The sequence below is a fragment of the Planctomycetaceae bacterium genome, from assembly GCA_041398785.1.
In the GTDB taxonomy this organism is placed as follows: domain Bacteria; phylum Planctomycetota; class Planctomycetia; order Planctomycetales; family Planctomycetaceae; genus JAWKUA01.
The window spans coordinates 115,343-173,013 of the sequence record JAWKUA010000003.1 but is presented as its reverse complement, the minus strand read 5'-3'; the positions used below and the strand labels follow the sequence as shown (position 1 = coordinate 173,013).

General features: G+C 59.1%; 40 protein-coding genes and 1 pseudogene (2 of these 41 running past the window's edge). 25 read left to right on the top strand and 16 right to left on the bottom strand.

Annotated elements, in window-relative coordinates:
• Nucleotides 1–398: the start of a serine hydrolase gene (locus R3C19_04685; GenBank protein MEZ6059638.1), read on the bottom strand. Its footprint begins 1,666 nt before the window's first position; only the first 398 of its 2,064 coding nucleotides appear in the window; it begins with the start codon at nucleotides 396–398; the stop codon falls past the left edge of the window.
• Nucleotides 399–592: 194 nt separating this feature from the next.
• A complete protein-coding gene (locus tag R3C19_04680) occupies nucleotides 593–1,867 on the bottom strand; it encodes a DUF1343 domain-containing protein (protein MEZ6059637.1) in 1,275 nt (424 codons plus the stop codon).
• Nucleotides 1,868–2,095: 228 nt separating this feature from the next.
• Here R3C19_04680 and R3C19_04675 point away from each other — a divergent pair, with 228 nt between their 5' ends.
• Nucleotides 2,096–5,713 (top strand): c-type cytochrome, encoded by a 3,618-nt coding sequence (locus R3C19_04675; protein ID MEZ6059636.1) that lies wholly within the window; start codon nucleotides 2,096–2,098, stop codon nucleotides 5,711–5,713.
• A gap of 82 nt (nucleotides 5,714–5,795) precedes the next feature.
• Nucleotides 5,796–6,494 (top strand): VTT domain-containing protein, encoded by a 699-nt coding sequence (locus R3C19_04670; GenBank protein MEZ6059635.1) that lies wholly within the window; start codon nucleotides 5,796–5,798, stop codon nucleotides 6,492–6,494.
• Between the two features lies 1 nt (nucleotide 6,495).
• Here R3C19_04670 and R3C19_04665 read toward each other — a convergent pair whose 3' ends face one another.
• Nucleotides 6,496–7,587, bottom strand: a complete 1,092-nt coding sequence (locus R3C19_04665; GenBank protein ID MEZ6059634.1) for a sugar kinase — start codon at nucleotides 7,585–7,587, stop codon at nucleotides 6,496–6,498.
• Nucleotides 7,588–7,858: 271 nt separating this feature from the next.
• On the opposite strand from R3C19_04665, the gene R3C19_04660 reads away from it, so the two are divergent.
• From R3C19_04660 to R3C19_04630, 7 genes and pseudogenes are all read left to right on the top strand, one after another.
• Nucleotides 7,859–8,689: a hypothetical protein gene (locus tag R3C19_04660; protein MEZ6059633.1), complete on the top strand. Its 831-nt coding sequence runs from the start codon at nucleotides 7,859–7,861 to the stop codon at nucleotides 8,687–8,689.
• On the top strand, nucleotides 8,619–10,406 hold the full coding sequence (locus R3C19_04655; GenBank protein MEZ6059632.1) for a DNA polymerase Y family protein: 1,788 nt from the start codon (nucleotides 8,619–8,621) through the stop codon (nucleotides 10,404–10,406). Before R3C19_04660 ends, R3C19_04655 begins: the two co-directional genes overlap by 71 nt.
• A 186-nt stretch (nucleotides 10,407–10,592) precedes the next feature.
• Nucleotides 10,593–12,722, top strand: a complete 2,130-nt coding sequence (locus R3C19_04650) for a hypothetical protein (protein ID MEZ6059631.1) — start codon at nucleotides 10,593–10,595, stop codon at nucleotides 12,720–12,722.
• Between the two features lie 527 nt (nucleotides 12,723–13,249).
• Complete coding sequence (locus tag R3C19_04645) at nucleotides 13,250–15,886, top strand: DUF1549 and DUF1553 domain-containing protein (protein ID MEZ6059630.1); 2,637 nt, start codon at nucleotides 13,250–13,252, stop codon at nucleotides 15,884–15,886.
• 29 nt (nucleotides 15,887–15,915) lie between these two features.
• Nucleotides 15,916–16,056: a hypothetical protein gene (locus R3C19_04640; GenBank protein ID MEZ6059629.1), complete on the top strand. Its 141-nt coding sequence runs from the start codon at nucleotides 15,916–15,918 to the stop codon at nucleotides 16,054–16,056.
• A gap of 12 nt (nucleotides 16,057–16,068) precedes the next feature.
• Nucleotides 16,069–17,459: pseudogene (locus R3C19_04635) on the top strand (DUF1501 domain-containing protein).
• A complete protein-coding gene (locus R3C19_04630; GenBank protein MEZ6059628.1) occupies nucleotides 17,456–18,037 on the top strand; it encodes a hypothetical protein in 582 nt (193 codons plus the stop codon). Before R3C19_04635 ends, R3C19_04630 begins: the two are co-directional and overlap by 4 nt.
• Here the strand turns inward: R3C19_04630 and R3C19_04625 are convergent.
• Entirely contained in the window at nucleotides 18,026–19,210 is a 1,185-nt protein-coding gene (locus tag R3C19_04625; protein ID MEZ6059627.1) for a putative peptidoglycan glycosyltransferase FtsW, read from the bottom strand. The two genes, R3C19_04630 and R3C19_04625, sit on opposite strands and share 12 nt — an antisense overlap.
• Before the next feature lie 154 nt (nucleotides 19,211–19,364).
• Here R3C19_04625 and R3C19_04620 point away from each other — a divergent pair, with 154 nt between their 5' ends.
• From R3C19_04620 to R3C19_04580, 9 genes are all read left to right on the top strand, one after another.
• Nucleotides 19,365–20,168, top strand: a complete 804-nt coding sequence (locus R3C19_04620; GenBank protein MEZ6059626.1) for a hypothetical protein — start codon at nucleotides 19,365–19,367, stop codon at nucleotides 20,166–20,168.
• An 823-nt stretch (nucleotides 20,169–20,991) separates the two neighbouring features.
• The gene (gene dnaN, locus R3C19_04615) at nucleotides 20,992–22,104 is read left to right on the top strand and encodes a DNA polymerase III subunit beta (GenBank protein MEZ6059625.1); all 1,113 of its coding nucleotides are present in this window, start codon (nucleotides 20,992–20,994) and stop codon (nucleotides 22,102–22,104) included.
• Between the two features lie 139 nt (nucleotides 22,105–22,243).
• Entirely contained in the window at nucleotides 22,244–22,555 is a 312-nt protein-coding gene (locus tag R3C19_04610) for a DUF721 domain-containing protein (protein ID MEZ6059624.1), read from the top strand.
• 20 nt (nucleotides 22,556–22,575) lie between these two features.
• Entirely contained in the window at nucleotides 22,576–25,065 is a 2,490-nt protein-coding gene (locus R3C19_04605) for a DNA gyrase subunit B (protein MEZ6059623.1), read from the top strand.
• Nucleotides 25,066–25,195: 130 nt separating this feature from the next.
• A complete protein-coding gene (gene eda / locus R3C19_04600; GenBank protein MEZ6059622.1) occupies nucleotides 25,196–25,861 on the top strand; it encodes a bifunctional 4-hydroxy-2-oxoglutarate aldolase/2-dehydro-3-deoxy-phosphogluconate aldolase in 666 nt (221 codons plus the stop codon).
• Nucleotides 25,862–26,159: 298 nt separating this feature from the next.
• A complete protein-coding gene (locus R3C19_04595) occupies nucleotides 26,160–30,140 on the top strand; it encodes an alpha/beta fold hydrolase (GenBank protein ID MEZ6059621.1) in 3,981 nt (1,326 codons plus the stop codon).
• A 222-nt stretch (nucleotides 30,141–30,362) separates the two neighbouring features.
• Nucleotides 30,363–30,926 carry a hypothetical protein gene (locus R3C19_04590; protein MEZ6059620.1) on the top strand — a complete coding sequence of 188 codons (564 nt, stop codon included), beginning with the start codon at nucleotides 30,363–30,365 and terminating at the stop codon, nucleotides 30,924–30,926.
• Nucleotides 30,926–31,753, top strand: a complete 828-nt coding sequence (locus tag R3C19_04585; GenBank protein MEZ6059619.1) for a hypothetical protein — start codon at nucleotides 30,926–30,928, stop codon at nucleotides 31,751–31,753. Before R3C19_04590 ends, R3C19_04585 begins: the two co-directional genes overlap by 1 nt.
• Nucleotides 31,750–32,184 carry a secondary thiamine-phosphate synthase enzyme YjbQ gene (locus R3C19_04580; protein MEZ6059618.1) on the top strand — a complete coding sequence of 145 codons (435 nt, stop codon included), beginning with the start codon at nucleotides 31,750–31,752 and terminating at the stop codon, nucleotides 32,182–32,184. Before R3C19_04585 ends, R3C19_04580 begins: the two co-directional genes overlap by 4 nt.
• 433 nt (nucleotides 32,185–32,617) lie before the next feature.
• Here the strand turns inward: R3C19_04580 and R3C19_04575 are convergent, their stop codons facing one another.
• Both R3C19_04575 and metG read right to left on the bottom strand, forming a co-directional pair.
• Entirely contained in the window at nucleotides 32,618–32,824 is a 207-nt protein-coding gene (locus tag R3C19_04575; protein MEZ6059617.1) for a hypothetical protein, read from the bottom strand.
• A gap of 91 nt (nucleotides 32,825–32,915) precedes the next feature.
• Nucleotides 32,916–34,991, bottom strand: coding sequence for a methionine--tRNA ligase (gene metG / locus R3C19_04570; GenBank protein ID MEZ6059616.1), 2,076 nt, complete (start codon nucleotides 34,989–34,991; stop codon nucleotides 32,916–32,918).
• A 667-nt stretch (nucleotides 34,992–35,658) separates the two neighbouring features.
• Here metG and R3C19_04565 point away from each other — a divergent pair.
• The 6 genes from R3C19_04565 to R3C19_04540 all read left to right on the top strand — a co-directional run bounded on the left by R3C19_04565 (nucleotide 35,659) and on the right by R3C19_04540 (nucleotide 46,191).
• The gene (locus R3C19_04565) at nucleotides 35,659–37,020 is read left to right on the top strand and encodes an MFS transporter (GenBank protein ID MEZ6059615.1); all 1,362 of its coding nucleotides are present in this window, start codon (nucleotides 35,659–35,661) and stop codon (nucleotides 37,018–37,020) included.
• Between the two features lie 529 nt (nucleotides 37,021–37,549).
• A complete protein-coding gene (locus tag R3C19_04560) occupies nucleotides 37,550–39,340 on the top strand; it encodes a hypothetical protein (GenBank protein MEZ6059614.1) in 1,791 nt (596 codons plus the stop codon).
• 236 nt (nucleotides 39,341–39,576) lie between these two features.
• Nucleotides 39,577–41,307 (top strand): DmsC/YnfH family molybdoenzyme membrane anchor subunit, encoded by a 1,731-nt coding sequence (locus tag R3C19_04555; protein ID MEZ6059613.1) that lies wholly within the window; start codon nucleotides 39,577–39,579, stop codon nucleotides 41,305–41,307.
• Nucleotides 41,304–43,514 carry a nitrate reductase gene (locus R3C19_04550; protein ID MEZ6059612.1) on the top strand — a complete coding sequence of 737 codons (2,211 nt, stop codon included), beginning with the start codon at nucleotides 41,304–41,306 and terminating at the stop codon, nucleotides 43,512–43,514. The genes R3C19_04555 and R3C19_04550 overlap by 4 nt, the downstream gene beginning before the upstream one ends.
• 82 nt (nucleotides 43,515–43,596) lie before the next feature.
• Complete coding sequence (locus R3C19_04545) at nucleotides 43,597–45,051, top strand: RecQ family ATP-dependent DNA helicase (protein MEZ6059611.1); 1,455 nt, start codon at nucleotides 43,597–43,599, stop codon at nucleotides 45,049–45,051.
• Between the two features lie 108 nt (nucleotides 45,052–45,159).
• The gene (locus tag R3C19_04540; GenBank protein MEZ6059610.1) at nucleotides 45,160–46,191 is read left to right on the top strand and encodes a hypothetical protein; all 1,032 of its coding nucleotides are present in this window, start codon (nucleotides 45,160–45,162) and stop codon (nucleotides 46,189–46,191) included.
• A 132-nt stretch (nucleotides 46,192–46,323) separates the two neighbouring features.
• Here R3C19_04540 and argS read toward each other — a convergent pair whose 3' ends face one another.
• Nucleotides 46,324–48,282 (bottom strand): arginine--tRNA ligase, encoded by a 1,959-nt coding sequence (argS, locus tag R3C19_04535; GenBank protein ID MEZ6059609.1) that lies wholly within the window; start codon nucleotides 48,280–48,282, stop codon nucleotides 46,324–46,326.
• 103 nt (nucleotides 48,283–48,385) lie between these two features.
• Between argS and R3C19_04530 the strand changes: the two genes are divergently transcribed.
• Entirely contained in the window at nucleotides 48,386–49,027 is a 642-nt protein-coding gene (locus R3C19_04530) for a molybdenum cofactor guanylyltransferase (protein MEZ6059608.1), read from the top strand.
• A 112-nt stretch (nucleotides 49,028–49,139) separates the two neighbouring features.
• On the opposite strand, the gene panB is transcribed toward R3C19_04530, so the two are convergent.
• The 9 genes from panB to R3C19_04485 form a co-directional block, all read right to left on the bottom strand.
• Nucleotides 49,140–49,940 (bottom strand): 3-methyl-2-oxobutanoate hydroxymethyltransferase, encoded by an 801-nt coding sequence (gene panB / locus R3C19_04525; GenBank protein MEZ6059607.1) that lies wholly within the window; start codon nucleotides 49,938–49,940, stop codon nucleotides 49,140–49,142.
• Nucleotides 49,941–51,331: 1,391 nt separating this feature from the next.
• Entirely contained in the window at nucleotides 51,332–52,402 is a 1,071-nt protein-coding gene (locus tag R3C19_04520) for an ABC transporter permease (protein ID MEZ6059606.1), read from the bottom strand.
• Complete coding sequence (locus R3C19_04515; protein MEZ6059605.1) at nucleotides 52,399–53,418, bottom strand: ABC transporter ATP-binding protein; 1,020 nt, start codon at nucleotides 53,416–53,418, stop codon at nucleotides 52,399–52,401. Before R3C19_04515 ends, R3C19_04520 begins: the two co-directional genes overlap by 4 nt.
• A gap of 127 nt (nucleotides 53,419–53,545) precedes the next feature.
• Nucleotides 53,546–53,965, bottom strand: coding sequence for a hypothetical protein (locus tag R3C19_04510; protein ID MEZ6059604.1), 420 nt, complete (start codon nucleotides 53,963–53,965; stop codon nucleotides 53,546–53,548).
• A gap of 174 nt (nucleotides 53,966–54,139) precedes the next feature.
• Nucleotides 54,140–54,964: a TatD family hydrolase gene (locus R3C19_04505; protein ID MEZ6059603.1), complete on the bottom strand. Its 825-nt coding sequence runs from the start codon at nucleotides 54,962–54,964 to the stop codon at nucleotides 54,140–54,142.
• Nucleotides 54,948–55,931 carry a DUF4351 domain-containing protein gene (locus R3C19_04500; GenBank protein ID MEZ6059602.1) on the bottom strand — a complete coding sequence of 328 codons (984 nt, stop codon included), beginning with the start codon at nucleotides 55,929–55,931 and terminating at the stop codon, nucleotides 54,948–54,950. The genes R3C19_04505 and R3C19_04500 overlap by 17 nt, the downstream gene beginning before the upstream one ends.
• Nucleotides 55,932–55,956: 25 nt before the next feature.
• Nucleotides 55,957–56,247 carry a hypothetical protein gene (locus R3C19_04495; protein ID MEZ6059601.1) on the bottom strand — a complete coding sequence of 97 codons (291 nt, stop codon included), beginning with the start codon at nucleotides 56,245–56,247 and terminating at the stop codon, nucleotides 55,957–55,959.
• 119 nt (nucleotides 56,248–56,366) lie between these two features.
• A complete protein-coding gene (locus R3C19_04490) occupies nucleotides 56,367–56,915 on the bottom strand; it encodes a DUF6580 family putative transport protein (GenBank protein MEZ6059600.1) in 549 nt (182 codons plus the stop codon).
• Nucleotides 56,916–56,927: 12 nt separating this feature from the next.
• Nucleotides 56,928–57,671, bottom strand: the 3' portion of a protein-coding gene (locus tag R3C19_04485; GenBank protein ID MEZ6059599.1) for an L-threonylcarbamoyladenylate synthase. The gene runs 252 nt beyond the window's last position; the window shows 744 of its 996 coding nt (coding positions 253–996); its start codon lies beyond the right edge, outside the window; it ends in the stop codon at nucleotides 56,928–56,930.

Sequence of the window (57,671 nt, the reverse complement as noted above, 5' to 3'; positions counted from 1 at the left end):
TACGCAATCATCAGCCGGATTGCGTCCCGGAGGGTCAGTTCAGCGCCGTCCGAAAAGTGCTTCGTCAGGATTCCGGAGCCGGGCACCTTGTCGTTCTTTGTGAGTGTCACCGTCGCGGACAGATCCAGTCGTCCGGCTTCCTCCTGCCGGTAGGCTTCGATCATCACCGGAAACTTAATCAGACTGGCGGTTGGCATGACGGTGTCAGATCGGTAGTGAAACGCGGCTCCGGAATCGAGGTGTCTGACGGAGACCGCGACATCTCCTTCATGCGCTTCGATCAGCGGCCGCAGCTTCTCGGCGAGGACTTCATCGATCGAACCTGAGTCCTGAGCAGCAGCAGTTGCGGACAGCAATGTCAGCAACACAAGAACGCGCAGCGTTGAATGAGTCATCATGTGCCCCATCGTGCGGGTTTGATTTGTTTGACTGGCTCGCGGAAAATCACCGGGCCGGTGCCGGGCCGATTCGTTCGTTTTCCGGTCGCTGCGGACTCGCGTCCCCGCAAGCGCCGGTTTCCGGAATAGGAATGAAAGCGCGAACACCGCTGAAATGGCGTTCGCCGCGCGGCGACGTGTGCCGGCAAAAAGTTCTATTCGTACATCAGAAAGCCGGCACGACGGTCGCGGAACTGAGCCATGCCGTGTTCGGCGACGTGTTCGATTTCCGCAGGTGTGTTTCCGTCCGTGATTGCCTTCAGCGTTGATTCATTGCCCAGCAGCCGGAGCATTTTGTCCGCTTCCCATTCGTGTGGATAAAGCTGCCGCAGGGTTGCCGCGATCAGAAACCCGGTGCGCAGCGGTTCGAATGTTGTGCGATTCGTCACGACGATGTTGACTCCGCCGCAGCGTTCACCTTTGAATTTGCTGGCATCCGGCGTGAATTTTATCGGTACAAACGACACGCCTTCGGGGCGATTCCGATTCAGCGCTGCGGCGAAGTCGCGCGCGGTGATCCACGGTGCGCCGATCACTTCAAACGGAGTGTCGGTCCCGCGGCCGACCGAAACGTTCGTGAATTCGATCACGCCGATTCCCGGATACAAAAGTGCCTGCGTCAGGCTGCGCATGTTCGGCGAAGGGTTCACCCACAACAGGCCCGTGTCATCCCAGAACCGGCTTCGCTTCCAGCCTTCGCATCGGACGACCTGCAGGTCCAGATCCAGCTTGAGTTCCGACCGGAACATCGCGGCCAGTTCGCCAACCGTCATGCCGTGCCGCACGGGCAGTGAGTGAAATCCGACAAACGATTCCCGGCCGGGGTCCAGCATCGGACCGGCAACGTCACGTCCGCCGATCGGATTCGGCCGGTCCAGCACCATGAACGTGACGTTGTGCTGCGCCGAGGCTTTCATCGCTTCGCCCATCGTTGACACGTACGTGTAGAATCGGCAGCCGATGTCCTGAATGTCGAACACCAGCACGTCGAGCCCGTCCAGCAATTCCTTTGTCGGCCGGCGAGTCTCACCGTACAGGCTGAAAATTCGCAGTCCCGTGGATTGCTCGGTGGCGTCGTTGATCTTTGAGACATCCAGCTTGCCTTCGAATCCGTGTTCCGGACTGAACAATGCGACGAGATTTACGTTCGGCGCGTCGTGAAGCAACTGCACGGTGCTGACGCCATCGCGGCTGCGACCGGTGTGATTTGTGATCAGACCGACTTGCTTTCCCGCCAGTTCGGCAAACTCGTGACGCTGCAGGACGTCGATCCCCGGCAGCACGCCGTCATCCTCCGCGCGGGTCTGTTCGCACAGGAACGTCGTCGCGCTGATCAGCAGCCACATGATGGCGGCGACTTCGATTGGCCGGCCGGATTTGTCCTGATGAAGCATTGTCAGTGCCGCCTTTCTGAAGTTGGAATCGTTCATCGTGTCGGCCTGCCGTGATTCGGCAGGGCGCAGCTTGCGGCCCGATTTGCGAAACCAGCGGCCCGGCGGAAGTTTCCGGCATTCTGTCCGACATTGCATCGCGTCGACTGAGCCGTCCGGACAATGGCCCAGGCGCAATCCTCAACCCGCCGAAGGTGCAATCTCCGGAATGGCTGACCATAATTGCAGACCACCGGCGTGCGTGCCAGTAATCGAACCGCGTTCGCCATGCCTTCACACTTCCCGGATCCCGCCATGTTCCTGCCGCGCTTTCGAACTGTTGCCCGTTCGGTCCTGGTTCTTGTTTCCGCGATTCTCTCCGCCGCGACGCAGGCTCAGGATGTGCCGCCATCGGGATGGCACATGGTGGAGGTGCCCGATGTCTGGAGAAGCATGCCGTCGGGCGAACTGCAGCCGGTCAACGGATATTCGTGGTACCGCGCCCAGATCAGAGTGCCGCCGGAGTGGAAAGGGGCCGAACTGACGCTGTTCGTGGAAGCTTTGGACGACGCGCGTGCGACCTATGTCAACGGCACGAACATCGGAGTGGCCGGCACGTTTCCTCCGCAGTATCGCAGCGGACTGGGGGAATCCGGCCGGTACCGCGTTGACAGCCAGTTGCTGCGGTTTGGTGAATTCAACACGATCGCGATCCGAGTCTATCAGGAGGACCCACGGCCGAATTTCAGCGTCGCGCCGCCCGTGTTGCTGAACGCGGATGCCGGGCAGGCGATTCGCATGAACGGCCAGTGGCAGTATCGCCCCGGCGATGATTCATCCTGGGCGACGGCAGCGTCAACGGAATTCGGCATCCGTGCAACAGAACCGACGGAAGAAGCGGAATTGCGAAAACTCGGCGGCTATTCGCTGATCGATGAGGTTGACGACGTCGAGCGTTATGTGGCTCGCCGGGAAGGTGACAATGATCCGCTGACGCCGCAGCAGGCGGAACGGGCGTTTCAGGTGCCGGACGATCTGCAAATTCAGCTTGTGCTCAGCGATCCGGAAATCGCTCAGCCGCTGTTCATGACCTGGGATGATCGCAATCGACTGTGGGTGGTCGAATATCGCCAGTATCCCGATCCGGCGGGTCTGACGATGATCAGCCGGGATCAATACCTGCGCTCCGTCTATGACAAGGTTCCTGAACCGCCGCCCCGCGGAACGCCAGGCAACGATCGGATTACGATTCACGAAGACACTGACAGCGACGGCGTTTACGACCGCCATACGACATTCGTCGACGGCCTGAACATCGCGACGTCCGTGGCCATCGGGCGGGGCGGAGCCTTCGTGACGAATCCTCCCTATCTGCTGTTCTATCCCGATCGAGACGGCGATGACGTGCCCGACAGTGATCCGGACATTCTGCTGGAAGGTTTCGGGCTGGAAGATTCGCACTCCGTGATCAACAGTCTGAGATTCGGCCCGGACGGCTGGCTGTATGGCTGCCAGGGAAGCACGGTCACCGGCAACGTCAAACGTTACGGTTCGGACGACAAACCCGTCCGCACGATGGGTCAGCAGATCTGGCGATATCATCCGGAACAGCAGACGTTTGAAGTGTTTGCCGAAGGCGGCGGAAACACGTTCGGCCTGGAAATCGACGCGAAGGGCCGCACGTATTCCGGACACAACGGCGGCGATACTCGCGGGTTCCACTACGTTCAGGGAGGCTACTATCGCAAGGGTTTCACGAAGCACGGTTCGCTTTCGAACCCGTATGCGTTCGGATTCTTTGAGAACATGAAGCACCACAGCGTTCCGCGGTTTACACACAACTTCATCATCTATGAAGAAAACGTGCTGCCCGAAGAATACCGCGGCCGGCTGTTCGGAGTTGAGCCGCTGCAGGGGCAGGTGGTGATGAGCGAGATTCGGCCGGAGCAGTCTTCGTTCGAAACGGAAGATATCTCCCGCGTTGTCAAAACGAATGATCAGTGGTTCCGCCCGGTTGACATCAAGGCCGGGCCTGATGGCGCGATCTACGTCGCTGACATGTACGAACAGCGGATCGATCACAGCAGCCACTATGCCGGACGAATCGACCGTTCCAGCGGTCGTATTTACGCGCTGCGGGCAAGGGCCGACGGCAGTCCGACCGTTGTTCGGACGGCGGGTGAGGCGCCGCGGACGCAGGCAGCGTCGCATCAGCGGTTGATCGCCGAGTTGCAGCATTCGTCGAAATGGCACCGCCAGACCGCTTTGCGCCTGATCGGTGATCGGAAAGACGCAACTTTGATTCCGCCTTTGCTGGAATTGCTGCGAACGACATCCGGACAGACAGCGCTGGAGTCGCTGTGGGCCGTGCATCTGAGCGGCGGGCTGACAGACGAAGTCGCGCGGGAAGCTCTGCACCACGACGACCAATACGTGCGGGCATGGACCATACGGCTGTTGTGCGATCGCTGTCACGTGGCAGCTCCCGTCGCGCAGGCTCTGGCGGAACTCGCCGCGAACGAATCCTACATCACCGTTCGCAAGCAACTGGCGTCGTCGGCAAAGCGGCTGCCGGCGAAGGACGCTTTGCCGATCATTCAGCAGCTTCTGAAGTACGACGAAGATGCCGGCGATATCCACCAGCCACTGTTGCTGTGGTGGGCTCTGGAATCAAAGGCGGCGACTCCCGCGGACCGCGATCTGATCGTGACGACGGTGCTTTCGGACGCCGAGAACTGGCAGCGTCCGCTTGTGAAGGATTACCTGCTTGAACGCCTGATGAAGCGGTACGCTCTGGCTGGCAGCCGCGAGGATCTGCTGGCTGCAGCCACACTGCTGCGGTCAGCGCCGAATGCGAAAAGCGCTGAACTGCTGCTGAAGGGATTTGAAGAAGCGTACCAGGGCCGGTCGCTGGCCGGGATTCCCGCGGAACTGGTTGAAGCGCTGGCCGCGACGGGCGGTGGATCAACGGCGCTGCGTCTGCGCCAGGGGAATCCCGATGCGATTGAAGCCGCCGTTGCCGCCGTCGGTGATTCGAATGCCGGCAAGGCAGACCGACTGCAGTACCTGGAAATCTTCGGCCAGATTCGGCGGCCCGAGTTCATTCCCGTCCTGTTGAGTGTCGTCAACGGCGAATCTGATGCGGAACTGGTGGCGTCCGCGCTGACTTCGCTGCAGGCGTTCGACGACCAGCGCATCGGGCAGGCGGTTGTATCAGCGTTTGCGAAGCTGCCCGACGACGCGCGGCCTGTCGCGGAAACGCTGCTGGTCAGCCGTCCGGTCTGGGCACTGGAGCTGCTGCGCGCCGTCGACGCCCGAAACATCCGGGCGGCGGATGTGTCGGACACCGCTTTGAAGAAGATCCTGCTGCACAACAATCAGGACGCGGATGCACTGGTCAAAAAGCACTGGGGAAGCATTGGAGGTGCGACCACGGAGGAAATGAAACAGGAGACAGAACGCCTGACTGAACTGCTGGCGAGCGCTTCCGGCAATCCGAAAAAGGGCAAGCCGCTGTTCCTGCAGAACTGCGGGAAGTGTCATGTCCTGTTTGAGGAAGGTGGTCGCATCGGCCCGGACCTGACTTCGTTCAAACGCGACGACCTGCAGCGCATGCTGGCGAACATCATCAACCCCAGTCTGGAAATTCGGGAAGGCTTCGAGAACTTCGTGATCACCACCACGGACGGCCGTGTCATCAGCGGTTTTCTGGCCGATCAGGACAATCAGGTCGTTGTCCTTCGCGGCGTTGACGGACAAAACCTGCTGCTTCGCCGCGATGAGATTGAAGAGATGCAGGCGATTTCCCGCAGCGTGATGCCGGAAGGGGCCTTGAAGGAGCTGACCGACCAGCAGATTCGTGATCTGTTCGCGTATCTGCGATCGTCGCAGCCGGTCAATTACTGATGTGCGTCCTGCCGTCGCTGGGCCGAGGTTGTGACCGCAGGGCAACGCGACACGGCGGCGGTTTTCATTGAACGGATGATCTGTGAAGTCGCGATTACTGATTCTGTTGATTCCGGCGGCGATGACTGGTGCCGCGACGTGGTCGTGGTTCAGTCACGGCATTGTGTTCGACCTGTTCGGGCGCGACATCAACGCCGCCGCGAGGATCGATCTGCTGAAGGATTATTTCCGGCAGTTTGGCGCATTCGCTCCGCTGGTGTATTTCGTGTTTGTGACGATCGAAGTCGTTGTGGCGCCGATTCCCGGACTGATGCTGTACGCTCCCGGAGGAATCATCTTCGGCCCGGTCACGGGAGGAGCGATCGCGCTGGCGGGAAACGTCGCCGGCGCGGGCATCGCGTGTTCGGTCGCCCGGACATTTGGTCACGGATTGCTGGCTCGATGGTTCGAACCGGCCGGTCTGGAACGTGTCCAGCGCGCCGTGGAGAAACGCGGCGGCTGGCTGATCCTGCTGCTGCGGCTGAATCCGCTGACGTCGTCGGACATCGTTTCCTGGGCGGCGGGACTGACCCGGATTCCCGTGTGGAGGGTGATGTTCGCCACCGCGTTCGGCATGGCTCCGCTGTGCTTTGCCCAGGCCTGGCTGGCGGATGGTCTGCTGACGGCGTTTCCGAAGCTGATCTACCCGTTGTTGATCGCCTGCGGCGTCTATGCGGCGATTGTCGTTGTCGTGCTGCGGAACGTCGTGCGGCCGGGTGTCGTCGCGCCGGAGCAGGACTGAATCACCGCACGACGCGTCCCGACGCCGACCCGCGCATCAAAGCGTCGACTTCTGATCGGCTGCTGAAGTTGAAGTCGCCCAGGATGGAATGGGCCAGGCACGACGACGCCGTCGCAAACTGCAGAGCTTCCTTCGCAGTCGCGTAGTCGTCGCATCCCAGAGCGAACAACAGACCGGCGGCAAACGCGTCTCCGCCGCCGACCCGGTCGACAATGTTGCGGATTTCGTACGGCTGATACGCGCCATCCGATTCGGGAGCGAAGTACGCCCTGTCTTCGCCGGCGTCAAACAGCATGGCTCCCCAGTTGTTGTGACTGGCGGAATGGCTTTCGCGCAGGGTGGTGGCAATCAGCCGGATGTTCGGAAACTGTTTCAGCACCTGCCGGGCGACGTCGGGATAGGCGGCGACTTCCACGTTTCCGGAATCGACATCGCTGTGACCGGCGTGAATGTCCAGCACGTCGCCGCAGTCCGCTTCATTGGCAATCAGAATATCGACATAGGGCAGCACGTCCCGCATGATTCGTCCGGCCAGCCGTTTTCGATCCGTGCCCGGTTCCCAGTCCCACAGCTTGGCTCGAAAATTCAGATCGCAGGAAACCTGCACACCGGCGCTCTTGGCTGCCTGAACGGCCTGCAGTGTTGCGTCGGCCGCCGCTCGCGACAGGGCGGGAGTAATGCCGCTGACATGCAGGGCTCGGCACCCGGTGAAGATCGTCTTCCAGTCATAGGAATCCGGCGGCACCAGGCTGATGGACGAATGAGCGCGGTCGTAGATCACGCGGCTGGGGCGCTGGTTGGCTCCGGCTTCCACGAAGTAGATTCCCAGCCGGCCGGCGTCGGTTCGCAGAACTCGCGACGTATCAACGCCGATTCCGCGCAATGTCATCAGGCAGGCATCCGCCAGGGGATTTTTCGGCAGCGCTGTTACGAAACCGACGTCCGCGCCGAACATTGCCAGGGACGCGGCCACGTTGGCTTCGGCTCCGGCAAATGTCACGTCGATCGACCCCGGAAGCGTCTGCGTCAGTCGCAGAAAGCCGGGCGGGGCCATTCGCATCATGATTTCGCCGAATGTGATGTATTGGGGCATGTGCGATTCCTTGAGCTGTCTTCGATTATGAGGTGTGCGTTCTCCGGCTGCGGCCGACCCATCCCGGACACACTTTCACACGCGGCAGATAGACGTGTTTCGGACGGCCGAATGTGCGTGCGGTTCAACTTGAAGGAAGTTGACTCTTTCTGTCAACTTTTCTAAAAACCGGTGCGGAAGTTTGCCGATCAGAGGGACTGTCAGGCGAAACTTTCACCGTTTCTTGTCCCGAAGGGTAGGGAACCCGTTTCGTCAACGGAAACGATTTCCCATGCCCGCCGAGCCTCTGAAATCCGAAGCTGTCCGCGCGCTGCGCCAGCAGTTGTTCCGGTCCGAACAACGGAGTGCGGATTATGCCGTCGTCAGCACGGGATTCCAGTCGCTGGACGACCTGTTGCCACACCGGGGACTGTCGACCGGATCCATCGTGGAATGGATCAGCAGCGGTCCCGGCCAGATGACGATGTCGCTGGCCATGACGTGTGCTCTGCCGCTTCTGACAAAGCCGGGTGCGTTTGCCGTACCGGATCCGGAATGTCAGTTTCATCCGGCCGCGGCCGTTGCTCTGGGACTGCCGTTAAGCCGGCTGTTGTTGATTCGGCCGGCGAATCATTCGGTTCGTCAGGAGCGTCATTCTGCCGGCGTTTGTCCCGGGAACTTGCAACGCGACACGCCGCGGCGCGGCGCACTTCGTCAGGACACGCTGCGTCGCGACACGCTGTGGACGCTGGAACAGCTCGCTCGCTGTTCGGGCGTGCGAATCATCGTGTGCCGGCTGGACCGCATTTCGTCCACCGCGCTGCGGCGACTGCAACTGGCGGTGGAACGCAGCGGAGTCACCGTGTTTCTGATTCGCCCGGCGTCCGCTCTGAAGCAGCCGTCCTGGGCGGATCTGAGACTGCACGTGCAGCCGTTGAACTCGGACGACGCCTGGGCGGAATCCGGTTATGCTGCCGGCGCGGTTTCCGTGAAGCTGCTGAGGTCTCGGTACTCGGTGCAGCATCACGGCTGTGCCCGGTTTGGGATCGACGATGAAACGAGTACTGTGTTTGAGATTCCCGAACTGGTCGGTGCAGCGGCTGCAGCGACTCCGCGCAGCTAGTGGTCTGCATTCGATCGCCCTGTACACGCCGCCACCGGATTCTTCGTCGACGAAATCTTCCCGGCGAAAGCGAGTTCCCGCTGCGACGGCCGGTGATCTGAAATTCGTTCGGGAACTGTACCCGTCAGCACGAAGCGGCCCTGCGATTGTGGCCGTCTCGCCCGACGCGTGGTCCGCCGGCGTTCGGCCGGGAATGCCGCTGGCCGAGGCGCGCAGCATGGCGGCTCCGTTTTCCACTTCGTCTTCGATCGGCCGCGCGCCGGCCGCGTCCCGGCCCGTCACCGAATTTCTGGAATGGTCACCCGCCGACGATCGAACCGGCCTGCTGGAAGCGGCCGAATGGACTCGATCTTTCGCGCCGATTGTTTCACTGGATGAATTGCCGGTGCCGGACGGATTACTGCTGGACATCACCGGCTGCGGTCCGTTGTTCGGGGGTGAGTCTGTGCTGGCGGAGCAACTCTTCAGCGTGATGCGTCGGCGCGGCTATCGCTGCCGAATTGCGATCAGCGATTCCGTTGCCGCCGCCTGGGCGTTTGCTCACGCCGACACCGCCGGATCGCAGAAGCCGCGACGAACCGCGGACTCCCGCCGTTCATCGAGTGCGTCGTCATTGCCCACAGCCGCCGAATGGAATCTTCCCGTCGTCATCATTCCGCCCGGGCAGTCGCTGAATTATCTGCAGCCGCTGCCGCTGCCGACTTCGCGACTGCCGCTGTCCGATGTTCAGATTCTGTCTCAGCTTGGCATCCTGAACATTGCTCAACTGTTGAGTCTGCCCGTTGAAGATCTGCCATCACGGGTTTCCGCCACGACTGTGAAACGCATTCGGCAGTTGCAGGGTATTGAAGCGGAACTGCTGACGTCGATTCCGGAAGCCGATCCGGTCGCCGCGAACTGGACGTCGGAATTTCCGGCCACCAATCTGGATGAAGTCAGGCAGGTGCTGGAGCACTTGACGGAGATCGTTGTTCGGCAGCTTCAGCGGCGGCATCTGGGAGCAACGCGCCTGACGTGTCAGTTGAAGCTGGAATCCGGAGTGATGCTTCCGTTATCCGCGGAAACCGTGCGTCCCGTCCAGTCGGCCAGCCACCTGATGGATGTCCTGACGCTGAAGCTCGATTCCCTTCGGCTGGCCGAACCCGCCAGTGCCGTGCGGATGCAGGCCACGGTTTCTCCCATGCCGGTAGCGAAGCAGCAGGACCTGTTCAGCACCACCGAACATCTTCAGCCGCAGGAGGAACTGGCCACGCTGCTGGATCGGCTCAGCAGCCGTCTCGGTTCGCGGGCCGTGCTGACGGCGGAACTTCACGACGACGCTCGACCGGAACATTCGGTGACGTTTCAGCCGGTGATTGCGATGGCGGAGGATACGTCACCGTCCACATCCACGACGGACCGCATTCACGATCTGGTCACTCCCGACGAATCGCGGCACCGCGGAGTTCGCCACCAGCCTCGGCCGCTGCTGCTGCTGCCGGAGCCGGAACCGATCGGCGCGGCGAATCAGGATCCCCGGAAGACAGGCTTTGTGTCTCAGGGCCGGCGTCACGTTGTTGAGTCCTGTGTCGGGCCGGAACGCATTCAGACGGCGTGGTGGGACGACGGTGTGGTTCATCGTGACTACTACCGCGTTCGAACAACGAACGGCCTGCGGTTCTGGATCTTTCAGGACCTGTCCGACGAAAGCTGGTGGATCCACGGTGTGTTCGATTGAACGGCGTTGGCGCGACACGCAGCGGAATTCCGGAAAACTCGTTTCGTTTCGCATTGGCAGCGGTATGACTCTGTGACGCGACTGCGGCGGACGCTTCTTCGCCATGAAATTCTCAGTGTATTTCGGAAGTCGCTATAATCTCGCTGCGTCATCGGGAACGACCAAAACTCTGTTCGGAACACCGCCATGAAGAACGCCTTTTCGTCCGCTGCAATCGTCGCTGTCCTGATGTTCGCCGGATGTTCCGAAGAGTCGCCGTCGCCACCGGCCAACAGTGCAGGGAATGGCAGCAGTACCGGCGCGTCAACGGCTAGCGAGGCTGCTTCGAACGCGGACGCAGGTTCCGCGACCTCCGCGACGCCTGATGCCGCCGCCGCGGCGACTCCCGAAGCTGCGTTCGAAAGTTTCAGGCAGGCTTTGAAGAACGACGACTGGGAATCGGGAGCCCGACATCTCACGGACAAGAGTCAGGCGATGATGGCCTTCAGCATGCTGATGGCCGGCGGAATGATGGGAGCATTCGATCCCGAAAAAGGTAAAGCCGTCGAAGAGCTGTTTCGGAAGCACGGTGTCGATCCAAGCCAGGAGCCGGACATCGGCAGTCCTGACGGTGGCGTTCTGTCAATGCCGCAGATGATGACGGCCGGTATCGGGGACAAACCGAAATTCATCGGCGAAATGACCGCGCTGATGGAATCGGACAGCGAAGGCGGAATGTCCGGTTCTCCCGTTGACGGAGAACTTCAGAACGTTCAGATCAACGGTGACGCGGCGTCGGGAGTTGTTGTTCACGATGGCGGGGAGGAACCGATCGAATTCGTCAGAGTCGACGGTCGCTGGCTGATTGAACTTCCGGAACCAGAAATGATGGCTTCCGGCGGCCCGGGCAACATGGCAATGGACGGCGAGTTCGGTTCCGGCTGGAGCGACGACGATTTCTCCAACTGGCAGTGGGACAATTTTGAACAGCCCGACCTTGATCCGCCGGGGCAGATTCCCGTTGAGGAATTCGATGCCGCCTGGCAGGTTTCGATCGACGAATCCGCGGTTCCCGCCGGCGACCTGCTGCGACGACTGGCCGATGAACTGCATCTGGAATGGGTCGAACCCAAAGAAGAACTTCCGCAGCTTCGCGAACTGGTGTCGGTCAGCATTTCCGGAGTCTCGCGACTGCAGGCCATTGAACAGATCACCGAACAGGTCGGACTCCACCCTCGGTATCTGATGAAAAAGATCACGGTCGCCGCCGGACCTCGCGAAAGCGGCGTCGGCTTTGCGGGTCCGTTTCTGGTGGAAGTCGGCGAAGTTGAAGAGCTGATTCCTGCCGGTGCCGCTCAGTTGACGCTCCGAGTGCATGCTCACGGGCTGACGGAAGCTGCGGTTTCACTGCTGTCTTCATTGCAACCGCAAGTTGATGCCGAAGACAGCGACTGGCTCACCCTGCACATCACCGAACAGACTGGCACCGGCGGCAAGTCCCTGAAGCATCCGGGTCACGACGGGTTTGGTTTCAGCCCTTCCTACACAGAAACCGCCATCCAGTGGACCGTGCCTGTGCCGCTTCTGAATACGACCAAATCCGTTGCCGACGTGGAAATGGTTAAGGGCGAACTGAGTTTCGTGCTGCCGGTCGAAGTCGAAACGCTGACGTTTGAAAGCCTGGAGCCCGGAGCGAAGCTGACGTCGGGCGACGCGTCGTTTGAGCTTGTCTCGGCTGACGGGGGCAGCGTTGAAGTCGAATACCGGAATGCTGACGCCGATCGTCTCAGCATCGTCGCACGGGACGCCGCCGGCGATTCACTTCAGGATTATGGTACGTCTTCATACGGAGATGCCGAAAGCGGAACGATTGCCGTCCATTTCGAAGGCGAAGTGGCGTCGGCAGATATCGTTTTCAAAAAGCAGACCGAACGCGTGCGGTATCCGTTCGAAGTACACGATATTCCGCTGCCCGGCCATGACGAACAGCCCGAATCGATTCCGGAACTGACGTTTGACGGCAGTGCTCCGCTGACGGTGGAGTTTGTGAAGTTCCAAAAGAACGAGTTCGACCAGGACGCCGCGGAAGTCACAATCAGCAACACGTCGAATCGGGATGTCAGGGGCTACAACGTGCTGCTGCATTATCTGAACGACGCCGGTGAAGAAATTGACAACTTTCCGTTCAGCAGTTTCGGAGTTGAGTTTCCCGCCGGAGAAACGGTGACTGACGCACTTACGACGCCATTCCTGCCGGAGGAAACGAAGTCCGTTCGCATCGAAGTCACTCAGGCAACGTTTGCGGATCTGACAAGCTGGTCGGCCGAACAACAGTGACGTCAGATCTCGCGGCGATTGCATGTCGTTGCGGGACTTGGCGCGTCTGTACTGGCAAAGAGATGCATCGTCGCACGAGCCGCCATAGAATGCAGAATTGCACGTGCCCGCAGTTCTGTAGAAGGCTCGAACGAAATGTCACCGTTTGTTCGACATGCGATTTCTGTGTGTCTGTTGGCCGTCCTGTGTCCGGCATCGCCACCTGGAACGGTTCGCGCGGACGACGCTGTTGATCCGGCGGCCGAGCGTGCTGAAGAACTGTTCGTTCGCCGAGTGCTGCCGCTGCTGAAGGAGAAGTGCAACTCCTGCCACGGAGACGACGCCGATGACGTGCGCGGTGGCTTCGACAGTCGCTCGCCGGCCGGTCTGAAGATGGGCGGAGACAGCGGTAACGCCGCCGTCGTTCAAGGCGACGCCGCTCGAAGTCCTCTGTATCTGGCGGTCACGCGGGAAAGCGACATCTATTCACCGATGCCGCCGAAGGAAAATGACGCCCTGACCACGGAACAGGTTTCCCTTCTGAAACAGTGGATCGACGCTCAGCGCCGTGGCCCGCGGGAAGAACGTATCGCGGAGTTGCTGAGAGGCACGCCCGATCGTGGAAAAACACGGAAGGAGTCACCGTTGCGACCAGTGGCGGCCTGTCTCCTGACTGGACGAATCGACGCTATGATCCGAAAGACCTGTGGGCCTACCATCCGCTCTGGAAGGACGAAGACGGAAGGCTGACGAAGCACGGTCAGAATCCGATCGATGTGCTGATTGACGACCGTCTGTCTGAACTCGGACTGCAGGCCGCTCCGCCAGCCGACCGCACGACGCTCATTCGGCGCGCGACCTTCGATCTGATCGGACTGCCGCCGACGCCGGATGAAGTCGATGCCTTCACGAACGATCCGGCACCCGACGAAGAAGCGTTTTCGAAGGTTGTTGAACGTCTGCTGGCGTCGCCTCATTATGGTGAGCAGTGGGGTCAGCACTGGCTGGACGTTGTTCGCTATGCAGATTCCTCCGGGTTCGCGAATGACTACGAACGAGGTAACGCGTGGCGCTATCGCGACTATGTTGTGCGGTCCTTCAATAGCGATAAGCCCTACGATCAATTCGTCAGGGAACAGATCGCCGGTGACGAAATGGTTGAGTTGAGAGTTGCGAGTCCGGAGTCGAGAGTTCAGAACGGCAATCCGAAAGACGCCACAGCGAATCCCAACTCTCAACCCTCAACTCTCGACCCTCAATCTTCGTCCGAACTTCTCATCGCTGCGGGCTTCCTCCGCATGGGACCGTGGGAACTGACGGGGATGGAAGTGCCAAAGGTCGCCCGTCAGCGTTTCCTGGACGACGTCACCGATGCCGTCGGCCAGGTGTTTTTGGGTCACATGCTGCAGTGTTGCCGCTGCCACGACCACAAATTCGATCCGGTTCCCACTCAGGATTACTATTCGTTTCAGGCCAACTTCGCGACGACTCAACTTGCGGAACGCGATGCCGAGTTTTTACCGGAAGAGAACACCGCGTTTCATGATGAACAGAGATTTCTAAAACGTCGACAGAACTTCTACGACGAAATTCTGAGTCAGGTCGAATCCAAACGTACTCTTGACGCCGCGCGTCGGTGGCTGGCCGACGAACAGCGCGATGATACTCCGTTTGAAGAAGCCGTCGCGGAACTTCGGAAGAACCGCGGAGGTGTGCCGCCGACGCTTGATGAAGTCCGCCGGCAGCTGCAGCAACAGCACGTCGATCCCGCGCTGATCCCGCCGCGACATGTTGGTTTTGAACCGCGGGACTTTGGGCTGGAACGGATCGCTCGCAAGGGCCAGAGTCGGCTGGCATGGCAGTTCGATCGGTACCAGCCCTATGCTCACAGTGTGTACAACGGCCGAACGCCGGACATGAACAACGTCGCTGCGCCGCTGAGAATTCCCGGCGGCATTGCGACGTCGGAGGATTTCGAACCGACGTACATCCTCACAGGAGGTGACCCGTTCTCGCCGTCGCAGCAGGTCGAACCTGGTGTTCTGAGTGTTGTTGAACTCGAAAACGTACGACGGGACTCCAATCCCGTCGAAGCCAGCACGACAAAGCAGACGGGATCAGAGTCCCGTCGTACAGAAAGCATCTCCGGCCGGCGTCTGAAGCTTGCCGGCTGGATTGCTTCCAAGGACAACCCGCTCACCGCGCGGGTGATGGCCAACCGAGTCTGGCAATGGCACTTTGGACGCGCAATCGCCGGCAATCCAAACAACTTCGGAGCGACCGGAAAGAAGCCCACTCATCCGGAGCTGCTTGACTGGCTGGCCGGCCGATTTGTCGACGGCGGCTGGTCGGTCAAAAACCTTCATCGGATCATCATGAGTTCACGAGCGTATCGCCGTGCTTCGTCACATCCGGATCCGGAGGCTCTTTCCGCGAAAGATCCTGATGGAACAAGCTACGCCGCCTTCCAGCCGCGCCGTCTGACCGCGGAGGAACTGCGGGACTCCATGCTGGCCGTCAGCGGCGAACTGAACCGCGAAGTCGGCGGAATTCCGATCCGGCCGGAAATGAATCTGGAAGCCGCGCTGCAGCCTCGCATGGTGATGGGCACGTTTGCGGAAGCCTGGCAGCCATCGCCGCTTCCGCAGCAACGACACCGCCGTTCAATCTACGCGCTGAAGCTGCGAGGTCTTCGTGACCCGTTTCAGGAGGTCTTCAACGCGCCGTCGCCGGACCTTTCGTGTGAGGCTCGTGACGCCTCTATGGTAACGCCGCAGGTGTTTGCGATGTTCAACAGCGACATTGCGTTCTCGCGAGCGCTCGCGTTCGCCAAACGCGTTTCTGACGAGTCTCCTTCGGATGAAGCCGCCATCGTCCGCGTTTTCCGGCTGGCCGTGAATCGCAGGCCGACAGATGAAGAGCTGCAGGCGTGTCTGAGGCACTGGCGGGAAATGACCGATCGGCATCACGGCATCAGATTCGATCCGCCTTCTTTTTCCACGGAAGTGGTCCGAGAAGCTGTGGAAGAAAACACCGGTGAGAAATTCACATTCACAGAACCACTGGAGGTCATTGAAGAGTTCGTTCCCGATCTGCATCCGTCGGACGCCGACCCGAAACTGCGGGGTCTCGCCGAAGTATGCCTGGTCGTTATGAACAGTGCCGAGTTCACATATCTTTATTGATACGGCTGTCAGACGTTCGCATGTGCTGTATGAGCACGACTCAAAACATCGCCGGAGACACCGTCGCCGGAATCAAACCCGGTAACTCACTGTGTGGCAGAAAGCTGATCGATATGTGCCGCGTGCCGCTGCCCGCTGCATCACTTCAACAGCGAACCGCCAGTCGTTGAGAGCTAATTGCCATGACTCCACTCACACGCCGTCAATCACTGTTCGGCCTTGGCGCTTCACTTGGCACCGTTGCCTTCAACGCAATGCTTCAGGCCGAAGCGTCCGCCGACGATCCGCTGGCACCTAAGCCACAGCACATTCCGGCAAGAGCACAGCGCTGCATCTTTTTGATGATGGAAGGCGGGCCGTCGCATATTGATACCTTCGACCCGAAACCGGCACTTGAAAAACTGCACCTGAAGGAATTTCATCGCAGCGGCGAACAGAAATCGGCGATGGAAAGCGGCAAGCGGTACTACGTTCGCAGCCCTTTTCAGTTTCGCAGGGCGGGGCAGTCCGGTGCGGACATCGCCACAAACTGGGAACATCTGCAGCACTGCGTCGACGATATTTGCTTTTATCGCGGCTGCCAGGTCGATTCCGTCAATCATCCGACTGCCATGTATCAGATGAACACCGGCAATCGCTTTGGAGGAGACCCCGCGATCGGTGCGTGGACGACGTACGGACTGGGCACTGAAAACCAGGATTTGCCGGGATTTATTGTATTGCCGGAAGTGTCCTTTCCTCAGGGCGCGCGTCCAATTGGGGAAACGGATTTCTGCCCGCTCACTATCAGGGCACCGGGCTTCGGCCAAAAGGTTCGCCGATCCTGGATTTGACACCGATGAAGGAAGTGACTCGCGACCATCAGCGGGCCAATCTGGACCTGCTGGCGGCGCTGAACGAACAGCACGCCGCACGACATCCGCAGCACAAAGATCTGGCGGCTCGAATGCAGGCCTACGAACTGGCGTTTCGAATGCAGATGCAGGTGCCCGACATTCTGAACATGAGCAATGAAACCGCTGCAACTCTGAGAAACTACGGCATCAACCAGGAGCCGACAGACGCCTTCGGACGCCGCTGTCTTTTGGCCCGGAAGCTGGTTGAGAACAATGTCCGGTTTGTCCAGGCCTATGCCGGCACCTGGGATTCTCACGACTACATCGAACGAGCCCACGGCAACCTGGTTCGTCAGGTCGACCAACCCATTGCGGCACTGCTGACGGATCTGAAGGAACGAGGTTTATTGGATACCACGCTGGTCGTGTGGTGTGGTGAATTCGGCCGCTCGCCGGACAACGGCGTCCGAGGCGGCACGGCCTATGGTCGCGACCATAATCCTCACGCGATGACGATCTGGTTTGCCGGCGGCGGAGTCAACGCAGGCAATACCGTCGGCATGACGGACGAAACCGGAGCCGAAGCTGTCGAATGCGTCCACCATGTTCGCGATCTGCACGTCACGCTGCTTCGGCTGCTGGGTCTGGATGACAACAAGCTGACCTACTTCCACGGCGGCCGATTCAAACAACTGAGTCAGTTCGGCGGCAGTGTGATTGAGGACATCATTGCATGAGCCACGATGAGCTGCCGGTTGGCGGAAACGAGTCATTCAATCCTTACGCAGCGCCCGCTGCAGGCGAGGTTGCGCTTGAAGGCGGAAGTCCTGCCGAGGTGACGCGCCGAAAGTATCTTGCGCACGAAGCCGCGACGCAGTCGATCGGTTCGCTGTACCTGCTTGGCGGCCTGGCGTGGTTTGTGGTTGGAGTGTTCTCCACTGCGGCCGCGATCACAGACTCCGATCCGCAGGATCCTCTGCTGCCGTTGATTGCTGTCGCATTGATTGTATTGGGTGCCGGGCTTATCGCGCTGGCATTCGGGCTCCGGAGACTCCGCCGCTGGGCTCGCATTCCCGTCGTATTGTTGTCCGTTGTTGGGCTTATCGGCTTTCCAATCGGCACGCTGGTCAGCGCGTATATTCTTTACCTGATATTCAGCAGCAAGGGCCAAACTGTGTTTTCCGATCATTATCGAGACGTGATCGCAGCGACTCCGCATATCCAGTACCGGACGTCGGCTTTGTCATGGGTCGTGCTGTTTGCGTTTCTGGGTCTGCTGGCTGCGGGAATCGTCGTTCCCCTGTTAATCGGGTGAGGCAGGATCGAGCGACGGGACAGCGGGGGCCGCGGAATTCGGTGAACCGGACATTCCGATGATCAGTCCGACGGCCACGACGTTCACCAGCAGGTTGGTGCCGCCGTAGCTGATGAACGGGTGAGGCACTCCTTTTGGCGGAACCATTGCCGTGACGACGGCGATGTTGGCCATCGCCTGCAGCACCAGTTGAATCACCAGCGTCGAGCCCAGAATCCATTCAAAGGAATCCCGCTTCAGATGCTGCAGGACCGCGCGACCGGTCAGGAAGACACCGATCCAGATGATGACGACGGTCAGTGTGCCGGCGAGTCCCAGTTCTTCACCGATGACCGCGAACACGAAGTCGGTGTTGGCTTCAGGAAGGTAACTCAGCTTTTGCCAGCCGCCTCCGATGCCGGTGCCTTCCAGCCCGCCGGCTCCCAGTGACATCAGCGACTGCCGGATTTGCCAGGGAGCCTGCGACAGGTCTCGCCAGGCTGCCATGAAACCGGTGATCCGCTGCATCTGATACGGCTTCAGGATCAGCAGCGAGGCGGCCGCGGGAACAACCAGCACCGACGACGCGATGAAGTATCTCAACGGCCAGCCGCCGATGAAGAGTGCGACGACGTAGCCAGTGGCCAGAAAAACAGTGGCTCCCAGGTCCGGTTCCTTAACCACCAGCGGCAGTACAATTAGCAGGGGCAGCAGCGTCGACGGAACCGTTTTCAGCGAGAATCTGCCGTTCGTTCGCAGTCGCGTCAACCGCCATGCGGCGACAATCGGCAGAACGATGCGGCCCAGTTCCGAAGGCTGCAGCGAGAGGCCGCCGAGTCTCAGCCAGCGCTGTGCTCCGTTGACCTGCGTTCCGATCCCCGGCACCAGCACCAGCACCAGCAAAACGCACAGCGCCGTGAACAGAGTCTGAGCGTGTCGCTGCAACACACTGCCGGAAACCTTCGACGCCGCGAATCCGCAACACACCGCCGTCAGCAGGTAGGTCAGGTGCTTTGACAGGAATACTGTGTCCGCGCGGCTGGGCATTGATGTCAAGCTGGCGCTTTGCACCATCTGCACGCCGACTCCCAGCAGCACACAGATCAGGCCGATGAACAGTCCGCGCATGTCGCTCCGGTCACGCTCGTCGGCGATCGTTGCAGTGTTGGCGGACATGGAAACAGAAGAAGTCATGCTCGGTTCCGGCAACGGGCGACGGGGATTCCGATCGCAGCGTGCCGGTATTTGTCATCGGTCGTAAAGTGCCGCTCGATTCACAGTCACAGCGGTTGTAAGATTCGGAGCTGTCGTGACGATTGTTCCATGCGCCTGAACCAATGAGTAACTGATGATGCAATCGACGCTTGTGCTTCGACTCCTTGCTGTTGTCGGGGCCATTACTACTGCCGTTTCCGGTCGTGCGGCCATTGCGGACGAATGGACCACACTCAGGGGCCGCATCGTGGTTTCCGGCGAAATTCCCGAACCGGAACCACTGGAAATCACGCGCGATGAAGAAGTCTGCGGGAAAGTGGGACTGGTCGACGAGTCACTGGTAGTCGACGGAGCAAGTCACGGCGTCCGGAATGTCGTGATCTGGCTATATTCGAAAAACGATGCCGTCCCGGTGCATGAATCGTACGCGGAGCTGAAGGATCAGCCGGCGACGCTGAACAACGAGGACTGCCGGTTTGTGCCCAGAATCGTCACTTTGCGAACCGGACAGGTGCTGCAGGCGACGAATTCCGACCCGGTCTCACACAACGTTGCGGTGTACGGTCGCCGCAATAGTCCGTTCAGTATCGTCGTGCCTCAGAATCAGCCGCTGGAACGGATCTTTCAGCGCGAGGAGCTGCTGCCGCTTCGTGTCGACTGTTCGATTCACGCCTGGATGAAGGCTTACATTGTGGTCACCGAACATCCGTATGCCGTGGCAACCGACCAGGAAGGCCGATTCGAACTGCGCAATGTTCCAAACGGGAAGTGGCAGTTTCGCTTCTGGCATGAACGGCCGGGTTACATCAAATCGCTGACGCAGGGTGACACGTCGATCGCTCTTGAACGAGGCATTTGGGAAGTCGGTCTGCAGGGTGGCGAACTGGATCTGGGCGAACTGTCCGTCGACGCAGCCATGTTCTCGCCGGAGGACTAACGGTCGGGCTGTCGCAGTCGGATAGATGGAGATCTGCGACCATGGCGGAAGCTTCGCTCTGCCGGGCTGCTGTTTTTGCGCATTGATCGCGGGGTTGGAGCGAGCTGTCTGCGATACCCGCTGGCTGCTTGATACCGGGGATCGCGTCGGGTTCCATCGGACCGCCGGCACCCGCCTCTTGTGCGGACGGAAGCTTCTGCCACAGATTTCACAGATGGACACGGATTGGTTCCGCAGTGTCAACCGGTGTGAATCACGCCGATCCATTCACCTGAAATCGCCGATTCCGTGGAAACGACAGCAGCGATCGGTGGCTGCACCGAAAGACGTTGCTTGTTCGAGCAGAAGACGCCTGCGACCAGGGCCCGTGCGGAAGCGCGGCCATCGTTCCTGGTCTGACACGCAGTTTGGCGCGACCGTGCTAAAACCGCGTCCGGATGTGCGTGAGGAACGTCTGAGCCGCCGTCGCCGGTGAAAGCGTTCTGGCGATTTTCGGTCGCTGCCGCCGCGGAGATTCCGGCCGGGCACTGGCAACCACGTGCTGCCCGCAACCGCTCCCCGGTGGTGAATCACGTGCGCCGGCGCATGTGCTGGGCTTCGCGACTGAAGTTGCCGCGAAGGTGTTGCTTATTCGTTCCCTGTGTATCGGGTCGCTTGCTGTAAATCCTTTCAGGAAAGCAGGTTGCGGCGTGTTTGAAAAGGCTGATTTCCCAAACGCCGGGGGCCTGGGTAAGTACAATGTCAAGTGATGGTCTGCTACACTTCTGCCTGAGAAAAACTGGTCGTTTCTTCTGTTGAGTTGTTTGTCCGCGTGTGGTGAGAAATGCAATTAACCTGTGACCGTGCTCGATTTTCAGCGGCGTTTCAGACGGCCGCGTCCGCTGTTCCGGCTCGTACTCCGAAGGACGTTCTTCGCAATGTGTATATGCATCTGAACGGCGGTTCGGTGCAACTTGTCGGGACGGATCAGGAGGTCGCGATTCGCTGCAACGTCGTTGGAGTCACGACAAGTTCGTCGGGCGAAGCGCTGCTTCCGACGAATCGTGTTTCGTCGATCCTTCGGGAACTGCAGGACGAAAGTTTTGATGTTGTGGTTGAGGAGCAGTCGCTGACACTGAAGGCTGCGGCATCTCAATTCAAGCTGTCGTCGGAGGATCCCCGCGACTTTCCGCCGGTCCCGGAATTCGGTGACACGGACTACTTCAAAGTTCCGGCGGCTGTGTTTCGTCAGATGATTCGGCGAACGTCGTTTGCCACGGATGTTGAAAGCACGCGATATGCTCTGGGCGGCCTGTTACTGGAATTTGAAGATGGCAAAGTGACGCTGGCGGCCACGGACAGTCGCCGTCTGGCGGTGGCGACCGCAGTCTGTGAAGCCGAAGGAAATCCCCGAGCGCCTGAAAAGACAACCGTTGTACCCACGCGGGCAATGTCACTGCTGGAACGATCTGTCGACGCGGACGCAGAATTCGTTGAGATCGCCGTCCATGAAAACGATGTTCTGATGCGGTCCGGGTCCTGCGTGATCTACAGCCGGCTTGTTGAAGGCCGTTTTCCCCGGTATCGCGATGTGATTCCCGCCGGCGGAGCGGTGACGATTCCGATGGCGGCCGGGCCCTTCCATGCGGCGGTGCGGCAGGCTCAGATTGTGACCGACGAAGAAAGCCGCGGAGTCGACTTCGCGTTCGCGGACTCCACCCTGACGCTCAGCAGTCGTGCTCAGGACGTGGGTGAGTCGCGCGTCGAGCTGCCGATCGAATACGATCACGAACCGATCAAAATTACCTTCGACCCTCGCTACGTGGCCGATTTTCTCAAGGTGCTCAGTCCGGAATCTCTGGTGGAATTACAGCTCACCAGCAGTGAGCACGCGGCCGTGTTTCGTGTCGACGATGCGTATACCTACGTGATCATGCCTCTTTCGCAGGATCGTTAATGCAGACGCGGCAGAACGCTGGTGCTGCCGTCGTGTTCTGACTTCGGGCAGTCACCGCTGCCCGGCGTAAGACCTGCTCTTTCCCCGCGAAGTTTGAAACTTGCGAATCAGGAAGCCCCTCTTTTCGGACACGGATGCCGTGAGTGAACTCGATTTCGATCGCCCGTCAAAGCTGGGGCACGTGCTTTCCCGGCTTGTGCGCCAAAAGGGTCTGGCGGAGCAGTCGTCGGGACAGAATCTGGATGCGACATGGAAACTGGCGGCCGGTGAACGCATCGCCTCGAAATCTCGTGTGCGGCGGCTGAACAGAGGTGTGTTGGAAGTTGTCGTCAGCAACGGCGCGGTACTGGAAGAGCTGACATGCTATTTGCAGCACGATTTGCTGATCGCGATCCAGCAGAAGATGCCCCGTGAAAACGTCAAGTCGTTGAAATTTTTGCGATCGCAGTAGTTCCCACACAAGGATCCAAAGTGTCTCAACCGGAAGTTTCTGGCAGCCATTACGATGGTTCCGACATTCGTCATCTGAAGGGTGTTGAAGGCATCCGCACGCGGCCAGCCATGTACATTGGCGATACCGGCACCGGCGGACTGCATCACCTGGTCTACGAAGTTGTTGACAACAGCATTGATGAAGCGGTCAACGGTTACGCCAGCGAAATCGTCGTTCAGATTAACGTGGACGAAAGCGTTGCGATCTCCGACAACGGCCGGGGAATTCCGATCAGCGAAGTCAAAGGCGACGGTCGTTCCGCGCTGGAAGTCGTGTTGACCGAAATCCACGCCGGAGGCAAATTCGATCGTGACAGCGGGTACGTCAAAGGGACCGGAGGACTGCACGGAGTCGGTATTACGGCGGTCAACGCGCTGACGTCGTGGCTGACCGCCGAAATCCAGCGCGAAGGCCACATGTGGGTGATGGACTTCGAAAAAGGCCACCGCACGTCTGACCTGCGACAGCTCGGGCGATCTGATCGCACAGGAACGAAGCTGTCGTTTCTGCCGGATCCCACGATCTTCCCCGACACGGTCTTTTCATTCGACACGCTGACCAAACGGCTGCAGGAACTGGCGTTTCTGACGCCCGGCATCCGCATCACACTGCAGGACGATCGGGTCAAGCGGACAGAGACGTTCCATTACGAAGACGGCCTGATCGAATTTGTCAGGTATCTGAACCGCACTCAGACGCCGATCATCAGCGACGTGATCCGTATTCAGGGGGAAGCCGACGGCATCCAGGTGGATATTGCGTTTCAGCAGAACGACGGGTACACGGAAAATGTCCGGGCTTTCGCCAACAATATCTTCAACAGCGACGGCGGCACTCATCTGAGCGGATTCCGCACGGGCCTGACCCGGTCGATGAACAACTACGCGAAGAAGGAGAACCTGTTCAGGGATATCAGCCCCGGCGGCGAAGACTTCCGCGAAGGTCTGACGGCCGTGATCGCCGTGCGGGTTCCCGATCCGAAGTTCGAGGCACAGACCAAGGTCAAGCTGGTCAATCCCGAAGTTGACGGCATTGTGCAATCCGTGATGAGCGAAGGACTGACGAAGTATCTGGAGGAGAATCCTTCCAGCGCGAAGAAGCTGATCGCCAAAGCCATCAACGCGGCAGAAGCCAGAGAAGCCGCTCGCAAGTCACGCGAAATGGTGCGCCGCAAGGGGGCCATCACAACCGGCGGCCTTCCCGAAAAACTGCGTGACTGCCGAAGCCGCGATCTGGAATCCACGGAACTTTATCTGGTCGAAGGAGATTCGGCCGGCGGGTCGGCCGACACCGGACGCGATTCCAGTATTCAGGCCATCCTGCCTCTGCGCGGGAAGATTCTGAACGTCGAAAAGGCGCAGCTTGTCAAGGTGCTCGACAACAACGAAATCAGCAATCTGTTCCGCGCGGTGGGGTTGTCTCCGGGAGCCGGCGGCGAAGGGCTCGACATCAGCAAACGCCGCTACGGGAAGATCATTGTGATGACGGACGCCGACGTCGACGGCAGTCACATTCGCACGCTGCTGCTGACGTTTCTGTTTCGCCACATGCGTGAACTGGTTGACGGCGGACACGTCTACATCGCTCAGCCGCCGCTGTATCGCGTCCTGCAAAAGGGCCGCAAGCATCCGCGTTATGTGCAGACTCATGACACGATGATGGCCGAACTCATCGACCTTGGCGTCGACGGAGCCCGGCTGCTGGCAAAGGTCGACGGCACAATCTTCGAAGAAGACAATCTTCGGCGCGTCGTGGACATCGTCGTTCAGATGGAACATCCGCTGGAACTGCTGGAACGGCGCGGCATTGACCTGCGTCACCTGCAGACTCAGGGAGTCGCCGAGAAGGATCGGCTGCCAAGGTTCCGGGTGCTGTTCGGTGACTCCGAACGATGGTTTTTTGAGCGGGACCAGGCGGACGCCTTCGTCAAGGAACTGGAAGCGGAACACGCGGCCGAAGTGGCTGCTGAACCGGATTCCAGGTCGACGGCAAATGGTGATGAACCGAAAGATCAGACCGCGGAAGTCGTCGTGCCGGTCTGTCAGCTTGTCGATCTGCACGAGATCAAGACATTGAACGAACGATTCAGCGAGCTGAAGGATTACGGATTCTTCGTGCGGGATTTCATTCCCGCCGGCATTCAGAACGCCGAGCAGGTCTATCCGTACCGCATTGAACGAGACGATCAGACCGTTCAGTTAACCAGCCTGCGCGAGCTGCTGCCGAATCTGCGAAAACTCGGTGAAAAAGGGCTGACACTGACCCGCTTTAAGGGTCTGGGAGAAATGAACTCCGAAGAGTTGTGGGACACAAGCATGGACCCCGAAAAGCGGGTCCTGCTGCAGGTACGCATGGAAGACGCCGCCGCCGCCGATGAAATCTTCCGCGTCCTGATGGGCGATCAGGTGGAACCTCGCCGCGAATTCATCGAAAAGCACGCGCTGGATGTGAAGGAACTCGACATCTGACCCGGTCGCGTCTGGCCGGTACGCGACAGCCTGCATTTTTCGTCTAACCCGTGTCGAAGACCAGGTCGTCAATCGGGTTCTCTGTCTCAGAAAAGCCTGGTCATTAATCATTGGCTAAACGAAGGCTTCCATGCACTCGCAATTTCCCGACGACGTTCTTGGCCGCATCGAAACGACTGGCGTTATCGCCGTACTGGTCCTCGATAACGAGGACCACGCGGTTCCGCTCGCCGAAGCCCTGCTGGCCGGCGGCGTTGACGCAATGGAACTCACGCTGCGAACCGACGCCGCGATCGGAGGTCTCAAGCGGATTCGTCGCGACGTTCCCGAAATGCTGGCTGGAATCGGCACCGTGCTGAATTGCGATCAGGTCGATCAGGTGGTTTCTGCGGAAGCCCACTTTGCCGTAGCTCCGGGACTGAACCGCCGCGTTGTGGAACACGCCAGGCAAAAGGGACTGCCATTCGCTCCGGGCGTGATGACTCCCAGCGACGTCGAAGCAGCGCTGGAACTGGGCTGCCGCGAATTGAAGTTCTTTCCCGCGGAACCGATTGGTGGTTTGAAGACGCTGGACAGCATCCGCGCACCGTACGCACACCTGGGAATTCGTTTCGTCCCGCTGGGTGGAATCAACGCCGGCAACATGGCCAACTGGCTGCGGAACGATGGTGTCTTTGCCGTCGGCGGTTCCTGGCTGGCACCCAGGGATCTAATCGCAGCGCAGGACTGGGCCGAAATCACGCGGCGTGCGTCCGAAGCAAGACGCATCGCGGAAACCGTTGCCGGCGAAAAGTAGCGGGCCGCAAGAGTCGGCACATAACGTCTGTGTGATGCTGTTTCTCCCGTTCCGGCATCACTGTGGAACCGCGTGAATCGTTGAGCCTGGGGTCGAAGCCCAGGCTCTGTGCAAACCCGATCTGCATCGCATCCGGTGACGGGCTGAACAAACCGTCGCTTGAGATCCCGAACGGCGGATCCGAATCACTCCGGAATGCGACGATGTGCGGTCGCTTGCTCGTCAAACGCGGAATTGCGACGGTATAAATGTTCCGCCGACACGCCTTCCGGGAATTCTTTCGGGGACACCTGCCGCCATGCCGACTTGCCCACTGCGTTTTTGCCTTGCCCTGTTGATCGCGAACACTGCGTTTGCTCAAACGCAAATCGGCAGTCACCAGGATCTCACCTGGTATACGGACGCCGATGGAAGCCTGAAAACCATTTCGACGACAGCCGACTGGCAGCGACGTCGCGCATCCATTCTGGCCGGAATGGAGCGGGCGATGGGACCGCTGCCTGACCGCAGTAGTCCGCCGGAACTCGACATGCGAACCGTCGAGGAGAAGCCAGGTGATGGTTTTCTGCGCAGGACGATCACGTTTGCTTCCGCAGACGGAGACCGCATCTTTGCTGATCTTTATCTGCCGAACTCGGCCGCATCGGATAATCGTCAGCCGGCAATGCTGGCTTTGCATCCCACGGGAGCGCCCGGGAAGCGCATCATTGGCGGCGACACTCCGCGGCTCAATCGCCAGTACGCCACGGAACTGGCGCAGCGAGGCTACGTGGTCATTGCTCCGGACTATCCTTCGTTCGGAGACGCTGCTGACTATGACTTCAGCACTGACGATTACGTTTCCGGCACGATGAAGGGAATCGCCAATCACATGCGGTGCGTGGACCTGCTTCAGACGCTGAACATGGTCGATGGAGACCGCATCGGAGTCATCGGGCACTCGCTCGGCGGTCACAATGCGATGTTCGTCGGCGTTTTCGACCAGCGGCTGAAAGTAATCGTCAGCAGTTGCGGCTGGACTCCGTTCCATGACTACTACGCGGGCAACATCACCGGCTGGACCAGTGACCGCTACATGCCGCGCTTGCGGGACGAATTTGGTCTCGACCCGAACCGCGTGCCGTTTGATTTTTATGAAGTCATCGCCGCGCTGGCGCCGCGAGCCTTCTTTTCAAGTTCACCGGTGCATGACGACAACTTTGACGTTGCCGGTGTGAAGAAGGCAATTCCGAAGGCTGCGGAGGTCTACAGGCGATTCGACGCCGAATCACAGCTTCAGGTTCGCTATCCGGAATGCGACCACGACTTCCCGACGGAAACCCGTGCTGATGCATACCGGTTTATTGATTCGGTGCTGAACCACACACCGACTTCCGACATCGATTACGCGTCCGAACTGCCCCGCATCCCGCCGACAAGTCCCGTAGACGCGCTAAAAACGTTTCAACTCGCCGACGGCTTCGGTATCGAACAAACAGCAGCCGAACCGCTGGTCACCGACCCGGTGGCGATGAGCTTCGACGCCGACAGCCGCCTTTACGTTGCCGAAATGAAGGACTATTCCGAGCAGGAAAATGACTTTCTGGGTCAAATTCGATTACTGGAAGACACGGACGGCGACGGTCGCTTCGATACCAGCCACATATTTGCCGACGGATTTTCCTGGCCGACCGCCATCATCTGTTACGACGGCGGCGTCTTTGTCGGCGCACCTCCCGACATGCATTTCCTGCGCGATACCGACGGCGACGGCAGGGCCGACGAAAAGCGCACCGTGCTGACGGGTTTCGGTCGGGGCAATGTTCAGGGATTGCTGAACAGCCTGCGATGGGGGCTGGACAACCGAATTCACGGGGCCGCAAGTTCGGCGGCAGGCAGTGTCCGACGGCCGGACCAGCCCGAATCCTCCGGTGTCGACCTTCGCGGTCACGACTTTTCGTTCGACCCGCGAACGTTTGACATCCGCGCGGAGAGTGGCGGGGCTCAGCACGGCATGTGCTTTGACGACTGGGGACGCAAGTTCGTCTGTTCCAACAGTGACCACGCGCAGATGGTGGTCTATGACGAACGCTACACCAGCCGCAATCCGTCGCTGAGCGCGCGACCGCCGCGGATTTCGATTGCGGATGACGGTGGTCAGGCTCCCGTGTACCGCACAAGTCCGGTTGAACCGTGGCGAATCGTCAGGACTCGGCTGCGAGTGTCCGGGCAGGTGCGCGGACCAATCGAAGGCGGCGGCCGCGCGGCCGGATATTTCACCGGAGCCACCGGGATCACGATCTACCGGGGCAATGCGTACCCGCCGGACATGCGCGGCACGGCGTTCATCGCTGATGTCGGCAGCAACATTGTTCACCGAAAGAAACTGATTCCCAACGGTGTCACGTTCACCGCGACTCGCATCGACGAAGGCCGAGAGTTTCTGTCGTCGACGGATGTCTGGTTTCGCCCCGTACAGTTCGCGAACGCTCCGGACGGCTGCCTGCACATTCTGGACATGTGCCGCGAAACAATCGAACACCCGGCCAGCCTTCCCCCGGAAATCAAGCAGCACCTGGACCTGACCAGCGGACGCGACCGCGGCCGGCTTTATCGAATCGTGCCGGATGGATTCCACGCCGGTCCGTTGCCAAAGCTCCAGGGGCTGCCGTCGAGAGAACTCGCTGCGCTGCTGAATCACCGCAACGGCTGGCACCGCGACACTGCGGCTCGGCTGTTGTTCGAACGGCAGGACACAGGTGTGATTCCGCAACTGGTAGAGCTCGTCAGGACCGGCGATCTTCCGGAAGGACGAATCCACGCGATGTACGTGTTGAATGGTCTGTCTGGAACGCCGCGATCCAGTACGTCGCTTGATGCCGCAACCGTTCTTGCGGCGCTGCATGATCCGCACCCGCGCGTTCGGGAACACGCCGTTCGCCTGACCGAGCCGTTCGCGCAGAGTGCGAGCATCCGGGCGGAACTGGCCGAACGCATTACCGATTCTGATTCGCGAGTCCGTTTTCAACTGGGTCTGTCCGTCGGCGAGTTTTCCACAGAATTTCGCGACAACATCGTGCGGCAGCTTCTTAAGCGGGACGCGGCTGATCCGTGGATCGTGATGGCCGCGCTGAGTTCGCTGACGAGCAATTCGGCGCCGATGCTGACATCGCTGTTGTCAGATGCCGAGTTCATGAACAGCACGCCGGCCAGCGCCGTCATTGGCGAACTAGCGTCGCTGGTGGTGTCGCAGTCCGGCGACTCCGACATCGCCATGATCGCAGCCTGGATCACAGATGCGAGTGAGAACGACGCAGCCCGGACAGCCGATGTCCTGCGAACGCTGATGCTTCACGCGCCCGCTCTGACGAATCGGCTTCGAGTTGTTGACGGTGTCCATTCACAAATCAGCGCTGTGGTGGCAAATGCCCGCGACACTGTGACTGCCAACGGTGATGAGTCACCGCTCGTCGACCGAATTACGGCTGTTCGGGTCCTTGCCGCGGTACACGAACCATCCGATGCGGTCGGAGTTGCTGGTCTTCTGGAAGCTCGTGTTCCGGAAGAACTGCAAACCGCCGCCTTGACAGCGCTAAGTGCATACTCGTCGGTCGACGTCGCGCCGCACATCATCGATCGGTGGCCGACACTGACTCCTGCACTGCAGCGGTCAGCGGAAGAACTGCTGTTTTCCCGTGAGCCGTGGGTGACGCAGACGCTGGATGCGATCGCCGCCGGTAAGATGAAAGCGTCGGACATCAGCGTCGCCCGCTGGTCGATGCTGACATCGCACAGGGATGATTCGATCCGCGCGACTGCGCTGCGGCTGCAGCAGGCATCCGGTCAGTCGAATCGCTCTGAAATTGTCGAGCGATATCAGGCAGCACTGCAGCTCGCCGGAGATCCCGAACGCGGTCGGACAGTTTTCCGAAAAACCTGCGCGGCCTGTCATCGGGTGGAAGAGCATGGCCATGAGATCGGTCCGAATCTGGCCACGATCAGGAATCGCGGCCGGGAAGCGATCCTGCTGAATGTGCTCGACCCCAACCGCGAAGTGAACCCGCAATTCACGAACTATGTTGCTGTCACGAACGACGGGCTGACTCACACGGGAATGATCGCGAATGAATCGTCGACCGTCGTCACACTTCGGCGCGCGGAGGATCAGACCTCGACACTGCTGCGCCGGGACATTGACGATTTCCGTAACACCGGCCAGTCGCTGATGCCCGAAGGCGTGGAAAAAGACATCGACGTCGAGGCAATGGCCGATTTGCTGAGCTACCTGCTGAAGCCCTGAACTCAACTCGTTAGAATCCGGCTTCCGAGTCAGCGTATCAGTCTTGTCATCCGCGCAGGTTGCGACGGGCGGCGGCCTGAGACGGTCCGGAAACAACATAGAAACGGACGCCGTTCGTTTTTTGATGCCAGCGCGTCTCTGTTCGGAATCCGGCGGCTTTGCCACGCGATTTGACCCACACCGTATCGCAGCCGCGCAGATGTCGACGAAGCGAGAAATCTCATGCCTGAATCCGATGACCTCAACGACCATCTGGAACGAGCGTTCCGAAAACGCGATCGTCCCGCCGAAAACCTTCCCGTCAGGGTTGAAGCAAAGGCCGAATTGATTGCCCCGGATGACGAGCCGTCTTCGGAAGAAGAGATTGAACACGACAAGATGGGGATGATCAGCCGGCTGCGACTTCGCAACGCTGAGTCCGCTCACGAGCTGCAGAAGGCTCGCACGGTCTACGACACCGAAATGAGCCTGATCCGCCACAAAGCAGACGCGGCCATACGCGAAAGCAAAGCGTTCTGGGACGCGAAGTCCGTCGAGGTCGCCGAATCCATCAAGACGTACGTGCAGTCGACGATCCGTGCCCTGGAAATCGACCGTCTGGATTCCCGCAACGCCGATCTGCAGCGAGCCTACGAGTCAGCGTCCGCAGCGCTGGAAAAAGCAAAGTCGTCCGCGATACCGGAAGTCATGAAGGACCGGCTGATTCAGGACATCCTGAACAACTTTGAAACGACCGTGGAACGCATCAAGAACGACACGATCGTGTCGAAGTACGATCTGGATTGATGGCGGAAATGCACGATCCCGTCCCCGATTATTCCCGACTTCCCGAAGAGCCCGCCGACCATCTGGGACGGCTGGGACTGGGGATGCTGGTTCTGTTGTTCATCCTGCTGGTTTTGACTCTGGTGTTCGCACTCGGTCAGCGGGCAGAGCAGTTTCGGTGGGACACTTTTCGAAGCGGCATGCTCGCGTTCGGAGCGATTTCGCTCAGCGCTGTGCTGCTGGTGTCTCTGCTTGCGGGGGCGTTGAAGTTAAGCGTTCTGCTCTGGCCGAAGACCGCCACCAATCAGCGGGAGAAGATTCGATTGTTCATGGCCCGGAGAAAAGCCGTGGCGGCGATCGATCGCAAGCAGCAGTTGTGTGAGGAACGAGCCCGCCTGACGGCACGGCTTCAGGCGACTTATCTTTTTGAAAAGGAATCGTCAAAGCTGGCCAATGTCCAGGCGTCGCGTGAGTTCCGGGAAGCCCTGCAGAAGAGCGTGACACGAAGCTGCGAAATCGCCTTCGAACACATTACCCGCGTGGTCTCGCAGTACCAGCAGGTCGTGGCGGAAATCGAATCGTCTCCATTGTGTGACGCCGAAAAAACGCAGCTTCTGGACGCTCTGGCAGAGCAACTGGATATCTCCGCCGTGGAAGATCGCAGTCGAGGGGCTCAGCAGATGATGGAAGCCGAAATCTGGAAAGTCCGGTTCCGGAAAGCGCGCCTGCTGGCGAAGGAGAATCCCGAACGAGCCGTCACCTACCTGCGAAGAATCCAACCCGAAGCCCGCGGACCGAGACTGAACGAGAAGATCGAGTCACTGATCGAGAAGACAAGCGAACAATGAACCAGTGGTTTCAGACAGAAGTGACTCTTCCCGGGTTTTCGCGGGGCTGCCATCTGATTACGAATCACATTCTGCGCGGCGTACCGCAGTTGCAGCAGTTCCGAGTCGGCCTGATGCATGTGTTCATCCGGCACACGTCGGCATCGCTGACGCTGAACGAAAATGCCGATCCGGATGTGTTGACGGACATGAACATGGCACTGGAACGGCTGGCTCCGGAATCCTTGCCGTACGTGCATACCTGCGAAGGCCCGGACGACATGCCGGCTCACGTCAAGGCGGCTCTGACGGACACGTCATTGACAATTCCCGTCGCCAACGGCCGGCTGCTGACCGGAACGTGGCAGGGCATCTACCTGTGCGAACACCGCAACCACGGCGGCCGGCGGAAACTGATCGTGACGATTCAGGGCGATATCGAAGCGGCGTGAACGCACTCGACTCACTCACAGCCGTGACGGAATGGGATGGTCAAATTCCATGTTCGCAAGAGAGCGTTCGGCTTCTGCGGGAGTCAGCAAACAGCAGCATCGTAATTTCCGAGAATATCTCTTCAGGAAGAGTTCTGAGTGGTCTCCACACGGCAGGTTCCCGATCGACGCGGTCCATGCCAGAAAACCCGGCGTCAATAATCCTGATTCAATTGAAACGTCGTTCTGACGACGAACATCGATCTGTGCTTCGGGATGTGATTCCTGGTATCTCTCGAGTGCACATCCAGAACCTGACGGACTCGCGCGTCGGTCGTGTGTTTCGTCTGCTAGTCATGTTAAACGTCCGTCACCGCTTGCCATGGTCCGGTGGAATGCTTAGCACCAGGCATGGTCGAACCTTGGCCATCGTTCCGAGATCAACCAGCGAACGTCACTTCGCCTGGGTAGCCGCGTCATCGAATTCCTCCGCGTCCAATGCAAGGAAGGTCTCCGTCGCGATACCGACGAGTTGTTCATCCGTCAGCCGCTGCCCTGACAGCTCACCGCTTCGTCGCAACAACTCGGTCATTAGCTCATGCTGTTCCTGTGGGGAAAGCGAGTCAAAAACGGCCAGTAGCTGAGATGCAGTTTCTGTCATCAAGCGGTCCTTGTGTCGATGCATTTGCCTCGTCCGACCGGTTGAAAACCATAACAACATTCGGACATCGACCGTATGGATGTTTTCCCTCTCAATGCACGCGCTGTCCCGGCACTGCCCCGTCATCCGGACTCAGCAGGAAGACTTCTTTTCCACCGCTGCCGCTGGCGCAGACCATTCCCTGACTGAGGCCGAACTTCATCTGGCGGGGTTTCAGATTCGCCACGCACACTACCAGTCGTCCGATCAGTGTTGCCGGATCGTAGGCGGACTTGATGCCGGCGAAGACGTTGCGAGTCTCTCCGCCGCCGAGTGACAGGGTCAACTGCAGCAGTTTGTCGGCACCTTCGACGTGACCGGCTTCGATGATCCGGGCGACTCGCAGATCGACCTTCATGAAATCGTCGATCGTGCATTCACCGGCCAGCGGTTCCTTCGCCAGAGCGTCGCCGGAATCCTTCCACGTGTCCGCCGCGTGGAACTCGGGACCGGTGGTTTCCGTGCCGGCACCAGCGTCGGCGGCGTTGTCTTCTTTGCTGTCTTCAATCATGGCTTGAACCTGCTTGTCCTCAATACGTTTCATTAAATGAGTGAATGCGCTGACGGGTGTTCCCAGCAGCGGAGTCTGACTTTCGTCCCAGTGTTTGATCGGTGCGTTGAGCAGTTCTTCTGTCTGTTTTGCCAGAGTCGGCAGTACGGGCGCAAGGTAAATCACAAGTTGCCGGAACAGATTCAGCGCGACAGTGCAGACGTCGCGCAACTCGCCGACCCTGGCCGGATCCTTGCGGAGCACCCACGGCTGATGATCTTCCACGAACTTGTTGGCCTTGTCTGCCAGCAGCATGATTTCGCGAATGGCCGCGTTGTAGTTGCAGTCTTCGTAGGCTGCGGCGATCGCGTCGCCTCCTGCAGCGGCCTGTTCGAAGAGGCCGCCGTCGTCCGGGTACGTTTCGCTGAGACTCTGCTCGGCGACAAACTTCGCCGTTCGAGAAGCCAGGTTGACCAGCTTGCCCACCAGATCGGCGTTGGCCTTGCTGACGAATTCGTCCAGATTCAGGTCGATGTCGTCCAGCCCCGAACCCAGTTTGCTGGCGTAGTAGTATCGCAGAACCTCCGGCGGCAGGTGTTTCAGGTACGTCGAAGCCATCACGAACGTGCCCTTCGACTTCGACATCTTCTCACCCGCCACGGTCAGAAAACCGTGGATGTGCACCTTCTCGGGAAGGTTGCAGTCTGCCGTCTTCAGCATTCCCGGCCAGAACAGCGTATGGAAATACGTAATATCCTTGCCGATAAAGTGATGCACTTCGGCGTCAGAATCGCTTCGCCACCAGTCTGCGAAGTTTTCATCGTGTCGGTCGCACCACTGCTGAGTCGACGCCATGTAGCCGATCGGAGCGTCAAACCAGACGTACCAGTAGTTGCCGGGACTGTCGGGAATTTCAAAGCCGAAATACGGAGCCGGCCGCGAAATATCCCAGTCCCGCAGCGGCTCACCCAGGAAGTGGCCTTTCAGATAGTTGGTGACCTCGGGCTGCAGATGTCGCCCGGATTGAGTCCAGTCGTTCAGAAATTCGTGCAGTTGTTCCAGCTCGATGAACAGATGTGGCGCAGATCGTACTTCCGGCGTTGCACCGGACAGCGTGCTCTTCGGATCAAGCAGGTCCGCCGGAGTGTACGTCGTGCCGCACTTGCTGCAGTTGTCTCCCGGCTGGTCCGGTGACTTGCACTTCGGGCAGGTGCCTCGCACGAAGCGATCGGCCAGAAACGTGCCGGCTTCGGGGTCGTACAACTGCTGCACTTCCTTTTCGCTGACAAGTCCGGCCTGACGAATGGCGGACCACAGCCGATGGCAGCATTCGCGGTTTTCCTCGCTGTCGGTGCTGCCATAGTTGTCGAATTCGATACCGAACGAATTAAAGTCGCGCAGGTGGGCTTCCTGCATGTCGGCAATAACGTCTTCCTCGCGGCGACCTTCCTTGCGGGCACGGATCATGATCGCTGTGCCGTGCGTGTCGTCGGCACAAACATACACGCAGCGATGGCCGCGGAGCTTCTGGAAACGCACCCAGATGTCCGTCTGGATGTACTCAACCAGATGACCGATGTGGATGTGCCCGTTGGCGTAGGGCAGGGCGGATGTGACCAGAATGCGTCGCTGTGTCATAAGGAATTTTTCTGCGCGAAGGCTGCAATTTCAGCGCGAATTGGACAGGACGGGCTGCTGAGGGTCAACGCCACTGTCGGCAGGCGGCGATTCATCCCGTTCCTGAAACCACGACACAAGCACCGATCCGCAGGGTTCGCCGGGCCTCGTGCGATTGCCGAACCGGTCTGAGTTCCTTTCGTGGCCCGCTGGCGATTTAACGTCGAAGCCGTGATCTCTGCACCACGAGAGTTTCGGAGACTTCCGTGATCGAATCGGAAGTCAGTCACCTTCACTTCCAACGCCGATTTTCGATTGCCCGGCGATGGAGGATCACACGCGTCGACCACGTCACGACGGGTTTTCCAGACGACCTGGCACTGACCAGAGCCGTCGCCGCTTGAGAATGCCGTATGAGCCAGCGCTCACCGGGGCGCCTTGCCTTTGGCGGTCGCCTGACTTTTGGGCAGTGATGCCGACATATCAATCGGTTGGCAGCGACGCTGCGTTCGGCCACTTCTTTACGTCAACAGCAGACATTTCGGCGAGTGCCTGCAATTCACGCATGTTGCTGGCTGACTGTGAATCTTATTAACAAATGGCATGTTCGTTGCGTACGGCGCCGTCTGGCAGATTGGCAGGCGAGGACCATTCAGTTTGCTTTGATTCACGATTGTCGGACCTCTCAATGCTCAATTCACAAAAGGCCAAACGGATTCAGCTGTTCAATTTCTCGTCGCCGCAGATGCGGGCGTTCCATATGTCGTGGTTCGCCTTTTTTCTGTGCTTCTTCGCGTGGTTCGGCATTGCACCATTGATGAAAGTCGTTCGCGAAGAAATGGATCTTTCGAAGGATCAGATTGGCTGGTGCATTATTGGGTCAGTGGCCATCACAGTCCTGGCTCGGCTGTTCATCGGGTGGTTGTGTGATCGAGTCGGACCGCGAATTGCCTATACGTGGCTGCTGATTCTGGGGTCGCTGCCGGTGATGGTGATCGGCTTTGCTCATGACTTTCAGACGTTTCTGATCTTTCGAGTTCTGATCGGAGTGATCGGAGCTTCGTTCGTGATCACTCAGTATCACACTTCGGTCATGTTTGCCCCGAATTGTGTGGGAACCGCGAATGCCACGACAGCCGGCTGGGGCAACCTCGGTGGCGGAGTGACTCAGCTGGTGATGCCGCTGCTGTTTGGTCTGTTCGTCACGACACTGGGTTTCACTGAACAATCCGGCTGGCGTGCGGCGATGGTCGTTGCCGGTGCTGTGTGTGCTCTGACCGGAAGTTGCCTATTACTTTTTGACCAGGACACTCCGGAAGGCAACTTCGCAGATCTCCGAGCGAGCGGGCAGATGCCGGAATCGAAGACGGTCAAAGGCACGTTTCTGGAAGCCTGTCGCGACAGCCGAGTCTGGGCGTTGTTCGTCATTTACGGAGCCTGTTTCGGGATCGAACTGACGATCAACAACGTCGCAGCACTCTACTTCGTCGACTACTTCGAATACTTCCAGAACATGGACCCGCTGAAGGCTGTCGGCACCGCAGGACTGATTGCCAGCCTGTTCGGCCTGATGAATATTTTTGCTCGAACGCTGGGTGGTGTGTTTGGTGACAAGTTCGGTGAAAAGTGGGGGCTTTCGGGCCGAGTCCGATGGCTGTTCATTGCATTATTCTGCGAGGGTCTGGCTCTGATGCTGTTCGCCAGAATGCACACACTGACGCTGGCCATTCCGATGCTGCTGCTGTTCAGTCTGTTTGTGCAGATGTCAGAAGGAGCGACCTTCTCGGTCGTGCCGTTCATCAATCGTCGAGCTCTGGGATCAGTTGCAGGAATCGTCGGTGCCGGTGGAAACGCGGGTGCCGTCGCGGCGGGCTTTCTGTTTAAGTCTTCCGCAATCACATGGCCCACCGCGCTGTTCATCCTCGGTGCCGTCGTGACCGGGTGTTCCTTCCTGAGCTTCCTCGTGAAGTTCAGCGAAAGCACAGAACGTGAATTCGCTCCACAGCCGGTTGCCGAACCGATCGCAGGTGCAGTTCCGGTCGGAACCTAAACGAGCGATGTGTTGGAGTACAGCCTTCAGGCTGCCGCCGCTTAGTGAAGCAAACACAGGCTAGAACGCCCCCTTTTTAGGTGAGCAGTCGAGATTCCACCGACGCAAGCGAGCTGTTGAATTAATCAAAAAAGCACCTCTTCTCGGTTAACCCGTGGCCTCGCGGGTTTGAAGTTGCGCATTTCGTCAGGGCTGGAAGCCCGGCAAATCGTCAGCCGGTGGCGTGAGCCACCGGACCAGAGAAAAGACAGCAATTCAGGGCCGGAGGGTCGACACATTTTCCCGTGTTTCGGCCCTTCAGGCCTCGGGTTGTTGACGCTCGCAAACCGGTGGCTCACGCCACCGGCATTGGATGTATCGGCCCTCCGGGCCTGAAATCGCGCAAATTAAAAACCGCGCGGCCAGGTTTTGGGGAGCAGCTTGGCCTCACGGCCACGGGTCAAACGAATGAAACGACAGTTTGCAAGGTCGGTGGCGATCAGCGAGACGTGTCGTTTCAAGAATGAAACCGAGTGACGGGTAAGCGGTGATGGCAAATCCGATTGAAGTGTGGAAGGCTGAAAAGCATCCGTTTGACGTCTGGCCCGACGTTCAGCAGTACGCAGCGGCGTCGACGCCCATGGATCAGATTCCCGCACCGGATCTGGAGCGGATGAAGTGGCACGGATTCTTTTACCGGAAACGTGATGCTCCCGGCCGTTACATGAACCGCATTCGCATCACCGCGAATGAAATGACGGCGGATCAGGCCAAAGAAATCGCGTTGATGGCTTACGAATATGGCCACGGGATCGTTGACATTACCACACGAGCCAATGTCCAGATTCAGGGACTGGAAATCAGTCATCTACCAAAGGTGACGACCCGTTTGGAGAAGGTTGGGCTGACTTCCAAACAGACCGGCCATGACAACATTCGGAACGTGTTCGGACACCCATTCAGCGGACTGATGTCACACGACCTGATCGACACGCGGCAGTTGTGTCGCGATGTCGACGCCATCTATCTGGACAATCGTGACTTTTCGGATCTGCCGCGGAAACTGAACATCTGCTTCAACGGAACCGAAGACCATCCGGCTCACTACTGGACGCAGGATCTCAGCTTTCTGGCAGCTCACAATTCCGACGGCGACGTCGGATTCCAGGTCCTGCTGGCGGGCACTCAGGGACAGAATCCTCGGCTGGCGTGGCACCTTCCGGTGTTTGTCTACCCGGATCTGGTCGTTCCGCTGACGACGGCAATCATCGAACTGTTTCGAGCAAAGGGGGCCAGGGAAAGACGCAACAACGCGCGGTTGCGGTTTCTGGTCGAAGAAATCGGCATCAGCGGTGTGTTGCAGTGGCTGGAGGAAAAACTTCTCTTTCGACTGGAACCATCAATTGCGGAACCGATTCCGTCATCGACACCGGAAGAATTCGTCGGCTGGTATCGCCAGAAGGAAACGAAGCTGTGGACGATGGGGCTATCTGTGCCGCTGGGTCGAATGACGTGGAGGCAACTGGAAGGGCTGGCGATTCTCAGCCGCAAATGGGGCAGTGGCGAACTGCGGACGACTCAGGAACAGGGCATTGCCGTCATTAACATTCCCACGGGTTTCAAATCCGCCGCGGCGACCGACGCAGCCGCACTGGGACTGAGCGTTCATGCGGACGAATATGAACTGAACACCATGGCCTGCACGGGCAGTCAGTTCTGCAACATTGCCGTCACGGAAACTAAAGGGCACATGCTGCAACTGATCAACAAGCTGCGAAAGAAGGCTCTCAAGCTGCATGGAATTCGCATTCACATGAGCGGTTGTCCATCCAGTTGTGCTCAGCATTTCACCGCCGACATCGGTCTGAAGGGTGTTCGGGTTCGCCGATTGATCGGAACTCGCGAAGGCTTCGACGTGTGTCTGGGAGGCGGCATCTCCGGGCAGGTTCACATGGGGCTGCCCTATCGACTGGGAGTTGACGTTGACCAGCTTCCGAATCTTGTCGAAGAGGTCACGAATGAATACTACCTGAAACACAAGCCCGGCCAGACGTTCAGCAGTTACTGGCGAGAACGCATTCAGGCTGAAGAAGCTCAGAAGGTCGGCGACACGGATTACACCGTCCCCACATGGGTCTGCGAAGGCTGCAATCATCAGCATCAGGGCGAAGATCCGCCCGTCTTCTGTCCCGGCTGTGCTGGTCTGCGAAGGTACTTTGCTCGGTTGGAATCGGACACCGAACCAGCAGGTTCTGTGGCGGAAACTTCGCCGCCACCGCAAGCCGAGCCTGCAAGTTCGTCCTTCATCGATCGGCCGGAAAATGTGTACGCAAAATCGTAGTGGACGAGGCCACGAGGCGAAGGATGTCGGTCAATGTATTAGGGCAGATCGATCAGTGAAGGTCGCCTTTCGCTCCGCGAAAGCAGCGATTCCCGCGACCTTTCGCGGAGCGAAGGCGACATTAGTTTCCAAGGTGATCCTACATCAGGCTCCCACCTGACAACTCTGAACACATTGTCAGGCAGGAACCTGGCCCACACGGTTGAATCGCGCGCCGATGCAAAACAATTTCACCAATGCAGACTGAGCCGCTACAGCGCGAAGAACCAGGGACGCTGCTGCCTGTGATTCAGGCACCGCGTGCTTCCGCTGCGCCGTCGTTGCTGGAAATGTTGCTGCAGGATCAACAACAGTTGACCGCGGTGGAAGAGTTTTCTCAGCATCATGATCGGATGGCTTCCGCCGATTCCTTTCCGGCGCAGGCTCGCTACTATCGACGACTTTTGCCGTCGGCTCCGCCGAGCGTCGGGCAGCAGTATGCCTTTGACGTCGATCTGGATCGCTGTTCCGGATGCAAGGCGTGCGTTGTGGCCTGCCATTCGCTGAATGGTCTCGACGAAAAAGAAACCTGGCGCGACGTCGGTCTGCTGATCGGCGGCACGCGGACTCAGCCCGTGATGCAGCACGTGACGACGGCCTGTCATCACTGCCTGGAACCGGGATGCATGGAAGCCTGTCCGGTGGATGCGTATGAAAAGGATCCCGTCACCGGAATCGTGAAACATCTGGACGATCAGTGTTTCGGCTGTCAGTACTGCACTCTGGCCTGTCCGTACGATGTTCCCAAATATCACAGCGGCAAAGGCATCGTTCGCAAGTGTGATATGTGTGCCGACCGCTTGGCGGTTGGAGAAGCTCCGGCGTGTGTGCACTCCTGTCCGCACGAAGCGATTGCCATCCGAGTCATCGACGTCGCCGAAGTTCGAGAGAATGCGGAAGCCGATTCGTTTCTTCCCGCGGCCCCGGAACCGCACCTCACCTTTCCGACAACCACGTTTCGCACAAAGCGAGTCTTTCCCCGCAACATGCTGCCCGCCGATTATTACTCGGTGAATCCTCAGCATCCGCACTGGCCACTGATTCTGATGCTGGTGCTCACGCAGTTATCGGTCGGGACCTTTGCGGTGGGACTGGCGCTGGAATCGTGGCTGGACGAAGCCGCACTCACCGTCTTTCGGCCACTGCAGTCCGCGGTGGCTCTGACGTTGGGGCTACTGGCGCTCGGCGCAAGTACTCTGCATCTGGGGCGGCCGCAGTATGCTTTTCGAGCCATCATTGGCCTTCGACATTCGTGGCTCAGTCGCGAGATCGTCGCTTTCGGACTGTTTGCTGCGACGGCATCGGCGTATGCGGCACTGGTCTGGTGGAATCTGTTGCCGGTTGCCCTGCTGCGAATCGCCGGACAGGCCGTCGTCGCGACGGGAACACTGGGGCTGTTCTGCTCGGCCATGATTTATGTCTTCACCAAACGCGAATTCTGGAGTTTCAGTCAGACCGCCACAAAGTTCGCTTTGACGGCACTGAATCTGGGTGTCGCCACCACGTTTCTGGTGATCTTTCTGTTTGCCATCGCCGGACGCGATCAGAACGCAGCATTGTTGTATTCACAGGCTGGCGAACTGCTGGCGAAGACCCTGTTGCTGGGCACCGCTGTGAAGCTGCTGTTTGAAGCGTCCCTGCTGACTCATCTGATGAAACATCGAAACTCGCCTTTGAAGCGGTCGGCTCGACTGCTGACCGGGCCATTGTCGGGAACGCTGATCGTCCGAACCGCCACGGGCCTGTTGGGCGGCTTCATGATGCCATTGTTTCTGCTGACCGAAAAACAAACAACGATCGACAGTCTGCCGTCTTTGATGACTGTGGGAATTCTGTTTCTGGCGTGTCTGGCCGGAGAGTTGACGGAACGTTATCAGTTCTTCGCCGCCGTCTCCGCACCGCGTATGCCTGGAGGTCCGCGACGATGATGCTGAAAGAACTGCTGCGTGCTCATTCCGGCCCACTGACTCGGGAACTCCTGCGCGAACCCGGCCAGTTCGGACTCGGACAACTTCCGACAACGCTGCTTCCGGAGGCAACAACGCGATCCGTCTGCGGCTACTGCGCGACGGGTTGCGGCCTGAACATTCACCTGCGCGACGGGGAAGCCATTGGTCTGTCGCCCGAAACCGATTATCCCGTGAATTTGGGAATGGCGTGTCCCAAAGGCTGGGAAGCGCTGACAGTGCTGGATTCGCCGGATCGAGCCACCACGCCGCTGCTGCGTTCGTCGCGAAGCGGATCGCTGCAGCCGGTGGACTGGCCGCGAGCGATGAACGAATTCGTCGGGCGTTTCAAAGCCATTCAGCAGACTCACGGGAACGATTCGGTTGCGTTCATCAGCACCGGGCAGCTGGTCACGGAGGAAATGGCCTTTCTGGGAGCATTGGCCAAGTTCGGCATGGGCATGCTGCACGGAGACGGAAACACTCGACAGTGCATGGCGTCGGCCGTGGTTGCGTACAAGCAGGCGTTCGGATTCGACGCGCCGCCGTACACCTATGCCGACTTTGAAGAATCGGATGTGATCGTGCTGGTGGGCAGCAATCTGTGCCTGGCTCATCCGATCATGTGGGAACGAGTCATGCGGAATCCGCATTCGCCGGAGATCATCGTGATCGATCCCCGCATGACTGAAACCGCCATGAACGCCACTCAGCATCTGCCGCTGAAACCGAAAAGCGATCAGTCGCTGCTGTATGGGATTGCTCGCGAACTGATCAGTCGCAACGCGTTGGCTCATGATTTTATCCGAACCAGCACGAACAGCTTCGATGAGTTCGCTGAATTCGTTCAACCGTTTACTCGGGAACGAGTCGTTCAGGAAACCGGCCTCTCGGCGGAGCAGTTCGATCGCTGCGTCGACACGATTCAGCGCGGTCAGCGAGTTTCGTTCTGGTGGACCATGGGCGTCAACCAGAGTCATCAGGGCGTCCGCACAGCGCAAGCCATCATCAATCTGGCACTGATGACCGGGAATATCGGTCGTCCGGGCACCGGAGCCAATTCCATCACCGGACAATGCAACGCGATGGGCTCGCGGTTGTTCAGCAATACGACAGGACTGCTCGGCGGGCGGGATTTCGACAACGCCGATCATCGAGGACAGGTGGCCGACATTCTGCAGATTGATGAAAACACGATCCCGCGAGAGAACTCGTGGGCCTACCACGAAATTCTGGAAGGCGTTCTGCGAGGAAAAATCCGGGGCCTGTGGATTCTGTGTACCAATCCGGCTCATTCGTGGATCAATCAGAATTCCGCTCGTGACATTCTGGAACGGCTCGACTTTCTGGTCGTGCAGGACATGTACCATTCCACCGAAACCGCTCGCATGGCCGATCTCGTTCTGCCTGCCGCCGGTTGGGGCGAAAAAGACGGAACGTTCATCAATTCCGAGCGTCGCATCGGTGTGACTCGAAAGGTTCGTCGAGCTCCCGGGCAGGCTCTGTCTGACTTCAACATCTTTCGCCTGGTGGCAGACGCGTGGGGCTGCGGTGACATGTTTGCTCGCTGGACATCACCGTCCGCCGTGTTTGAGCTGCTGAAGGAACTCAGCCGAAACATGCCATGTGACATCACCGGAATCGAAGGCTATCGCGACCTTGCCGAATCCGGCGGAATGCAGTGGCCGCTGTCGGAACAAGCCCGTCCCGAATGCTCGTCGGACGAAGGCCTGCGCGAACGTCGTCTGTTTGCCGATGGCCGTTTCTTTCACGCCGACGGTCGAGCTCGTTTCATTTTTGAAGAACCCAGGCCGCTGCGAGAAAACCCGTCCGCCGCGTTTCCGTTCCTGCTGCTGACCGGCCGAGGCTCCGCGAGTCAGTGGCACACACAGACGCGGACGTCCAAGTCGGCCGTGCTGAAGAAACTGTATCCGGAACATCCCTTCGTTGAAGTCAATCCCATGGACGCCCGAGACCTCAGGATCAGCCACAACGAAACCATCATCGTCGAGTCCCAGCGAGGCCGCATGACGGCGACAGCCTTGCTGACACACAACGTCCAGCCCGGCCAGGTGTTCATTCCCATGCACTACGAAACCACCAACCGCCTGACCGACGCCGTCTTCGACCCCTACTCAAAACAACCCGCCTACAAAGCCTGCGCGGTGCGGCTGCGCGGTGGCGTTTGATGCCAGGCATGAAACTTGACACCGTGCCGCCGGTCGTTCGAATGGGTCTGCCGGGATCGACTCGTCCTGCTAAGATTGTCGAATGACGACACCCGAGCAGATTTTGAGCACAAACTTCGGTCATCAGCACTTTCGCGGACCGCAGCGGCAGATTATCGAACACGTGTTGAGCGGTCGGCATGCGCTGGTCATCATGCCGACCGGGATGGGAAAATCGCTGTGCTATCAAATTCCCGCGATTGTGATGGGGCAGAGCAGGGTTGGATCAAAGCCGCCGGTGACGCTGGTACTTTCGCCGCTGATCGCACTGATGAAGGACCAGGTGGATGCGCTGCAGGACAAGGGAATTCGCGCTGCGTTCATCAATTCGTCGCTGCGCAAGACAGAACGCGAGCAGCGGTACGCAGCAGTCGCGGAGGGACGCTTTGATCTGCTGTATGTGACGCCGGAACGATTTCGCAAGCAGGAATTTCTGGATGTGATTGCACGGCGCGACGTGCGGCTGCTGGCTGTCGATGAAGCTCACTGCATCAGCGAATGGGGACACGATTTTCGTCCCGACTACACGCGGCTGAGCGAACTGCGCGAGCTGATGGGAGGACCGACCACGATTGCTCTGACGGCAACCGCGACTCCCGAGGTTCAGGCGGACATCGTCCGGCAGCTCGGTCTTGAACCTGCCGACATGTCGCTGTTTCACGAAGGAATTGCCCGTCCGAATCTTGAACTGCGCGTGGTCGATGTCTGGGACACGGACGAGAAGCTGGAAAGCATGCAGGACGTTTTTCGTCGCTGGCTGACTCCGGATTCCACCGGCAGCGGTATCGTGTACTTCACTCTGATTCGAACTCTGGAAGAGTTCAGTGACCTTCTGCGAAAAGCGGGCGTGGAGCACGTGTGTTATCACGGCGGGCTGGAACGTCGGGATCGCCGAGCCATTCAGGAGAATTTCATGGACGGCCGAACCCGTCTGGTTCTGGCTACGAACGCGTTCGGCATGGGTGTCGACAAGGAAGACATTCGTTTCGTCGTCCACGCAGACGTGCCGGGATCCATGGAATCGTACTATCAGGAAATCGGCCGCGCCGGACGCGACGGAGAACCGGCCGAATGTGTTCTGCTGTATGACCAGCGAGACCTGAATACTCAGATGGAATTCATTCGCTGGAGCAATCCCGATACCGATTTCTATCAGCGGACGTACAGTCACCTGGTCAACGACGCGGAACAGATCCGGGCCTTCGGAATTGACTGGCTGCGCGAGCGTCTGTGCGACCGGCAGAGGCACGATCGACGCGTTGAAACGGTGTTGTCGATGCTGCAGCGATACGGCGTGATCGAAGATGAAATCAACCTGGATACCGTCGAAGTTTCCGGTTCGCTGCCCGAACTGCTTCAGGATGACGAGCGGCTGGAAGCGAAGCTGCTGCGAGACCAGAAGAAGCTTTATGCTCTGGTGCAGTATGTCCAGACGGAAGGCGACCGAAAGGCGTTCATACACAACTATTTCGGGCTGCCGGTGCCGGATTCCCCCTGAGCTGACGACCGGCGGCCGGCCCGTTCCATAGTCTTCTGGACCTGCGTCGCGGATGCGGCAACAATGGTGCCCCGTAAATTATCTGCCTGATCGTCAGAGAGGTTTGTCATGAAGTTGGTCGCCCTGTCGCGCGAGTTCCTGTCCTGGATGCCGGCCGCCTGCTGCCTGTCAGTGTTTGCATTTGCCTTTCAGGAGCCGGAAACACTGACTCCGGCGGCGCTGGATCAGGGAGCCGCTGCCGATGCCGCGGCAGATGAGGTGTCTGACGAGCAAGCAGGTCCGGAGTATGTCCGGATCCGCAGGAACGAACGCAATCTGGCGGCAGCACTTGAGACGTCTGTTGTGCGACTCGGTAACTCAAAGCAGTTTCCCGAAAAGACCGTCGACCTGGTGGGTGCCATCCATCTGGGTGAGCCGCAGTACTACGACCAGTTGAACAAGCTGTTCGCAGATTACGACGTATTGCTGTACGAAGCTGTGATGCCGGAGGCCGCAGTGGAACGCGGGTTACGTCCGGGCGGCGGCGGAGCGCACCGGGAACGACCCTCAGACGAACAGGACGGCCCGTCTGTCGAAGAGGAATGGAATGAAGCCAAGATCGGGATGCATGCAATCTCCGTGCTGCAGCTTGGCATGAAGGATGCTCTGGGGCTGGAGTTTCAACTGGCGGGAGTCAACTACGCCGCCAGCAACTTCGTTCATGCGGACATGACTCAGGAGGAATTTGAATCGGCCATGGCGGCCCGGGGCGAATCGTTTTCCGAAATGCTGCTGCGCGAAATGGGCAAGGCTGCGATCGCTCAGCAAAAGGAAAACCCAATCGCTTCTCAACTGGACCTGATGTTTTCGCTGCTGACATCGGATCGTATCTACCGCGTGCGGCGCATTGCAGCCGTGCAGCTTGCGAAGGCCAGTGAAGGCGACGCGTTCGCAGGAGCGGATGGCATGTCCACGATTATCACAGAACGCAACAAGAAGGCTCTGCAGGTGCTGCGAAAGGAACTTCGTGGCAAGGCGAAGAAGATCGGCATCTTCTACGGAGCCGGCCACTTTGCCGACATGGAAAAACGGCTGGTGGAACAATTTGGCTTCGAGCGCCAGTCGGAAGTGTGGCTAACCGCCTGGAAACTGCGTGAGTAGTCGGAAGATGTCCCGCGCGATCCGTATCTGCCCCTGGCGAGCAGCGCGACGTGAGTCCGCTTTCGTCGCACATGGCACGCAGCACAATTTCGGACTGACGTCGTGCAGTTTGAGCTCTCGCTGAATGCCTGGCTACATTACTTCAGCAGTTTCAATTCCCAGCAGAGACAGGCCGGTTTTCAATGCGCGGGCCATCAGATCACACAGCAGCAGTCGGCTCGTACGAATCGCACCGGATTCCGCAGCCTGCACGGAACACGTGTTGTAAAACGCACTGAAGCGGTCGGCGGTTTCAAACAGCCAGGCAGTGAGCTGGTTGGGGCGGTAGTCGGACAGCACCGCGGAAATTGCTTCGTCAAATCGCAGCAGTTGCAGGATCAGGCTTCGTTCTTCGGGAGCGGTCAGCAGGATCTTTTCGCCGGAAGTCCGCAGTGTTTCGCGATCGACATTCAGCTTGCGGAAGATGCCGCAGATGCGAGCGTACGCGTACTGCATGTAGGTGGCGGTGTCGCCGCTGGTGGCCAGCATCTTGTCCCAGTCGAAGATGTAGTCGCTGTCCCGGTTGTGTCGCAGGTCGGCGTACTTGATTCCTCCGACACCCACGATTTCCGCCACCCGCGCACGCTGATCTTCAGACAGCAGCGGCTCGTCACGGTTGTCGTCGTTTTCGTTGACGATCCGTCGGGCGCGCGCGATCGCTTCGTCAATCAGGTTCTCCAGACTGATATTTTCTCCGGAACGCGTTTTCAGCGGCTTCCCGTTTTCGCCCATGACGGTGCCGAAGCTGACATGGCGGCAGGGCAGCCCCGTGTAACCCCAAAGCGCGGCCGTTTGAAACAGAAGCTGAAAATGTTCGGACTGGCGCTTGTCGACGACGTACACCAGTTCATCGGCGGCAAGCTGGTCCACGCGATATCGGATCGTGGCCAGATCGCTTGTGGCATACGTGTACGCCAGATCCGATTTCTGCACGATAAACGGTGCGTCGTTGCCTTCGATGAAGACACAGGTGGCTCCGGCGCTTTCCTTCGCAAGGTTCTTCTGTTTCAGGCTTTCGACAACATCCGCCAGCATCGGGTTGTAGAAGCTTTCACCCAGCGCCAGATCGAAGGAGATGTGCAGCCGGTCGTAGATGTGGTCCAGAGCCTTCAGGCAGGCGGGAAGAAACTGATCCCACAGGTTCTGATTGTCGGGGTCTCCGGCATGCAGCTTCGACGTTTCCACGCGAGCCTGGCGGGCGATGTCCGGGTGAGCATCCGCGGACGCCTTCAGCGCGGGATCGGCATCGACGGCAGCAATCTTTGCGGTGGCACTGCTGATTGAATCTTCGAGTTCCGTGATCTGCTTCTGCAGGGCCTTCAGGTTTTTCTTCGCTTTCCTGTCCGACGGGTCGATTGCCGCTTCCTGACGCTGCAGTTCGGAACGCTTCGTCGTGAGTTCCGTCGAAAGCTGCGGAAGTTTCGCACCGGCGTCGTGGTAGTCGCTCAACTGATTCACGAGTTTGTAAAGCCGAGCCAGTTCGGCGACCGCGTCCTTCCGGTACGCCGATTCGTCAACGAAGTTGCGATACCCGAAGATGATCATTCCAAACTGCGTACCCCAGTCGCCGATGTGGTTGTCGCTGGTCACGCGATGACCAGCGAATCTCAGCGTGCGGCAGAGGGCGTCTCCGATGACGGTACTGCGCAGGTGGCCGACATGCATCGGCTTGGCAACGTTGGGCGAGGAGAAGTCGACGACGACGTGCTTCGGATTCGCAGCCGGCTGAACTCCCAGCCGTTCGTCCTGCGTGATGGAGTTGATCTGCTGCTGAATCCATTCATCCTTTAGTCGCAGATTGATGAAGCCGGGACCGGCGATTTCGGGCGGTTCGCAGAGGTCATCCACGTTCAGTGAAGCAACGATGTCCGCTGCAATGTCGCGAGGCGGCTTGTTCAGTACAGCCCTGAGCGGCATTGCACAGTTCGCCTGGAAATCACCGAACTTCGGGTCGGTAGACGGTCGAATCATGTCCAGCAAAGGAACGACATCATCAACCAGCGGTGCCAGTGCCGTTTGAAATCGTGAGCGGAGTGTGTTCAGAATGCTCATGGAACCGGAGCTGTTGGAAATGTTGCGGCCAAAACTGCAGCGCCGGCGGAAACGATCGTGAATGCCGGGAATTCAGCGGCCCTGTGAATGCAGGCGGGTGCGGATGGTGGCGGTCAAAGACGAGGAATGCAAGCAGCCGAACGGACCGGCGGCGGTCGTGCTGACCGGCGGGGAATCCCGGCGGATGGGCCGCGAAAAGCACCTGCTGCCGTTCGGAAACGAAGTTCTGCTGCAGCGAATCTGCCGACTGCTGCGACCAGTGGCGTCGACGATCGTTGTCGTGGCCGCATCCGGCCAGGAAATGCCTGCGTTGCCGGGAGATGTCGCGGTGGTTCGCGATGAATTTCCGGGTGAAGGACCGCTGGGCGGCATCATCACGGGAATGGCGGCTCTTCGTGACGAAGTCAATATCGACTCGGCGTGGGTCTGCGGTTGCGACAATCCGTTTGTCAATCCCGGCGTCGTTCAGTTTCTGCACCGCGAACTGGCGGATTTCGACGCTGTCGTTGTTCGCGATGGCGGACGCGTTCTGCCGCTGAGTGCGGTTTATCGCCGTTCGGTGGAACTGACGGCTCGCAGGTTGTTTCAGGACGGCGAAAGGCGAGCTTCCGCAATCGCCGGAAACGTCAGGACTCGATCGGTAGAGGCTGACTCAATACGAGACTTCGATCCGGAACTGTTGTGTCTTTGGAACATGAACACGTCCGGGGAATACGAACAGGCGCTGGCTCGCGCGAGGCAATGAACCTTGCGAACCGGTCAGTCCCGTGTCGCTTTTCGTCATTCCCTCGCAGGCGGGAACGCAGCTTTGAACTCTGGGTTCCCGCCCGTGCGGGAATGACGGGGCGCGTGTGCCGTCAGTGGGAATGTTCCTGGCCGGGGAACGTTCCTGCTTCGACTTCGGCGACGTACTTTCGCACGGCGGTTAGCGCCTGAGTGCGCAGGTCCGCGAAATGTTTCAGGAACTTTGGTTTGAAGTCGGCTGTCAGTCCCAGCATGTCGGGACCGACCAGCACCTGGCCGCTGCAGTGCGGTCCGGCTCCGATGCCGATCGTCGGAATTGACACCGCTTCCGTAATTCTGCGGGCAATGTCGGCGGGGACGAGTTCCAGCACGATACCAAATGCCCCGGCGTCTTCCGCCGCTCGGGCATCGTCGAGCAACTGCTGTTCATCGCGCTGGATCTTTCCCATGCCGCCGAATTGACGGACCGCCTGAGGTCTCATGCCCACGTGAGCCATCACGGGCACTTCGGCTCGCCCGATCGCCTGAATTGTTTCCGACTGAATGCGGCCGCCTTCCAGTTTGACCGCATCGGCTCCGGTTTCCTTGATGATTCGACCGGCATTGCGAACGGCTTCCTGGGGCGACACCTGATACGACAGAAACGGCATGTCGACGACCACCAGGGCTCGCTGAACGGCTCGGCAGACGATCCTGCCGTGGTAAATCATTTCGTCGAGCGTCACGGGCAGCGTGGTCGAGTGTCCCTGCACAACCATCGACAGGCTGTCACCGACAAGAATGCTGTCGACGCCGGCTTCGTCCATGATTCCGGCCCACAGGTAGTCGTAGGCCGTCACCATCGACAGCTTCTGCCCATCCGCAGCGGCAGCCATGAACCGAGGGACTGTGATTTTGCGTGGAGGACCGGGCATGTGTTCTGGCTTCATGGAATTCTGAATCACGAAGGCACAGAGAACACGGTGTTGGTGGCCGATGTTCTTCTTCGTGTTCTAGGTGCCTCTGTGTTTCAATCCGGCGGTTACGTCTTCGCCATCAGAAATCGCTGCGGGAAACGTACAGGCAGCCGATCCCAAGGACAACGGCAAGGAAGGCGATGTTGCTCAGCAGCGGTTTCCAGACATCAAACGTTACGCGTTCTTCCAGCAATTCGCGGCGGGCGGAGCCTGGTTGCGGCTGACCCTGGTTGACGGCCACTGACGTCTTTCCCGTCATCAGATAACGAATGAAGTTGTCGAGCTCTGACGGCTTTGGCAGGACTGAATGCAGCGGTACGACGACATAATCATACACCGTGAACATCCAGTGCTCTTTCGCGGAATACTCGACAACTCGTTCGCCGCTGGAAATGTCGTACGACCGAACCGCAAGCCGTCCGTTGGTGACCAGCAGATGGCCGTTGTTGTCAAAGGCGACAGCCGTCGTTTCACCGTCTTCCGGCGGTCTCCAGGAGATCGACCTGGCGGACGGCTGGTCGTGCGTGTCAGCGATCCAGAGCCTGTTGTTGTGGGTCAGTATCGCGTGAGCCGAACCATCCGGCGAAGCTTCCACAGCTTTTGGAAGGGCGTCTTCCGGAAGGTGATCTTCAAGCACGGTTTCCAGGTCCGAGGCATTCAGCACATGGATCGCTCCGCTTTTGGTGGCGATGGTCACAATGCCATTCGACGTCGCCAGCACCGCGGAGTCCGAGGTGCCGAGATCTCGCGAGGGGCCGTCGGCGTAGTTTCCGTCTTCGCCTCTGTCGAAGCGGCGGACCATCCCGGAGTGATAATAGATCAGCGATGCATCAGCGGCGTCCATTGCCACAGAATACTCCCCGGACATCACCGGAAAATCCGCCGGTTGCAGTTCGCGAAAGGCCAGTTTGCTGGTGGATCCCAAAGCTCCCGCAGTGAGGTTGTTGAGAAATTCCTTTGTCTTTTTTTCCGTGTCCGTTTGTCCGATGAATTCGTAAATCGCTCTGCTTCCCGGCAGGACAACGGTTCCATCCGCGGCGACAAACAAGTCATTGGCGTCGTCGGGGACGTCACCTTCGTTTTCCCGTTCCCAGTTGTCAGCCCGAGCGCCCGTTGCGATCGATGGCGTATTGGAATGGGGCTGTCGGGCCAGAGCCACAATGCGGTCGTGGACGCTGTCATAGTATGGACGGAACCGAAAACCGGAGAACACAAACCGCATCGCGAACCGCGGTCCCCGGATTTCCTCGGAATGGAAGATCTCGTCCCAGGTCTTGTCTTCGGCGTTCCAGAGACTCGTCGCGCGGGAACTCTGAACCACGATCAGCGAATCCTTCGCCGCCGTGATTTCAATGATCCTCTGGTTGTTGATGACGCCTTCCTGAACTCCGGCCTTCACCGATTCCAGCACCGTCAGTCCCAGCCAGAACATCACCACAAGTGACAGAGGGACGATGGCGTTTCTCCAGATGGCTCCCGCCACGGCTGACACCGAGTAATAGATCGCGAACAGAAAAACATACGTCGGGATGCAGTACAGCAGTTCCGGTTTCCAGATATCCAGTCGTAAACCCAGCAGCAGCCAGATTCCGCCGACCAGTGCCGTCGCACAGCAGCGTGAACATACATCCGCCGAAGAATTTCGTCAGAAACAGCAGTGAGCGGCTGACGGGCTTGCTCAGCAGCAGCGAAATTTCACCGGGTTCAAATGTGCGCGGCATGATGCCGGCGGTGACCAGCAGCGACGCAAACACGCCAAAGAAACCGAGAAACATTGCAACGACAGCGATCAGGACCTCATCCACAACCTGATCCAGTTCGCCGGGCCGAATGGGCAGTTGTTCGAACAAGACCTGCCCGGCGTAACTCAGCGACAGGGCGTTGTCGTCGGTCAGTTGAATCGACCGGGGAAATGCGGCGGCCAGCAGCAGGAGATTGCGCCGCGAGATTTCGCGATCAGAAGGGCTGTTCAGCCGGCACAGATTTTCCGCTTCGTCGTCGAGTTCCACGTTCCGAAAGCTGTCGGCGTCGTAGAACTCGGGCTTTGCCAGCAGCTCATTGATCGCGTCAACGGTCTGGCGTTCAATGTCGTTGAATCCGCCTCTTCGCGGCTGGTCCGCATTGACTTCAGGATTAGGGGTTTGGCTTTCTTCAATGCGGCTCCGTTGCTCCGGGTTCAGCAGTGACCAGACATGCGCCGCCGGAGTACCGATCGCCGAGCGTTCTTCATAAAGCTGCCGAGTAAACCGTTCGGCATGCGCCAGTTCACGGCGACGAAGCTGAGTCGCCTTGTCGCTGTTTAGTCCGAAAGGAGCCATCCCCAGCAGGATTGCGACAATTCCGATCAGCGCGATCCACAGGACGCGCGAGGCCATGGCTTCGCGGAAGGAGTCCTTCAGAACGGCCAGGTAAGGTCTCATGCTGCAGCTTCCCCGACGATCTGCAGGAATGCTTCTTCCAGCGTCAGGTCGCGACGGCGAATTGACCAGATGCTGATCCCTTCGGCTCGCAGACCGTCGATCGCCGTGTCGACATCCGCCTGGTTCGGCGCGAGTATTTCGACCTCGAACGCTTCGCTGGAGACCTGCCGAAGTTTGTAGCCGTCGTGGTTCTGCAGTGTACCTTCGATGTCTTCCTTTGGTCCGGTCAGTTGAAACACAACCGGCGCTCCTTCGATCGCCTGGGTCAGTTCGCGAACACTGCCGGTCCTGCGAACACTGCCCTGGGTCAGAATCGCGACGCTGTCGCAGATGAGTTCGATTTCCTGCAGCAGGTGGCTGTTCAGAAAGATGCTGTGTCCCTCTGCGGCCAGGCCCTTCAGCACGTCGCGAATTTCCTTACGGCCCAGCGGGTCAACTCCGTCTGTCGGTTCATCCAGAATGATGAGCTGCGGCTTGTGCAGCATCGCCTGAGCCAGTCCCAGTCGCTGCAGCATGCCCTTTGAATAACCGCTGACGCTGTCCCTGCCTCGACCGTCGAGTCCCACCTGCGACAACAGTTCGGGACGCCTGCGACGGACTTCGCCGACGGACAGGCCGCTGAGGCAACCGTAGTATTCAAGCGCCGTATCTCCCGTCAGATGTCGCGGAATACGGTGATTTTCCGGCAGATAGCCGATGTCGCGTCGAGCACTCAGTGACCCCGCGGGCCTGCCCAGCACGATGGCGCTACCGGACGTGCGCCGCACGATTCCCAGCAGCACTTTGATCAGCGTTGTCTTGCCGGCACCGTTCGGGCCGAGAAGCCCGTAGATCTGTCCCTGCGGAACGTCCAGTGACGCCTGCTTCAGGGCATGCACTTTTCGGCGCCGAAAAAGACCGCTGGTATAGGTCTTTCCGAGAGACTGCACCTGGATGACGGGATCACCGGTTTGCACGGAGAGTCGCCACGAAGGGAAACCGATCAGACGAATGAAACGCTGGCGGGGAGGGCTCACCAGTGTTTCCCACTCCGACTGAGCGCTCCGGATGACGAAGGTTAGCAGCGCTGCCGGCATTCAGCGAACATCGAACATTGACCGGTTCGTCGATCGAGCGGAATGATTTGACCATGCCGCTGTCCGACTATCGTTTTTCCAGGATCTCCGCGTCGACGAGATCCTGAGGACGCCCGGTGGCTCGTTTGTTCCGGCTGAGATCGTCACGGGAGATCACCGGCACCGAAACTCCGGACAGCGACACGATTTCCGCCCGTCGGATACAATCCGGGAAATCGACGCCCTTTATTGACGAAATGACGTCGATTCGCCGAGGCGCGACGCCGATCTGAAAGACGTTTCCGGGCACCGCGAAATCCTGCTCATCAATCTGATGAACAGGCGCGCTTAAGCGGGCAAGTGCCGTGTAGACGCGCGACGAGTTCTCCGAAGTGGTATTGACCCGGAAGTCGATATTCCTTGTCGATCCGGGGTGCCCGTGAGCGGCCATGGCGTATCCGCCGACGAGCAGGAACTCAACCTTCTCGTCGGCGAAGCGCTGCAACATGTCTCTGAAGTCGGGGTTCAGCATCGGGCGGTACGGTATCCTGACCGGGCAGGAACGACCAAACCTCGCAGCTCAATTCCCATGCGAATTCGATACGTTCCGCCATTGTGCCGGGCATGTAGCCGTCATCTGACGACTCGCCGAACGTTGTCTTCGTGATCGTGACTTCACGTTTCATCGCAGTTTGAAATTGGGGCTCTGGCTGAGAAACGTCTGCGGATTGTTGAACGTGACCTTGTCGATCGTCGCGTCGCTGTGTCCGCGGCGTTTCATTTCCAGTCGAGCCTTCGGGACCGCCAGAGGATCGCTGCAGCCCCAGTCGCCGGCGGAATTCATCCAGATGCGTTCGGTGCCATACATTTCGATAATGTCGGTGGCTCGCTGAGGCGTCACTTTGGTATCCGGATACAGCGTCATGCCCGCCCAGTGACCGCGGTTCAGAACTTCTTCGACGGTGTGTTCTTCCACGTGGTCAATCAACACTCGGCCGGCTTCAATGCCGCTGGCGGCGATGGCGTCCATGATCAGCCGCGTGCCCTTCAACTTATCTTCCAGATGGGGCGTGTGAACGAGCACAAGCTGGTTGTGAGTTTCTGCCAGGGCAATCTGTTCTTCCAGAATGATCATCTCATTCTTCGTGTTCTTGTTCAGCCCGATTTCTCCGATGCCCAGCACGGTGTCGCACTTCAGGAATTCGGGGATCAGCGACACAACTTCGCGGGCGAAGCCGGGATCGTCGGCTTCCTTCGGATTGATGCACAGCCAGGTGAAGTGCTGAATGCCGAACAGAGCGGCCCGGCGCGGTTCGTATTCTGTCAACTGGCGGAAATAGTCGAAGAACCCCCGGGCGGACGATCGATCAAACCCTGCCCAGAACGCGGGTTCCGTGACTGCGATGCATCCGGATTGCGCCATGCGCTGATAATCATCCGTGGTGCGTGACACCATGTGGATGTGCGGGTCGATGTATTTCATAATCGCGTCACCAAACCAGTTCATCCGGAGACGAAATTTCCACCACCTGGTCCAGCAGGGAATCCAGGCGACCTTCGTCGTGAATGCCTTCGATTCGCTGCCGAACCTGTTCATCGACAGCCTTGAAGCGGCGCTGAAGCTGACGCAGCAGGACTGACTGCTTCGCCTCCAGTTTTCCTTCAACTCGACCTTCAACGCGGCCTTCGACGCGGCCTTCAACACGACCTTCGACGCGGCCTTCGACACGGCCTTCGACGCGGCCTTTTTCCCGCCCTTCACGTTCCCACGACGTTATGATTTCCTGAACCATTTGGTAGTCCTCATCGATGATCAGTTCGTTAAAGGAAGTCAGCTCACGCGGAGTCAGTTCCATGTACGCGTCGACATATTGCAGCAGAATGCTCTCGCGGTCTCCTGAGATTCCCAGCTTCAAAATCATTCGCAGGAAATCCGCCCGCAGGCGCACTCGATCCCGCCGATTATACGCCATCTTAGCCATCAATGCGTAGACCAGCGGATTGGCGGAACCCAGAAACCGTCGGTAGTCCAGGTGCTTCAGCTTGATCTGATGATAGCGAAACCGCACGTAAGTCTGGCCCGCAAGTGAAAGTTCAAAGATGTCGGGGACCAGCGTCTTCCACTTCGCATCATCGCTGAACACAGCCACAGGGACGATCGTTGTCCTGAAGCGGGAATACAGCGCGCAGTGGTATTCGAACATCCGTTCGGCGAAGTTTCCCGCCGGGCGTGATGACTCGAACTCGAAGTGGACCAGCACGTAGTGTTCGCCGCCGGAGATCAAGCGCGTTTTCACGACCAGATCCAGCACGCGCTTTTCACCACGGAAAATGTCTGTGAACAGTTCCTGTTTTAGAAACTCGACGTGGTCGAAATCTATCACTGCCGCTTCGTCAGGGCAGAACAGTTCCATGAATTCCTGAAAGAACGCTTCGACGAGCAATTTATGGATCTGGTCGTGATCGACGGGCATGGAGCGGGCGTTTCCGCGTGAAATGTCAGGCGGGCTTCGGCGCGCCGGCGGCTCCCTTCATGCCATGAGCCGACTGCGGTAAGTCAGTCGAATGATCGCTCAGCAGTGCCAGAATGCGCTTGGCCCGGTGCGGCTGGCCGTCGGAAAGTATCGCCAGCGACTCGCGAAACGCCGCGTCGCGAAAGTCCGCGCCGTCCCCCTCCTTCGCGGCACGATCAATGCGGTCCAGGTAGGCGGCGATGTCGATCAGCTTCGCGCGATGTTCCATGAAGTATGTGTCCAGCACCTGCTGGCGGTTTTGCGGGATGGAAGTCATTGGCGGGAACATTCGTGAAGTTGTGTGACTGGCTGTCCGTCACCCGGACGCGTCGCGCAGAAAAAAGCCGGCTTCCGGGTCGCCCGACTCCGGTCTGATCGCAGTTGGCGGAATGACGGTCAGGCCGCGCCGGACGTGTGAACCGGCTGTTCTTCGCCGACGGGAACCGTCAAAAGGTTCCACGCCGAAAAGAAGACCAGGCTGAGCACCACGTCACCAAGAAACGTCCCGCGAGCGAAGGGGATGGCTTTCGTGTAGCAGTCAATCAGTCCCGCCAACGTGTGAGCGTACGTTTCCGGCCAGGCGGCCCAGACTCCGAAGTTGCTGACGAAAAAGAACACCGCGGCGGACGTCAGGGCTCCTGTGAGCACGCTGCCGTAGTGACGCCGGCGGACGAACCTGCCAACTGAAAAGATCACCGCATACGCCGCGTAGTCGAACCACCAGCTTTCGTAAAATCCACTGCCGGTGCGAAGTTCGATGATGGTGTCGGTGGCCGCCCGCACGGCCAGCGGAATCAGCACCGCCGCAGGATGTCTGAGGACGGAGCCGCAGAGCAGTGCGAGTGCTCCCAGTCCGGACACATTGGCCACCGGGTTATCGATGACTCGCAGCAGAACTGTGACAGCGCAGGCAGCGGCGATCACAAGAGTAGGCGAATGTTTCATAGCTCGGCTCGATTATCCGATCGTCGGCAGGTCGTTGCGGGAGGCTCTTTCCAGGCGGTCGTTCAGAGCGACGCCCAAACCGTGGTCAGGGAACCTGTGGGCGATGATAACGTCCAGACCGGCTGAGTCGAGGCTTCGCAGCGAAGCAAAAAAGTTCGCCGCGCAGGTTCGCAGGTCCGAAGTCGAACCCACGGAATGCACGCGGACAAAACCGTCACCGCAGCGGGCTTCGTCGACCGTCAGCAGCCCGCAGCGAAGGCCGTGGCATGGTACGGCATTTTCCGTGATGGCGCGCAGCCGCAACGGTATTCCGGGAGCGTAGTGGCGACTCAGCATTCCGGGCGACGATTGTGCAGCGTCGTCGTTCGCAGGATTGCTGGTGGCGACGTGAATCGGGCCGATCGCATCTTCGATCATCTCCAGCGGCAGCCCACCGTGCCGAAGCAGAAGCGGTGCGTCGTGCATGAACGACACAACCGTCGATTCCAAACCCACCGAGCAGGGGCCGCCGTCCAGGACCGCATCGATACGCCCCCCGAGTCCGTCCACGACATGCTGCGCCGTGGTGGGACTGATTTTGCCGAAGGGGTTGGCGCTGGGGGCGGCGATCGGACAGGCTGCCTCATTCAGCAGCCGCAGCGCAACCGGATGGCAGGGAACTCGGATTCCGACACCCGGCAGCCCTGCCGTGACCAGGTCGGAAATCAAAGGTTTCTTTGGCAGAACCAGAGTCAGCGGTCCCGGCCAGAAGCGCTC

Excerpts from the sequence above, each read along its gene's own strand:
- R3C19_04680 (MEZ6059637.1), bottom strand. The coding sequence starts at position 1,867 with ATGAACGATTCCAACTTCAGAAAGGCGGCACTGACAATGCTTCATCAG.
- R3C19_04675 (MEZ6059636.1), top strand. The coding sequence starts at position 2,096 with ATGCCTTCACACTTCCCGGATCCCGCCATGTTCCTGCCGCGCTTTCGA.
- R3C19_04665 (MEZ6059634.1), bottom strand. The coding sequence starts at position 7,587 with ATGCCCCAATACATCACATTCGGCGAAATCATGATGCGAATGGCCCCG.
- R3C19_04660 (MEZ6059633.1), top strand. The coding sequence starts at position 7,859 with ATGCCCGCCGAGCCTCTGAAATCCGAAGCTGTCCGCGCGCTGCGCCAG.
- R3C19_04655 (MEZ6059632.1), top strand. The coding sequence starts at position 8,619 with ATGAAACGAGTACTGTGTTTGAGATTCCCGAACTGGTCGGTGCAGCGG.
- R3C19_04650 (MEZ6059631.1), top strand. The coding sequence starts at position 10,593 with ATGAAGAACGCCTTTTCGTCCGCTGCAATCGTCGCTGTCCTGATGTTC.
- R3C19_04640 (MEZ6059629.1), top strand. The coding sequence starts at position 15,916 with ATGAGCACGACTCAAAACATCGCCGGAGACACCGTCGCCGGAATCAAA.
- R3C19_04630 (MEZ6059628.1), top strand. The coding sequence starts at position 17,456 with ATGAGCCACGATGAGCTGCCGGTTGGCGGAAACGAGTCATTCAATCCT.
- R3C19_04625 (MEZ6059627.1), bottom strand. The coding sequence starts at position 19,210 with ATGACTTCTTCTGTTTCCATGTCCGCCAACACTGCAACGATCGCCGAC.
- R3C19_04620 (MEZ6059626.1), top strand. The coding sequence starts at position 19,365 with ATGATGCAATCGACGCTTGTGCTTCGACTCCTTGCTGTTGTCGGGGCC.
- dnaN (MEZ6059625.1), top strand. The coding sequence starts at position 20,992 with ATGCAATTAACCTGTGACCGTGCTCGATTTTCAGCGGCGTTTCAGACG.
- eda (MEZ6059622.1), top strand. The coding sequence starts at position 25,196 with ATGCACTCGCAATTTCCCGACGACGTTCTTGGCCGCATCGAAACGACT.
- R3C19_04595 (MEZ6059621.1), top strand. The coding sequence starts at position 26,160 with ATGCCGACTTGCCCACTGCGTTTTTGCCTTGCCCTGTTGATCGCGAAC.
- R3C19_04590 (MEZ6059620.1), top strand. The coding sequence starts at position 30,363 with ATGCCTGAATCCGATGACCTCAACGACCATCTGGAACGAGCGTTCCGA.
- R3C19_04585 (MEZ6059619.1), top strand. The coding sequence starts at position 30,926 with ATGGCGGAAATGCACGATCCCGTCCCCGATTATTCCCGACTTCCCGAA.
- R3C19_04580 (MEZ6059618.1), top strand. The coding sequence starts at position 31,750 with ATGAACCAGTGGTTTCAGACAGAAGTGACTCTTCCCGGGTTTTCGCGG.
- R3C19_04575 (MEZ6059617.1), bottom strand. The coding sequence starts at position 32,824 with ATGACAGAAACTGCATCTCAGCTACTGGCCGTTTTTGACTCGCTTTCC.
- metG (MEZ6059616.1), bottom strand. The coding sequence starts at position 34,991 with ATGACACAGCGACGCATTCTGGTCACATCCGCCCTGCCCTACGCCAAC.
- R3C19_04565 (MEZ6059615.1), top strand. The coding sequence starts at position 35,659 with ATGCTCAATTCACAAAAGGCCAAACGGATTCAGCTGTTCAATTTCTCG.
- R3C19_04560 (MEZ6059614.1), top strand. The coding sequence starts at position 37,550 with ATGGCAAATCCGATTGAAGTGTGGAAGGCTGAAAAGCATCCGTTTGAC.
- R3C19_04555 (MEZ6059613.1), top strand. The coding sequence starts at position 39,577 with ATGCAGACTGAGCCGCTACAGCGCGAAGAACCAGGGACGCTGCTGCCT.
- R3C19_04550 (MEZ6059612.1), top strand. The coding sequence starts at position 41,304 with ATGATGCTGAAAGAACTGCTGCGTGCTCATTCCGGCCCACTGACTCGG.
- R3C19_04545 (MEZ6059611.1), top strand. The coding sequence starts at position 43,597 with ATGACGACACCCGAGCAGATTTTGAGCACAAACTTCGGTCATCAGCAC.
- R3C19_04540 (MEZ6059610.1), top strand. The coding sequence starts at position 45,160 with ATGAAGTTGGTCGCCCTGTCGCGCGAGTTCCTGTCCTGGATGCCGGCC.
- argS (MEZ6059609.1), bottom strand. The coding sequence starts at position 48,282 with ATGAGCATTCTGAACACACTCCGCTCACGATTTCAAACGGCACTGGCA.
- R3C19_04530 (MEZ6059608.1), top strand. The coding sequence starts at position 48,386 with ATGGTGGCGGTCAAAGACGAGGAATGCAAGCAGCCGAACGGACCGGCG.
- panB (MEZ6059607.1), bottom strand. The coding sequence starts at position 49,940 with ATGCCCGGTCCTCCACGCAAAATCACAGTCCCTCGGTTCATGGCTGCC.
- R3C19_04520 (MEZ6059606.1), bottom strand. The coding sequence starts at position 52,402 with ATGAGACCTTACCTGGCCGTTCTGAAGGACTCCTTCCGCGAAGCCATG.
- R3C19_04510 (MEZ6059604.1), bottom strand. The coding sequence starts at position 53,965 with ATGTTGCAGCGCTTCGCCGACGAGAAGGTTGAGTTCCTGCTCGTCGGC.
- R3C19_04505 (MEZ6059603.1), bottom strand. The coding sequence starts at position 54,964 with ATGAACTGGTTTGGTGACGCGATTATGAAATACATCGACCCGCACATC.
- R3C19_04500 (MEZ6059602.1), bottom strand. The coding sequence starts at position 55,931 with ATGCCCGTCGATCACGACCAGATCCATAAATTGCTCGTCGAAGCGTTC.
- R3C19_04495 (MEZ6059601.1), bottom strand. The coding sequence starts at position 56,247 with ATGACTTCCATCCCGCAAAACCGCCAGCAGGTGCTGGACACATACTTC.
- R3C19_04490 (MEZ6059600.1), bottom strand. The coding sequence starts at position 56,915 with ATGAAACATTCGCCTACTCTTGTGATCGCCGCTGCCTGCGCTGTCACA.